This window comes from Chryseobacterium echinoideorum (assembly GCF_007474535.1).
GTDB classification, from domain to species: Bacteria; Bacteroidota; Bacteroidia; order Flavobacteriales; family Weeksellaceae; genus Chryseobacterium; species Chryseobacterium echinoideorum.
Genome location: NZ_VKNW01000005.1, coordinates 57,672 through 115,342, shown reverse-complemented (window position 1 = coordinate 115,342; position 57,671 = coordinate 57,672). Strand labels below are relative to the sequence as shown.

The following is a 57,671-nucleotide window of genomic DNA, read 5'->3' as shown; positions in this document are numbered from 1 at the left end:
CGAAATAGCTCAATTACAAAAAGGTATACCTGTTACAAGGCAAGAGTATATTAAAAAAAGAGAAGAATATAAACAAAATCCTTTTCCAGAAAAAAATCTCACTCCTCAACAGCGAAATCAAATAATTGAAAATCAAAAAAAAGTTAATAATACTTTAGAAAGATAACCATTATAAGTTTAAGTAACCAGAATATTAATATTCTGGTTTTTATATTTTATTAACTTTAAATTTTTTGTAAATTCTTTTCTTAATAAGTAAATTTGACAAATTTTCAATTTGAAACCAACCATTTCCATTATTGTCGCTATATTCAACAGAAAAGATGAGCTTTTTGAGCTTCTGAATTCACTCATTTCACAAACCGATAAAGATTTTGAAGTCATTATTGTAGATGATGGCTCATTGGTTGACCTGAAACCTACAATTAAAAATTTTGAAGAGTTTTTAAACATTAAATATTTCAGAAAAGACAATTCAGGACCTGGTTTATCAAGAAATTATGGTGCTAAAAGAGCTTTCCACGACTGGCTGGTTTTTGTGGATAGTGACGTGATTGTAGAGAAAGATTATATTGAAAATATTAAGAATAATATTCAGAATATTCCATGCGATGCTTTTGGAGGAGCAGATAAGGCGCATAAAGGTTTTAATCTGATGCAGAAAGCGATTTCTTATTCTATGACATCTGTTTTTACAACGGGAGGAATCAGAGGAAGTAAAAAATCTGTGTCCAGATTTCAGCCGAGAAGCTTTAATATGGGCGTGAAAAAAGAAGTTTTTGAAAAAGTGGGCGGCTTTTCTGAAATGAGAATAGGCGAAGATCCTGATCTCTCAATGACGCTTTGGGAGAATGGTTTTACTACTGCATTTTTCGATGATATTGCAGTATATCATAAAAGAAGAGTAGATTTTGGTAGATTTTCAAAACAGGTGTATCAGTTTGGATGTGCAAGACCGATTCTTAATCAGCGCCACCCTGATTATGTGAAGATTTCTTTTGCTTTTCCAAGTCTTTTTCTGTTAGGATATGTTTTAGGATTTATAGAATATTTTATTTTAGGAAAAGGAATTATATTGGCTTTCTATGGGTTTTACACTTTCGTAATCTGTATTCATGCCATGATGGTTACCAGAAATATTGCTATTGGTGCAATGGCAGTAATGTCTACTTACATCCAGATGTTTTCCTACGGTTATGGCTTTTTAAAATCCTGGATTTTGCTGAATGTTTTCAAGATGAAGCCGGAAGATGCTTTTCCTGCACATTTCCATAAAGGTTAGATCGGTTGGTGATTAAGAATTAATCAGATGATCTCTCCGTTGAATAATAAGCTCATTCTAAAAAACAATAAAAGCTGCCAATTAAGACAGCTTTTATCTACAAAATAATTAGAATATGGATGATGTTTTATGATTGAGAACGCCTGTCTTCAGCATGCATTCTTTCATTTTTTCATAAGTACGTTGTATGTCATGATCCAACCCAATAGAGAATCGGATCAGTCCGTCAGAAATTCCCATCGCTTCTCTTTCTTCCTCAGGGATTTCAGAAGAAGTGGAACTTCCGGAGCATGAGAATAATGTTTTATAAAATCCTAAACTTACCGCAAGATAACCCAGGTTTTCTTTCTGCATCAACTCCATCAGTTCATTGGCTTTATCTGTCGTTTCTGCATCCAAAGTTAAAAGTCCGCCAAAACCGTACTCTTCATGCATCATACTTTTCATCAGGTCATGGTTTTTATGGGATTTCAGTCCGGGATAAGAAACCTTCAGACCGTCTTCTTCAAACTTTTGTGCAAGATATAAAGCATTATGGCTGTGCTGCTTCATTCTGATATGAAGTGTTCTTAGGTTTTTAAGAATGCTTGCCGAGCGAAGGCTGTCCATGGTTGGCCCCAACAGCATACACGCTCCGTTATTTACATTTTTGGTGTCGTCTATAAATTGCTGGCTTCCACAGTAAACACCGCCAACAGTATCGCTGCTTCCGTTGATGAATTTAGTTAAAGAATGTATGACAATATCTGCTCCTAAAAGAGTAGGAGAAATGGAAAGTGGTGAGAAAGTATTATCAACAACCAGTTTTAGATTGTGTTTTTTACAGATTTCAGAAAGTTTTCTAAGGTCTGCCACTTCAAGAAGCGGATTACTTACGCTTTCACAATAGATTATTTTGGTGTTGGGCTGAATTGCATTTTCAATAGACTCAAAATTACCGATATCAACAAAGCTGGTTTCTATTTGGAAAGTGGGAAGAAAATTTTTCATGAAAGCATAAGTTCCTCCGTAAATCGTTCTGCTTGAAATAATGTGATCGCCGCTTTTACAGATCTGCATTAGCACAGAAGTTATGGCTCCCATTCCTGAAGCTGTTACATTGGCTGCCTCTGTGTTTTCCATTTTTGCCAATGCCTCTGAAAGATACAGATTCATAGGTGAGGAATGACGGGAATACAGATAACATCCTTCCGCATTACCTTCAAAGGTGTCAAACATTGTTTTTGCTGAAAGAAAAGTGTAAGTAGAACTGTCTGAAATAGACGGATTTACTCCTCCAAATTCACCAAAATACTGAAGATCCTGAATTTCGTTGGCTGCATTAAATTGATCCATATTTTTTTGTTTAAAAATGACTAATTTCAATGTTTATTACAATCAATTGTAAGATATTTAGAAAATAAAACTATCATTTTATATTTTGGTAGATATAAAGTTTATTATATTTGAATAATTATTCACAGCATAAATTTTTTTTCTATGAATTTTGATGAAATCGACAAAAAATTACTGCAATTTTTGCAGAAAGACGGTAAACAAACTACAAAAGAGCTCTCACACAAGCTTAATCTTTCGGTTACAGCTGTTTATGAGCGCATCAAAAAGCTTGAAAACTCCGGAGTTATTTCTAAGTATGTTGCATTGGTAGATAAGACTAAAATTGACCGCAGATTTTTGGTGCTCTGCCACGTAAGGCTTACTCAGCACAAGAAAGAATTTGTAATGCAGTTTGAGCGTGAGATAATGGATCTGCATGAGGTTACCGAATGTTTTCACGTGAGCGGAGATTATGATTATATCCTTAAAATCTGCGTGAAAGATATGGAAGATTACCGCAATTTTATGCTTACAAAACTAACAGCACTACAGCATATTGCCAGTACACACAGTGCATTCACAATTTCTGAGGTGAAAAATACGACTGAGATTGTGGTGTAGATTTAAAATCGACTAGCACTATTAAGTTAAGCTTCAAAAAAAGATTTTAGAATAAAACTCAATCTAGCCACAAAAAAACTCCCAGAAAATTCTGAGAGTTTATATTGATAAAGTTTTTGTAGATTATTTTCCGAACATTCCGCCCATTCCCGGTATATTTGGCATTTTGCTCATCATCTGCATCATTTGTTTTCCTTGTGGTCCCTGCATCATTTTCATCATTTTTCCCATTTGGTCAAACTGCTTCATCAGCTGATTTACATCTTCAATTTTTCTTCCTGCACCCTTGGCAATCCTGTTTTTTCTCTGAGTATTGATGATGGAAGGTCTTCTTCTTTCTTCAGGTGTCATAGAATAAATGATTGCCTCAATATGTTTAAATGCATCATCACTGATTTCAACATCTTTAATGGCTTTTCCAACTCCGGGGATCATTCCCATCAAATCCTTCATATTACCCATTTTTTTGATCTGATTGATCTGCTTTAGGAAATCATCAAAACCAAACTCGTTTTTAGCAATTTTTTTGTGAAGTTTTTTAGCTTCTTCTTCATCAAATTGTTCTTGCGCTCTTTCTACTAAGGAAACAACGTCTCCCATTCCCAGGATTCTGTCTGCCATCCTTTCCGGGTAGAAAAGGTCTAGAGCTTCCATTTTTTCGCCTGTAGAAATAAATTTTATAGGTTTCTCAACTACAGAACGAATCGTTAAAGCAGCTCCACCTCGTGTATCACCATCTAATTTAGTCAAAACAACGCCGTCAAAATTCAAAGCATCATTGAATGCTTTTGCCGTATTTACAGCATCTTGCCCTGTCATAGAGTCAACTACGAAAAGAGTTTCATTAGGCTTGATAAAATAATGAACAGATTTTATTTCGTTCATCATTTGTTCATCAATTGCCAAGCGACCTGCTGTATCGACGATCACCACATCATGCCCGTTCGATTTGGCAAAATTAATTGCATTTTCAGCAATGGTAGAAGGGTTGGTTGCTCCTTCTTCTGTGTAAACAGGAACCCCAATTTGTCCGCCTAAAACTTTCAGCTGGTCAATAGCAGCAGGACGGTAAACGTCACACGCTACCAAAAGAGGTTTTTTGGTTCTTTTTGTTTTAAGATAATTGGCAAGTTTTCCGGAAAAAGTGGTTTTACCTGACCCTTGAAGCCCTGCAATCAGAATTACAGACGGTTTTCCTGAAAGATTGATTCCTTCCTGAGAACCTCCCATCAAATCTACCAACTCGTCATGAACGATTTTCGTCATCAACTGTCCCGGAGTAAGCGAGGTAAGAACATTTTGTCCTAACGCTTTATCCTGAACTCTTTTGGTAAGATCTTTTGCTACTTTATAATTAACATCGGCATCTACCAATGCTCTGCGGATTTCTTTTACGGTTTCCGCCACGTTGATTTCCGTAATCTTTCCTCGTCCGGAAATATTATGAAGCGCCTTGTCTAATTTATCCTGTAAACTATTAAACATATTAATTGTAAATTATAGTTGGCAAAAATAAGGAATTTTTAATTAAATGAATAGGATATGAATGCAGATTTCTTTTGATTATCAATTATAATTTTATTTTTGCAGAATGAATTTTTCGGCGGCTTTCATTATAATATTTCTAATTGTAGTACTGAATATCCTTATATATATAATATTCAAAAAATTTCTATACGGAAAATCTGATGCAGCAATGAGATTTTTGGTCATCAATATTGCAAAAGATATTCTATGGCTAGGATTTTCATTGTTTATCATTGATAAAACGAAAGCAAATTTTCTGTTTCTTGTGATTTGCTTTCTTATAAGTTCTTTCTTTATATACTACCTGGTAATAAGGGCTATTAACAAATCCTGATTTTTTTGATGATAAAAATCAATTTTTAATATTGGTAAAGTTTAATAAAAACGATATATTTGCACACGATTAAAAAAGAGATATGAACAGAAAAATTTCTTCCCTATTTTTCGCATTTTTATTTGTGTTTATTAGTGCTTTTGCTGCTGCTCAACACGAATCTGAAGGTGAAAAGATAGCTGAAACGGTAGAGCATGCAGAAGGAGACAAGCCTTTCAATGCTACAAAAATGATCATGGAACACATCGGTGATTCAAACGAATGGCATATTTGGACTACTAAAGATGAAAAGGGAGAAGAACATCATTTTTCTATTCCGCTTCCTGTGATTATCAAAGACAGTGAAGGTTTACATACTTTTTTATCTAAAGATATTGCTCATGGACACGAACACGATGGCTACACTTTAGAACATGGAAATGTAGTTTCTACAAAAGGATTAAAAAAAGCAACTTTATTTGCAACTATCAGCGGTAAAAATAATCCAAACGAAGTTTTCTACGATTTTTCAATTACTAAAAACGTAGCTTCTATGTTGCTTTCAGTAATTTTTATGGCGGTTATCTTTATCGGAATGGCAAGAAATTATAAGAAATCTCAGCTTCCGAAAGGTGCAGGTAAATTGATGGAGCCTGTAATTGTATTCATCAGAGATGAAGTAGCTATCCCAAATATCGGATCAGTAAAATATAAAAGATATATGCCTTATTTATTAACCGCATTTTTCTTTATCTGGTTCAATAACTTGTTCGGTTTGATTCCTTTCTTCCCGTTTGGAGCAAATCTTACAGGAAATATTGCAATCACGGCTGTTTTGGCAATCATTACTTTATTAATAACATTATTCAGTGCTAATAAAGATTATTGGAAACATATTTTTATGCCGCCGGTTCCTTTATTATTGTATCCGATCATGGTTCCAATTGAGATCATCGGAATTTTCACAAAACCTTTTGCTTTGATGATGCGACTTTTTGCCAATGTAACGGCAGGACACATCATGATTCTGGCGATTATCTCATTGATTTTCATCTTTAAATCGCCATTATTAGGATTTGCATCTGTACCTTTGGCGCTATTCGTTTCAGTTTTGGAATTGTTAGTCGCTGCATTACAGGCATATATTTTTACAGTACTTTCTGCTTTATTTATCGGAATTGCTGTGGCAGAGCACGCTCATGAAGAACATGCTCATTAATTAGAAAAAAAGAAAATAATTTTAACTAAATAATTTATTTATTATGGACATTTCAACTGGAACAGGATTAATTTACGTAGGTATCGGTTTAGCTGTACTTGGAGTAGGTATGGGTATCGGTAAAATCGGTGGTCACGCTATGGATGCTATTGCTAGACAACCTGAGCAAGCTGGTAAAATCCAAGGAGCAATGCTTATTGCTGCAGGTCTTATCGAAGGTGCTGGTCTTATTGCGATTATCTTTGGTGCTTTCATCAAGTAATTTATCCTTACAAAAATATTCTTAGCAGTGAAGCGGTTGGCTGCTGCTAAGAATTTTTAAAAGAAATCCATAAAATAATATTAAAAAAAGAATTTACAGATATGGGAATTATTGAACCTGGAATTGGACTTTTATTTTGGATGACTCTTACTTTTGTTATCCTGTTATTTCTTTTGGCTAAATTTGCCTGGAAGCCAATTGTAAATGCAGTAAATGACAGAGAAACTTCTATTGTTGATGCATTAAACCAAGCGAAATTGGCAAGAAAAGAAATGGAAGATCTGAAGTCTGACAACGAAAGAATTATGCGTGAGGCTAAGATCGAAAGAGATGCTATTCTTAAAGAGGCAAGAGAAATTAAAGACAGAATCGTAGGAGAAGCTAAAGATATTGCAAAAGTAGAAGCTGATAAATTAGTAGAAGCTGCAAAACAAACGATTGAAGCAGAGAAAAATGCTGCAATGGCAGATATCAAAACTCAAATTGGTGCTTTGTCTGTGAATATTGCAGAATCTATTTTGAAGCAAAAGCTTGAAAATAATGAAGCTCAGAATGAATTAGTTCAAAATTATTTAAACAAATCAAACCTTAACTAATAATGCTTACATCTAAAGTAGCTAAAAGATACGCACAAGGTTTACTTGATTTCACCAACGAATCAGGTCAAACGGCTACTGTATTTTCTGACATGAAGGATGTAGTAAAGCTGATGAACGAATCTGCGGATTTGAACAAATTCTTTCTTACACCTTACATAGATTCTAAGAAAAAAGTAGAAGTAGCAAAAGAAATTTTCAAAAGCCTTTCAATTTCTTCACAAAACCTGATTACTCTTGTAATCAGACAAGGACGTGAGAGCCACCTGAAAAATATTGCACAGCAGTTTATCAACAAAGTTGAAGATATCAACGGTGTTCAGAGGATTACTCTGACTACTGCAACAGAATTATCTCAATCAAATATCGAACAGATTTTGAAATCTACCAATCTTGTGAATACAGGTGCTAATTTTGACATAAATGTAATCGTAAAACCTGAAATTTTAGGAGGTTATATTTTGAGAGTGGGAGATCAGCAGGTAGATGCATCTGTAAAATCAAAATTGAATAAGATTAAAAAAGACTTTCAGTTAAATTAAGAAAAAAACCATACAATGGCAGAAATAAATCCGGCAGAAGTATCTGCGATCTTAAAACAGCAATTGGCCAACTTCGATACTCAATCTAATGTTGAGGAAGTAGGTACAGTTCTTACCATCGGTGATGGTATTGCTCGTGTTTACGGGTTAGAACACGTACAATACGGAGAATTGGTAAAATTTTCAAGTGATGTAGAAGGTATCGTACTCAACCTTGAAGAGGATAACGTAGGGGTTGCCCTTCTAGGAGAAAGCAAACTTGTAAGAGAAGGAGATACCGTAAGAAGAACAAACAGAATTTCTTCTATTAAAGTAGGAGAAGGTATGTTGGGTAGAGTAGTAGATACTCTTGGTAACCCTATCGACGGTAAAGGTCCTATCACCGGAGAATTGTATGAAATGCCATTGGAAAGAAAAGCTCCCGGAGTTATCTACAGACAGCCGGTAACAGAGCCTTTACAATCGGGTATCGTAGCAATTGACTCTATGATTCCTGTCGGAAGAGGACAAAGAGAGCTTATCATTGGTGACAGACAGACCGGTAAAACTACGGTTGCGATTGATACAATTATTAATCAAAAAGAGTTTTATGACGCTGGTCAGCCTGTATACTGTATTTATGTGGCAATCGGTCAGAAAGCCTCTACAGTAGCCCAGATTGTAAAAACATTATCAGATAAAGGGGCGCTCGCTTATACGGTTATCGTTGCAGCTAATGCTTCTGATCCAGTTCCTATGCAGGTATATTCTGCAATGGCAGGAGCATCTATCGGAGAATATTTCAGAGATACCGGAAGACCTGCTTTAATCGTTTATGATGATTTATCTAAACAGGCAGTTGCTTACCGTGAGCTTTCTCTTCTTTTGAGAAGACCACCGGGTCGTGAGGCTTATCCTGGAGACGTTTTCTATCTTCACTCAAGATTATTAGAAAGAGCGGCAAAAGTTATCGCTGATGACCAAATTGCAAGCCAGATGAATGATTTACCAGAATCATTAAAACCAATCGTAAAAGGGGGCGGTTCTTTAACAGCACTTCCGATTATTGAAACTCAGGCTGGTGACGTTTCTGCATATATTCCAACCAACGTAATTTCTATTACAGACGGACAGATTTTCTTAGAGTCTGATTTATTCAACTCAGGGGTTCGTCCTGCAATCAACGTGGGGATCTCTGTATCTAGAGTAGGAGGTAATGCTCAGATCAAATCAATGAAAAAAGTTTCTGGTACACTTAAATTAGACCAGGCTCAATATAAAGAATTGGAAGCGTTTGCTAAATTCGGTTCAGACCTTGATGCTTCTACATTAGCAGTTATCTCTAAAGGTGAAAGAAATGTGGAGTTACTAAAACAACCGGTAAACTCTCCACTTCCTGTTGATAGCCAGGTGGCAATAATTTACGCCGGAACGGAAAACTTAATGAGAAATGTTCCGATCAGAAAAGTAAAAGAATTTCAACACGAGTACATAGAATTCTTGAGATCTAAACATCCAGATACAATGGCTGCTATAAAAGCAGGTAAAATAGACAACGATATCACTGGTGTCCTTAAGCAGGCTGCCCAAGATATAGCTGCTAAATATAACTAAAAATTCAATGTTTGAGGTTTAAAGTTCTGTATTTTGGAGCCTTAAACCTTGAACTTTAAACATTGAACCCAAAAAATGGCAAACTTAAAAGAAATACGAGGGAGGATCAGCTCAATTTCGTCTACGATGCAAATTACCCGTGCTATGAAGATGGTTTCTGCTGCGAAACTTAAAAAAGCTCAGGATGCTATCGTGATGTTGAGACCTTATTCTGAGAAACTTCAGGAGATTATACAGAATGTAAATTCTAGTTCAGATCCGGATCAGGTTTCTATTTATGCTCAGAAAAGAGAAGTAAAAAGAGTTCTTTTTATTGCGGTAACTTCCAACAGAGGTTTAGCAGGTGCTTTTAACTCATCTGTGGTAAAGGAGCTAAATAATCAGTTTCAGAATAATTCTCAGTACGAAATTGAAGTTCTTACTATTGGTAAAAAAGCTTATGATGCTGTAAGAAAAAGCCGTTCTGTATATTCAAACGAAAGCTCTGTTTTCGATAGTTTAAGTTTTGACAGAGTTTCAAATATTACGGAAGGAGTAATGTCTAGTTTCAGAGAAGGTAAATTTGATGAAGTTTATGTAATTTACAATAAATTTATCAATGCGGCTACTCAGGAAGTAATTACAGAACAGCTTCTGCCAATCTCTATGGCTGATACAGATGAAAATCATGTTGAAACAGACTATATTTTTGAGCCAAACAGAAACGAAATTCTTGATAATTTGATTCCAAAATCTATTAAAACTCAGGTTTTCAAAGCAGTACTTGATTCAGTAGCATCTGAGCATGGAGCAAGAATGACAGCAATGCATAAAGCAACAGATAATGCACAGGCACTGAAAAATGATCTGGTTATTTTCTACAATAAAGCAAGACAGGCAGCAATTACCAACGAGATTTTAGAAATCGTCTCAGGAGCAGAAGCTCTGAAGAATTCTTAATCGGAGGTAGAGTGCTTAAAACAATATTTTGGAAGGATGGTTTTTACCATCCTTCTTTTATTCTCCTTCAGAAGTTTCGTTACAGAGCTTTTCCCATTACTTTTCTTTGGTTTTTTCGGGAATTTAATTAGGTCATAATTATATATTATTCATTGATTGATAATAGTAATTTTTTAAAATTATTCTTTTATCAAATTTTAATAAAAAAGCGCGAAAATTGCTTTCCGCGCTGCCAATATCAAAGATAAAAGATCACTTTTGCTCGTATTCAGTCTCCCATTCGTTACCATCATCTCCTTTGTGACCATCCATTTTAATAAGGAAGTTTTTAGCCGGAAAATATGGTTTCATATGAATATCCAGATGAATTCTATCTTTTTGTACAGGATCCTGTTCAAATTTTCTGATCTCAAAATTTTCAATCAGTTTACCCGGACCTGTAATTCCGTCAAGAAAACGAACAATCTGGTTCATGATTTCTTTTCTGGTGACCGCTGTGAAGTTTTCAAAAGCTCTTCTGTTCAAGAAATCCATCAAAACTTTAGTTACATAATCAAACACTCTTACAACAGAATACGTCTGAAGTCCTAGGTTATCTCCGTTAAACAAAGTTTTTCCTGAGAATGCCATTACTTTTCCATATTCGTTGACCATTGGGATCAGTCCAAGATTTTCAAGATTGGCAATTTCACTTTTCTTCAAATCGAATTTCACACCATCTACTTCGTTGATTCCTCCAAACTTTTTACCTGCAGTAACCTGAGACATTAATGTATGATAAATTTTCCCGGCCAATGCTGCAGAAGGCGGAATGAAAAGGTCTTCCGTTTCGTTGATCTCTTCAAATCTACCTCTTCCAACCAACCAGTTACAAGTCATCAAAACGTTTGCTCTGTAAACATCTCCACCAGTCAAATACGCCTGATCGAACATTTTCATTACATCATCCGGTTCATCAAGATGTTCAAAATCGGTTACCAACATTACTTTGTTCTCATGAGCCAGTTTTGCCCATTTTTCAACCACTTTATTAGACCCCAAATATCCCGGAATCACAAGAATTCCATAATTGTTTTTAAGATCTAATCTGTCGTAGTTATCTGAAAGCTCCGCGTGAATCGTATCAATAAATCTTGTGTTATCAAGATCTTTTAATTGCTCCAGATTTGCATTAACGATTGTGATATTCTTTACTTTATCAGATTCTGTATTTTTGTAGAATAATGCTGCAGTTCTATAGTTAGCTTCTAATTCTCTTGTAATATCAACCGCTTTTGATAAGTTTTTAGAAAGCAGATCTTCAGAAGATTTTCTTTGATCTTCACAATTCGCAACCATATCGGTAAGGGAATCATTTTTACTGATCACACTCGCCCAAAGTTCAAGAGTTTTCTTCAAAGTTTCTCTTTCTTTTTCTTTAGCCAGCTCAGTAAGGAAGATTTTTCTTCTTGCTTTTCTGTCCGGATTGATGTTTTGTACGCCTTCAATAGAGGTTTCCAACAAATCGAAACCGCCATAACGTGCTAATTTATTAAGGCTGCTTTCTAAAGATGCACCTCCCTTTTTTTGTTCTAATACGGGAGCTGATGACGCCTGTACTGATTCTTCTGGTTTTGCCATAATTTGTGTTTTTAGTTGTTATTAGTCGTAGTATTGTTTTCTAATTCTTTGATCAATGACTGAAGCGTATCCAGCAATCCTTTTTTAGCATCCGAATCCTCAAGAGCAGCTTTAAGGATTTTGTTAGTCTTCAATTGCTTGATAATCTTTTGATACTGATCTTTTTCAGTTTCCAATCCGCTTAAAAACCCACTTTGACCAGTGATTCCTTTCGTGCCAAAATCACCTAGATTTTTAAATTTCAGGTTTTCCATTTTCACAGACCCTTGTGCATCTTCGAAATCGACCTTGATCTCTGGTTTGAAATGTTCAAAAACCTTATCAATGGTATTCAATCCTTCTACCAATTCTGGCTTCACGGGATCTTCCGCAGTTAATTTTTGCGCCAGAAGCGTTCTGTTTTGAGGGATCTCAAAAATCGCCTCGCTTGCGTCTAGTGGAACTTCATTTCCACCAATTCCTTTGTTTGTTAACATAGTGTTTTTTTTAAAGGGTTAATAAATGTGTTTAGTTAATATCATCGACTGTTTTAAGTGATATTCTATTTTTCAAAAATTCTGTAGGGATAGATGTTTGCAGAAGCATTTTGCAGTTTAAGCAGAAAGCTCTCGCATAAATAATCCCATTCCGAATCTTTAATTGAATCTTTTACATCAGGATTTCTGAACAGGGTAATATCAATCGTTCTGCTGAATCCGCCTTTTAAAGACACTTCTTTTTTGGTTCCTTTAGAAACTTCGATGCCTTTTATTGTATTTTTAAAATGATTAAGTCCGAAAACTTTGATGTCGGCAACAGTTACAATTCTTCCTCTGGTAAGCAAAGAATTTCTGTATTCCAGAATTTTATCTTGTGGCGACAGGCTTTTTCGTCCTCCGGTTGAAGCCTTTATCATTACTGCTGTTTTATCCATTGCGACAGCATCAGCGCCTTCTGCCGTTAATATGGTTGCGGGCTTAATCTCGTTCCCTTCCTGTGCAAGAGTTAGCCAATACGAAACATTACACGCAACTTCTGAATCCTGAGAATCTGAAGTAATAATCAAATACGGATTATTGGTCTGTGAGAAGCTTTTTTCTTTTGCTAATTGATGCAGAGCTGCAACATTTTGATTAATTTGTCGCAAAGTTTCCTTTGCAGAATCTCCACCAATTCCTGAGAAAGCTGCCGTTTCATCTTTTATCAATTCCAAAAGGTATTGTAACAATTCTGAGGCACCTCTTTGATCAAATCTTGAAACACCTCCTTTTCTTAAAACTGCGGAAATTCCGGTATTTTCAGCTTCATAATTTTTTACATCGAATCGCCTTCCTCGATCGTCCGAAACATAATCCAAGTCCAAAAAACTGTCATCAGATTGTATCGGAATGATATTCAGTCTTCCTGCAACTCTGTGATAGGATTTTACATTGTGAATATTGACAACGGGAATACAGTTCAGTGTGATGCTCACATTTTCCAGAACTTCACTCACCACAGCTTCCGAAAATTTGAATTTTAACCAAATCAAATTTTCATCATCAGCAAGCTTACTATTTTGAAAATATTTTTCGAACAGCTCTTCTTTCTGAGGTTTATCAGTGTGAGGAAGTTTTTCTTTTAATGTGAAAAAATTGGCGAAATAGTATTGGTTGACATCCGTATAAATATGTTCAAGATCTGAGTAGTTTTTGGTAATAATATTTTCAAGATTAATATTTCCCTGATCCACATTATAACCTTCCTGCAATGAAAATTCTTTCTCTCCAAAATAGATTTTTGCCTGTTTTAGATAATAAAAAAATAATTCTTTCTGATAATTATTATTAATGTCAATATAAAATTGAAGATTCTCCAGATCTGTCCTGTCTTTGCAACCAATCCCAATCCACATTTCTCCGGACGGAATATGATGTTCTCCTTTCGACAAATGATCCGTGAAAAAGAAACTTTCCACACGATTCAAAGTATTTCCAAAGGCGATGTATTCTACTTTTGCGGTTGTTAGTTCAGTTTCAATAGTTGGGCAAAAGTACACATCTTTGTTGCTGCTTTCCGTTGGGTTGAATATGTTATGAATCCGCTTATTGGTTTTAAAATGATTTTTCAAAGATATATTAGACTTGTTTTCCAACGGAAAAATCTGAATCAGCGATCTTGCAGGAATAACACCGGAAACTTCTTCAGGAAACATAATTTCCAGAATTCTTTCGATGATTCTTGAACGTGAACTTTCCAGCTCAAAACCTAATTTCTCAAGTTCTGAAGCTGTTGCAGAAAGAAGCAGGCTCACAATCGGGTCAAACGAAGTTTCTGCTTCCAACTCGTTGTAACCCCAAAGTCTTGCCGCTCTTCTTAATATTCTGTCTTTTATTCTTTCCTGATTCATTTGTAATTTTGTGTTTTTTAATATGAAAGAGGTCCTACAAAAAATGAATTCTGAAAAAGAAAAGGTCTGTTGGTTTCCAAAACCTGTCCTTTTACCGAAATCACAACTCTTTTTTTCATTCTTCTTTTTCCAATAGTTCCAAGATTATGATCTTTTACAGTAACTTCCACATCTTCCAGCAGAAGTCTTTTCTCGTGCATCACAATTGATTTTTTCATTGAATTAACAATAAATTCTTTCAAACTATTGTCGGTTTTAAGAAGGTCAAAATCCATTTCCCAAATCTCCGTTCCGAAAGTTTCATCAAACTTACATTCTCCCAAAGCCGTTGTCGAAATCAAAAAAATCTGCTGACTTATGGAATTGTCAATAGAAATTTTGTCGGCATCTTTTTTATTGATCATCGCCTCAAAATCCATTGGAATTTTATAATATACGCCTCTCATTATTTCTAAAAATAAATCGTTCTTTTAATATTTCCTTTGTCATCATATTCAAAGTTCTTCGCCACTTTGCTTCTTCTGATGATTTGCAATTCTACTTTTGGGGTCAGTTTCAAAAACCTCTCACGATACAGAATATTTCCGATAAAACTTTTCCCGTCATTATTATCAACAATGATGAAATATTGTGTGTTTTTATCGGGCTTCTCAAATTCATTGATATTACCGGAATACAGGATAATATTTTGTCCGCTTCCAGACAACTGATAAGTCAACTGATCCTGTGATAGCTTTCTGTATCGGGAAATATCAAATTTTTCAATATGATCACGAAGTGGTTCGTAAGCAATATTTTCATATAAAAAAGAAGTTTTATCAAATCGTTTGATTCCTAAGAAAGACAAAAAACTCTTCTTTGTAGTTGTTTTCACAAAGCTCAAAGTATCTCTTGTCACCTGATAAGCTTCCGTTTCATTCGTTTTATCATCAGTAACGGTCAATTTATAAGTAGGAATTTCTACTTCTTTATTATTGATTTTCAAGTGAACTTTTCCTACTTCCTGATCCGAAATAATCATAGAAATAGTATGCTTGCGAAGTCCGGAATCGGTTCGTACTATAATTTTTTCTCTATCATCTGCCGATGAGGAGTTTTGGGACATTCCAAGATTGAGATTAAGTTCCGGAATCGGGCTCATTTTTTTTCTTCTTTTTGATTTTTATCTCGTCTGTTTTTTTGATTTTGTAGGCAGATAAGCAATCCAACTGATTATTGATATCAATATTCTGAACTTCACTCACGTACAATTCGTAGTTCTTTTTGTAGGTATATAGCTTAATCAAATCAATATCATTTTGTCTTAATTTTTCAAATTCTTTTTTACTAAGTTGCTTCGCAAAAAATCCATCGCAGTTCAGTGAGAATCCATTTTTGTAAGTCACAACTTCTCCCGTTTTGAAAAAAATATCCAAAACTTTATCTTTTTTTATACATACATTTTTATCTAAAATCTGAATGTACATAAAGACTTTATTTTTCCTTTTTCCGAGTTGCAATGTTGCATACACATAGTCGCTGTTGTTGATTCTGAGATACAAAGGCGTTGTACTTGCAAACTGTTTTTTATCCAATTTCTGTTTGCTCTGCATAATTCCACAGTCAAAACCAGCAACTTCCACACTGTCGTGAATGATCTGTTTCTGTGCTTTTCCAACACAGATTCCTGAAAGAAAAATAATAAAAAAGAATATTGATTTTCTCATTTTCTCCATTTATTGAGCTTGGTACAACTGACGACAAACATCCAGATCTGTTTTGATCTTGTCATATTCTTCTTTCAATGTTTTGTTGATCGTACTCAAACTGTCCATTGTCATTTGATTTCCGGATAATTGCTTGATCTGTTTTTTCGCATCTACAAGATCTTTAAACGTCATAATGGTGTTGTTATACATTATTTTATTCTTCAGAGTATCTTTTGGGAGCTGTTTGTACATATCGGCAAGTATCGATAATGACAGTTTTTCGTTAAAAAAATCATTTTGCCCGGGAACGCCTATCGAATCTACTGCAGACTTCACTTTTTCCAATTGGAAAGAAAACTTATCCTGAGTTTCCATTTCTCTTTTCATTTTGGCATTTTCAGCTTTCAGTAAACTATTTTCTTTGAATGGAAAATAAGCATTGAAAAATACTGCAACCAGCAAAACGATGACGGTTATTACGAAAAACAAGATAAAAAAGGAAAAAGCTCTTGATCGTTCTTTTCTATTTAGGACTTCCATATAAGTAAGTAATATTTGTGTTTAATTAATTTTAATCTGCAAGGAAAGTTCTGCTTCGTTTAGCATGAATTACAGAATCTCTTTCATCCGTATTTTCTGAAACAAAGATGCTTCCGTCACGTTTTTTACCGATGTAATCCAATCTGTTAAGAACTGAATAAAGTTCTTCAAGCGTTTTCATAAAAGTCTTGACTTTAGAAATCGTCACATCGATTTGATTATGATTATAATCTGTATTTATCGTTTCTGTAAAAATAGTTTCAAAACTTCCCTGGCTTACGTTGCACCATTCGGCAAAATAATTCAGCAATTCTTCTTTTCCGGCTCCAGAACGTGCATCGATAAAGTTTTTCAGCACTCTTGCCAAGGCAACCACCGATAACAACATATTTGCAGGAGGCGTGTGCGGAGAAAGCCATCTGAATCTGTTAATCTCGTGACCAAGATAATTCAATGTTTTATCTGCCATCAATCCCATCATGACGGCTAAAGAATTGTTCTGTTTTTTAACGTGGATTTTTTGTTCGATTTGCACCGCATATAATTTAATCTGACCATAAAAACGGTCGATTTCAACATATAAATCCTGTAATTTTTTGGAACTTGTAATACTCACGCAAGGAGGAATGTAATCTTCATCAATTCTTGATTCGCCCGCATTGACCAATATTTTTCCAATCGTAAGGTAACCGGTCCCAAAACCTAAAGTGTTTTTCAATTCTTTTTCCGGAACAAGATTTAATGAATATTCAGGCTGAGTGTAAGGATATCTTGGTGGGTTTTCTTCCGGATCCGGCTCACCAAAAGGTGTTCTTTTAAAATGGTTCACGGAAAGACAGGCCATTAAAACCACACTTTCGTTATCTTTTATTTCATAAGCCGCCTCAGGGTATGGAATGGATAAATTAATCGCTTCAGAACTTCCGTTTCCAATATCAATTCTTGATCCGCTTGGCGTAATGGCGTGGCATTCTTCTACTTTTATTCTGAGCAGTTTATGATTATCAATAATAAGACTCAGCTTTATAGAGTCATTTACAGGTAATAATCCATAATTAATCATAGAGGTATGAATTCCTACAGAATCTCTTACGGAATCGCTTACAAAATTCTGTACATCTGCGAAGTGGTTTTTATTAATTTTCATCCCGTCTATCCAGTTTACCGGGAAATGGTTTAGTTTTTCTATCATTGTATGTTTTGTTATTCAGTTATTACTCTTTCGTCGTCTTTTTCTTTGTTATACTCAAAATCAGGAACTTTATTTCCTTCTTTGTTCTGTGCAATCTTTAATTCATCAGAACGCATACAGAAAATCACACTGTTTTCTTCTATTCCGTTCATATAAAGGGTAAGATCTGGGTCGATGTATTTCGTGGATTCGTACCATTTGGGCTGTAAAAAAAACACCCAGCTGTACAATCCGTTTGGTCCTTCTACTTCAATTTGGTCTTCGGTATGTCTTTCATTATAATCGATGACGAAATTATAGAACAATCTTCCGAAATCCACTCTTGTAGGTCCTTTTGCACGATAAACACTGTACTTTTTAGCGTGATGATCTTTGTCCATCAAGAAAGTGAAAACGACCAAATCCCTCATTTCTTCATCACTCACACCGGCTAATTCTTTGTAATTTTCAGGAAACTGCCAAGTTTTGTAAATCTTTGGAGGAATCGACATCGCTTTGTTAAAGGTGTCATTCAAAAATGTAGGGATAAAGAAAACAATGAAATGTCCCAACATCAAAAATGAAAAATCAATCCCATTCAAAAATGTGAAAATCAGAATGAAAGGAATCGCTGAATACATTATTGTGACGAATGCAAAAAGATATTCGGTTCCGTTACTTTTTTGTCCGAATTTCTGGAAATAGGTTCGATACATCGAGCAGTGCAAAATTCCTATGACCAGCGAACAGATCTGATAAAAAACAAATTCGTACAGATTATTATCCTGAAAAAGCTTATTGAATCCCAAAAATGCAATAATGGAATAAATGAAAGCCACAGAAAAAAGATAAGTATAAAACTTCCCTTTATATTTCTGCTTAAACTCAGGTACTTTCTGAGCAAAAATCATCGTAAGGATAATGCAGAAAGCCAGAAAAATAATAACAGCCGCCAGTATTTTCGGTTCAAATAGATTAATAAAATATTTCTTCAATTGTGTCATATTCTTGTGTTATAGCCTAATATTGAGTTTTGTTGTTCAGTGAATTCAAAGTGTTCTTTTTCGTGAGAAAGCAGAATCGTTGTTTCTATCTCTACTTCGATCGGAAAAAAATATTCATAAAAAAGGTCGACAAACCTTTTCATCGCTCCATCGTGGATATATTCTGAGAAATTAGAATTTTCCAGAGGTCCAATCTGAAGATTAAAATGACTGGAATAATCATCATAACTGCTTCCTGTAATAAGCTCCAATCCTAGTCTCACATCTCCTAAAGTGATGCTTTGTTCGTCGTCCAGATATTGCTGATAGCCTTTATTATTGATGATTACTTTTTCCTCAATCAAAGAAGAAAGTATATGACACGCCAAATCCACATCTCCAACTATCTTATAAGCATAAGGAAGGATCCTTATAAACTTTGAAACTAAAAGTGGTGGCAAAGCTTTTTCTATCCCCCAGAAATCATAAAACATCTCGGGAACCAAAAATCCATTTAAATCTGATAAAAAATCCTGCTCAAATTTCTCTATTTCAACACCGTAACTGAATATCTCGTTCTCAAACGGTTGAAAAAATAATCTCCCGGCTTTTTGTTGTTTTTTCTGAATCTGATATTCGCGAATCATTCCGTCAACATCTTTTTCCGGTGAATCGTTTCTTGCTACGTGAATCATATTTTCCGGCAATAGATCGTAAAAACCGTCTCTTGAAAGCTCAAGCTTCAGCATTTGAGTTGCATCCAAATCATAATCGGCAACATCAGCATCCAAAACATCAAACCGAAACGCTCTCGAAAACTGACCTTGTTTTGAGATGACATACTGCAACACATCAATATCATTATTTTTAAGGAGGTTGTTAATGATGACTTCGGCTCTGATGTCATATTTCAGAGAAGTGATTTGTTTTGCAAGGCTATTGAGTTTTTCCATCGTCATTAGTTTTTAGGTTTCAGTCTTCCTGATGCAACATATCTGAGCTGGAAATATTCATCATTGAAATCATAAATATTAAGTCCGGTCGCTGTGCAAGCCAAAATCCTGTCATTATGAAGGTAAATTCCCACATCTGAAATCGGATGCGTTTTATCATATCTAAAGAACAAAATATCGCCTTCCTTCAAAAAAGTTCTTCCTGTAAAAAGCTGAATCGCTTTTGAACGGAAAATTCCATCCGGTGTTTTCTGAAAAGTTTCGCCGTAAACATCACTATATAAAGACTGCACAAAATAGGAACAGTCAACACCTTCTTTCTCCTCCAAAGACTGCTTTTTGTAGGGCGTTCCAATCCAGCGGTCGATATAAGAATAGAGTTTGTAATTGGTCACTTCTTTCGGCATCACTTCCATTATGATGGAATATTTTTCCTTAATTCTAAGTTCGTCATCGCTCAGTTTTTCAACATTATCATCTACATTAGAAAACTGTTTATCGACATTGGTTTTGGTTCCGTTTGCAGAATCCACATAAGAATCGGAAGAGAAATTGTAAGGAATCTCGTTGATGTATTTTTTGCTGTTGCAGGAAATGAGGGCAAAACCTAGCAACACACAACAAGCAATATGATCGTAATTCAAATTTTTCATCTCAAATATTTTTATGAAATCCTTACTTTCTTACCATTTCGTCCAAACCAATTCATTTTCTTTCAAGGAAACCTCGATGTCATCACCATCTTTAAACTCTCCTGCAACGATCTTTTTGGCTAAAGGTCTTCTCAATCTTCCTCGGATTACACCTTTCAATGGTCTTGCTCCGTATTTGATGTCGTAACCTTCTATTGATAGAAATTCTTTTGCTTCCTGAGTGATATTCAAATTGATATTAAGTCCTTTCGCCAAGTCTAAAAGTTCTTTCTTTAAATGGATTTCGAAGATTTTCAGGGCATTATCTTTACTGATTGGCGCAAAAGGAATTGTCTCCGTCAATCTTCCCAAAAATTCAGGACGGAAAAAACGGCTCATCATTTCCAATAATTTTGACGACTGCGGAATTTCTCCTTTTCCGAAAGATTCAACAATAAATTCGGAACCAATATTTGAGGTAAAAAGAATGATGGCATTAGAAAAATCACCTTCTTTTCCCAATCTGTCGTGTAATTTTCCTTCGTCCATAATCTGAAGAAAAACATCAAAAACGGAAGTGTGTGCTTTCTCAATTTCATCAAAAAGAACAATAGAGTAGGGCTTTTGACGGATTTTGTTCACCAAAAGTCCACCTTCTTCATACCCGACGTATCCCGGAGGCGCACCATAAAGCAATGCGGCGGAATGTTCTTCCTTAAACTCCGACATATCAAAACGGATAATCGCATTTTCATCCTGAAAAAGAAATTCTGCCAAAGATTTTGCAAGCTCCGTCTTTCCGGTTCCGGTTGGTCCTAAGAAAAAGAATGAACCAATCGGTTGTCCGGCTTTACTCAACCCTGAACGGGTTTCTAAAACAGCTTCTGAAACAATTGTAATCGCATGGTCTTGTCCGACGACTCTTTTCGCAAGAACGCCTTCCATCTCGTTGAGTCTCTGCTTTTCTTCTTCTTTGAGTTTGCCAATCGGGATATTCGTCTTTTGTGAAATAATTAAAGCCAAATCAAAATCGGTAATATGCGTTCTTTTTTCCTGCGCAATCTTTTCTGTTTTCTCGATGAGAATTCTGGCAAAACTCAACAATTCTTCTGTATCTTTAAACTCAGGAAGTTCGTTTTCTTCTTCGTTGGAATCGGCTGTACTGATGAGATATTTTGTTTTTTCAACCAAATCTTTCAGAAGCCAGTCGGCGTGCATTCTTCGTTCGTCTTCAATATAATTATTGGTATTGTCCTCAAGGTGAATAATTCTTGTTACGAGATGATTTCTTTCCTTTAAAAAAGATTCGCCGGCGGTTTTTAAAACAGACATTGTGTGGTCAATCAAATCAATCGCAGAAGCTGGAAGACTTTTTTCCTTCATATATCTTTGCGAAAGACGAATCGCCTCTTTCATAGTCTGGTCATCGATACTGATTTTATGATGAATCTTATAATCTTCCAAAGTCTGCTTCAACATCCTGAAATGAATTTCATCTGTACTTTCCTCCAGTTTCAGAAGTTCAAACATACCTGCAAGACCTTGTTCTTTTTCGATTTTTTTAGTGTATTCCTCTATGGTAGAGGTTGCAATCAACGTTAAACCATTGGAAAGTTCACTTTTCAAAAGATTCACAATCCCAGAATCCGAACCGTGACTTCCAAACAAAGAATGGATCTCTTCAATAATCAAAACAGACTTGGGAATCGCTTTCAATTCCTGGGCGATATTTTTAATGCGGTCTTCAATTTCTCCTTTATAAGAAGCTCCGGCAATCAAAGCGCCCATATCAAGCTCAAAAACTTCCAGTCCACTCAGAATATCAGGAATTTGTTTCAATACAACTTTTTGCACGAAACCTTCAATAAGAGCCGTTTTACCAACACCGTGGTCGCCAATTATCAACACATTTTGTTTGCTGTATCTGCAGAGAATCTCGGTGATTTTGTTAATTTCCGTATCTCTTCCGACAAGAAGTTCTTTCTTGTTTTTTTTCTTGATTTTATCCTTCGTATTGATGCAATATTTTTGGATAAAGCCTTTACTTGCTTTTTTTGTCGTTTCTATTGTCCCTATCATATTATCTTCTCCAAAAGAGGATACATCTTTTAATAGCTCATTTCTTGTTACAGGAAAAGTTTTCATCTGGTCAAAAGTAAAAGCCACACCAGGCGAGCTGATTGCCGTCATTACAGCGAAAAGTGATATTTCCTGCTCGTCTAAAATTTCTCTTACCTGGTCTGCTTCTGCAAAAATTTCATCAATAACTTCATCTGGCTCACAAGAATATTTATTGGGAGATTTTGGCAATTCTTCGATACGGACATCTGCCCATTCTTCCAAATAAAAAACATCAACGCCAAGATTTTCCAAATGTTTTAATAAAGACAAATCTCTGTTGAGCATCGCTTTTATAAGATGTGCGCCTGTAAAAGTGGCATTGAGATTTTCCCGACCGATTTTCTGTGCTATATTGAGTGCTTTTGTAACTCCCTGACTGTATGTAATTTCTTCGTTATTCATTTGCGGTTATTTTGTGTTTTTACTTATTACTCTTTCATCCAAATCAGATATTTCTTCACTTTATACTGGATATTAAGATTTTGAATACAGTTTTTTTGGTCTTTGTTAATTCTAAGAGCCGTAATTTTTATTTTTTTCCCAGTAATAGATTGGCAAAACTGGTCAAAAGGAATCAATTTCTTATCATTAACAACAACCGGAATATCATACTTTCCGCAGAGATAATCTTTAAAATCATCTTTTGTTTTGAGTTGTGCTGCCACCTGATTGAATAATAACTGAAGCTGTTCGTTGGAAATTTCAGGTGCTTTCTTTTCAACACTAACAGAATCTTTTTTCAATTTAGATTTAGGAGAAACGGGAATATACTGCAACATATCTACCAAGGGGTCTTTTTGGGCAGCTCCTACAGGAAGCGAAAAAGCAACGTGTGGTTTTTCAAATTCGTAGGATTTTATATCAATTTTCTGTTTTGCTCTGATGGTTTTCGGTGCTACATAAATTGTTTTTACAGCGGTATGTTCCACATCACCATTGACAATGAGCGTTATCTTCTTTTCACCAACCGATTTGAATTTGTAAGACGGGTTTTTATCAAGTGCATCAGTTCCTCCGTTTTCACCAAAGCTCCACTCCCAGGATTCACCATCTTCTTTATCCGCATCAAATGAAATCAATTCTCCAACAGTCACAACATTTGGACTTTTAATAATCGGTAAATAACCGGTTTGCTGGCTGATGCTGGAAATGGTAATTAACTTTTCGTGTACACAATTTCCATTAATTTTTAATTTGACAATATAATCTCCCGGTTTTTTATATTTATGAAGTGTTCTTTGTCTTGAATCTACAGCAGTACTGTCGCCGAAATCCCATTCCCATGATTTGGCACCTTCTGTGTTGTCATAAAACTCCACAACACGATTAATCATAAATTCATCCGAATGAATAATATACTTAGCATTCTCACAATCTACGTGTCTCGTATATTGAAAGGAAAAAACAATTAAACTGATGAATAAAAGTACACCTAAGCTTATGTAAACTTTGGGATCTATATTTTGGAATAAGTTGATATTCGTTTTCTTCATTTTGCATTTGAGTTCACTGCAAATATAATCAGATTTACGTCATAAGCAAATGATTTTCACTGTGTTGATCATGGTTTTAAGTGAGTCATATTTATTTTTTTGATAAATATAAACGGCTACTATTTTTATTAAATCAACATAAATTCATTATTAAGTGAAAAAAAATATCATAAAATGATTATTGATAGGTAAAATTTTTTTTATTTTATCATTTTGCTTGTTTTATTATAAATGAAAACTCTGCTTTATTGAGATAATTTTAAAAATTATTTGTGGATTTTTTTTTATGATTTTCAGCTTTAATCATATTGAAAAATGTTTCAAAACTTCTTTTTTCTGCTTGAGATATTTTTCTTATTCTATTGTCTAACTGAAAAGTATTGTAGTGAAGGTTTTGGGGTATTTCAGAAGGCGGAGATTTTAGCACTAGACCCAAAGAGTTTAGATATTGCAAAAAACTTTAGTAAAACTCCTTCAGATATCGTTTCGGCAATATCGTATGGTGTAATGTGCTATTCATTCGTAAGTCTTATAAATTCTTCAGATTCAAAACCTTTCTGCAAAAAAGTATTTCTGATGTTGATGTATTTCTTAATATCATTTTGCATTCTATGTCCGTCTTTGAAAAAGAGCAATTTTGCGTTGGGATATACTTGCTGGATTTTTTGGTTAATTTCGTCAGAGAAAACCACATCCTCCGTCCCTTTTAAGATCAAAACTTCTCCCAAAAATTCGCTCCTGTTGATGTTAAAGTCTTTTGCCGGAATTTTATTTTTCCTGTGATATTCCAATACGTCGGAAACTGCTTTTGAAGAAATTTCATACAATAAATTGTATTCTTTATCGCTATTATACTGTATCAAATCATAGCCCACCAACTCAAACCAACGTACTCTGGCCATAATTTCCGAAGGTGGATTTATCAAATAATTGAGTAGCGAAAGGTTGTGGATAGGCTTAAATTTAAACCAAAACAGACTTCCTCCGTTTTGTACATCTTCAAGAATTTTTATTTGAGCCTTTTTCGGTTCTTTTTCGGTTCTTCCCGTTTGGTACAGAATATTAGCCAGACTTTGTTTGTCAATAGTTTTTTTGTTTAAAATTTCGTTTACAATCTTTGCTCCTTCAGGATTGAATTTTTTAAAATCGGGAGAATATTTCATTCCGAACTGTTGGGCTAAATCGGGTGCTCCTGTAGATTCCAAAATCACACGATTTACATTTTTTCCATATTTTGAAATGTATTGTTGTGCCAAAATTCCTGCTCCAGAAGCTCCGAAAATATTGATTTTATCATCTATATTTAAGATTCCTTTTTTTATCAAATCCAATCGTACGTGTTCAATATCTTCAACTTGCTGATCTGAATCGAATAGATGCAAAGCTGTTTTATAATCTACTGTTCCGTTTTTATACACTTCGGGAAAAAGCGTAGGCGAATGCCCTCGAACAGCCATCAACACATAAGAGTGTCCGCTCAATACATTTTCAAAAAACTGAAAATCCGTTTTCGGACTTACCAATTCCATTTGCCCGTCTGTCAGCAAAAAGGTAATGTTTTTAGTTTTATAAAAGTTCGGACTGAACTGATAGAAACTTCTAAAATTTCCTTTGGATAATTGATAGTGGTCTATCGGTAAATTGATGTAATGATGGAAACTATCTTGTGGCATTTCAGCGTAGTTTTCGTTCAGACCAATTCTTGTTTTCGGAATTTTATAAAAGTTGTAATGTAAATAATATAAACCTCCTGCAATAATAGTCAGCGAAATGAAAGTTATGATCAGTTTTTTCTTTCTTTTTTTCATTTGTTTGGTGAAACTATTTTTGGTTTCAGTGTATGAGATAACGGTTCGGGGCTTGGCGAAGGCGGGTATTTTTAGTACAAAAGTTCATCGAAGAACGAAAGTTGAACCTTGCACAAATGTACGACCGAAGCCGTTCAGCCCCGCTTTTGGCAATACCTTGTTAGTGGCTGGCTATCTTGTTTACTTGGTTTAATAATTCTGATAAGTTCTCATATTTAAAGTAATTTCTTCTGATTTTTTCTGTTAATTTTTCAATTTCTTTATAATCTGGATTTAGTTGTTTTCTTAAAATATCTGCTTTTAGTCTTATCAATTTAGCCCCATCATATAATTTCAAGGCTTGATTAATTTCAGATAATGCCAAGTCAGGTTTGTTTGTTTTTAAGTAATAAACGGCTTTTAAATAAGGTAATTCAAACCCCTTAAAGTTTAATTTTTCAATCTTATTGAATAAATCTGTTAAACTAAATGGATAATCCTTTTGTATTTGATTTCTTCCTCTCAAATATTCATCCATTATCTTAAAGTACGTCCAACTTATATAAACTCGCGCGTCATTAGGGTATTTATTTAATATGTTTTTCAAATATTCTGTATCCAAACTTATATTAAATAATGGGTCTGCATATAATCTTCTCAATAGAAAATCAAGTTCTAAATTGTTGTTGTTATATTCTTTGGTTTGGTAAATTTTATTCATTAAATCCAACATTGGTGCCCATTTATAAGAATAATTGTAAATGTAAAAATGCTGATTGTTTGGCTGATGTTTTAATAATAAATCAATCAATTCTTTTGCCCTTGAATAATCATTTTTTTCATAATAAAATTTTGATAAATTATAAACATTCTCTATAAACCCTTCGATATAGCTATTTATTTGAAATTCATCATAAGTTGGTATGGCAAGAAAGGTATAATTAATTAAGTTCAAAAGATATTTTTCAAGTCTTTTGTCTTCTTGTAATCTTTCTAAAAGTTCTTTTTTTTCGTAAATAAATGGTTCTATTTCGTTTCCTGTTAATGATTTCGAAAACTCCACGGGAGAAACCAAATCTAAATAGCCTAAAGCTTTTTTGGTATATTGATTATAATTTACTGAATTCGATCTGTTTAAGCTAAGGTAATAATCTGACAAGCTTTTAGCTACTCTAACTTTAAGTGGTTGATATGGGGTTTCAAGAACTTTATGAAAATCAGCTAAAGCATTAATTGTATCATTATTTGATAAGTAAATCTCTCCTCTTAAATAATGAAAATTATATCTATCATACCTTAAATAATCAAATCGACTATCAATTTTTACATTTTTATCAATAAGTAAACTTAATTCATTTATCAAGTCAATCCTGTAATATGCGGTAGATGAACCATCTGGATATTCTATAAGATTTTCTTGTTTGGGCTTTGTGAAAATCATCTTGTCACAAGTGCGAGTTTGAATTGTTTCAATTCTTTCCCATCTTAGATTATAGTTGTCTGGAAATTTATTAATTGAATCTGATAACTTAACAAGTTTTTCAGCAACACTCTTTTCGGGTACACATCCCGGCTGAGAATAGATTTTAGTAGATAAAATCAATAAAATGACTATAAATAATATTTTTCTCATTTCGTTCATTTAGCTTGCCACTAACTTATAAATTCACGCATTGCGTCAATCCAAACTATAGGCGCAATTTCTTATTTATCAATCAAATATAAATAAATTCCCAACTTGTAAGAAAAATATTTTTGTTTTCTTATCCTATGTTAATGATTTCAATCATAATTTTTCCGAGGTTTGCAAAATCAAATAATAAAAATAATATATTCAATAATTAAAACTTAAAGAAATGAAAAAATTTGGTGTAATTGCTTTGGCTGGATTAGGGTTGCTTTTGGCATCTTGTGGTGATAAAAAAGCTGATAACGCAGCAACTTCACAAGAACAAAGCGTTGCTGAAAAAAACGGTGAGGTATTCGCAGTAGATACAGCAGCTTCAAAAGTAAACTGGAAAGCTTTCCATAAAGGAGGTTTTGCTCCTCGTTGGGGAACTCTTAATGTAAGCACGGGTGAGCTTACTGTTGCTGAAAATAATCTGGCTTCAGGAGAATTCGTTATCGACATGAAATCTCTAAAAGTAGATCCTGCTTCTGTAACGGAAAAAGATAAAAAATATACGGATCTTGAAGGTCATCTTAAAAATGCAGATTTCTTTGATGTAGAAAAATTTCCTACCGCAGATTTTAAAATTACCAAAGTTGAAGAATTAGCTGCAGGTGCAACCAATGCTATTGAAGGAGCTAATAAAACGATCAGTGGAAATCTTACTCTTTTAGGTAAAACAATGAATGTAACTTTCCCTGCAAAAGTAGAAGTAATGGAAAACTCTGCCGCTATCAAGGCAATGTTTACCGTAAACCGTGCAGATTGGGGAATCAAATTCGGAACGGATGAAACGGATCCTGCAGAATGGATGATCAGCAAAGATATTGAGATCAATATTGATGTGAAAGCCGATAAAAAATAAATTTTTTCTCCAAATATTAGAAAAGACATCTGCTTCTGCGGATGTCTTTTTTTTAATTATAATTTAATTTTGATAATATTTTACCAGCTTTTTTAGTTTTACACATCTTTTATAAAGTCTTCATACTCATAGTAAAACCTTTCAAAGCCGTCCATTTTTTCAACAAAAAATTCAAAAATTTCCTGCCATGTATTTTTATTAAAAACAGAAACATGATGCTTTTCAACCCAGATTCTGCTGATTAGTTTTCCGTTTTCAAGCGTGTAATATTCGTCTTTTGAGAATTCGCCTACAAAATCTTTCAGAATATCTTCCAGAGACCAAATCTTTTCATAATACGCATTCCGGAAAATTTCATCCTTCATTTCAATATCTATAGAAACTTCAGCTTTCTTTTTATCTGCATAAAATTTGAACGAAAAATCTTTTATTTTCGTATCATATAAAATCCATTTTCTCGGAAATGATTTTCCAAAGGCGATCCAGAATTCTTTTTTTAATTGTTGGGCTTCCTGCTTGCTAAACATGATGCAAAGATAAGTTTTTGGTTTGAAACATTGGGATCCAACCATTATCCATCATCCAACCAATACTTCGTCGTATATCGCAACTTTTTATTATTTTTGCGGTAATGCTGTCAAAAAAATCACAATATGCATTCAAAGCCCTTTCATATCTTGTAGAAAAGAGAAATGAAGGTCCTATTCTTATTTCTGAAATCGCTGATTCCAAAAAAATTCCGCTCAAGTTTTTAGAAAATATTCTTCTTCAGTTGAAAAAAGCAGATATTCTGGAAAGCAAAAAAGGAAAAGGCGGGGGATATTTCTTCAAAGAAAGTCCTGAGAAAGTCAATCTGGCAAGAATCATCAGATTGGTAAACGGTCCTATTGCTTTACTGCCTTGTGTAAGTCTCAATTTTTACGAAAAGTGTGAAAACTGTACCGAAGATCATTGCGGTCTTCATGATGTTTTAATTGAAGTGAGAGATGCTTCGCTTGCAATTTTAGAGAAAAAAACGCTTTTAGATTTGGTTGATTAATTGTGATCTCCCAATCCGTTATTTTTCAGAAGCTCTGCAAGCACTTTTTTGGCGCGCATTACGCGGACTTTCGTATTGGCAACCGAAATGCCGAGTTCTTCAGCAATTTCTTTAATGCTTTTTTCCTCGAAAAATCTCAGCTGGATGATGTCCTGATAATTAGCGTCCAGAGATTCTATTGTTTTGATGATCTTCTTTTGTTCTTCTTCTGAAATCATCAGCTCTTCAGGAGATTTTGCAAACTGATTCTTTACCTCTTCAAGATTTTCTGTAGGATCCTGATTTTCTCTTGATTTTCTTCTCCAGAAATCAATAATGGTATTTTGTGCGATGGTTAAAATCCATGTTTTAAACTGAAAGTTGGGGTCATACATATCCAGTTTGGATAAGACTTTTGAAAAAACATTCACAGTGATTTCATCAGCATCATTTTTATCCTGTACTTTTTTCATCACAAAAGAAAAAACATCCACCCAGAATATATTAATAAGCTGTGTCTGTGCCTTCTGGTCTTTATTTATTGCTTTCTGAATAAGCGGAAATAACTGTTCGTTTTTCATAAATAAACAAATATAGCAATATTTATTCCTGTTAAAAAATCAAAATTACCTTCTTTTTTAAAGAAAAAAAACGGACAAAAGCCCGTTTTATATGATGAATTTCTGTTGTTTTATCTTAGTTCTGCATTGAATTCTTTTTGGAATGTTTTAATGAGAGAATCCATCACCTGAGTGATTTCTTTTTCCTCCAAAGTTTTTTCTTCGTTTAAAAGTTCAAAACTCATTGCATAAGATTTCTTACCTTCCGGAAGGTTTTTCCCTTCATATACATCAAAAAGATTGATGTTTTTGATGAAAGGAGATTTGTTTTTCCTGGCAGACTGATACAATTCCTGATAAGTGGTGTTTTTGTCAATCAATAATGCCAGATCTCTTCTGATTTTGTTGAATTTTGGAATATCATTAAACTTGAGTTGATTGGCAGTGCGCAGCTTTTGAGCCAGCTCCAATTCTATTTCTGCATAGAAACAGTCCTGTTCAATATCTGCATCTTTCATCAACTGCGGTGCTACTTTTCCTATTCTTACCAGAGTTTTGCCTTCAGCTTCATAAGCAATGGCATCAGAAAACCTGTCGTCAGCAAAAGCAACTTCCTGATAATTGACTGCAAGTCTTTCCAAAAGAACTTTTACAAAAGATTTCAGATTGTAAAAATCGGTAGCAGATTTTGGCTGAAGCCAGTTTTCGGCAACATTTCTTCCGGAAACCAAGATAGCAAGCTGCTTTCTTTCTTCGTATTTTTCCTTTTTGTGATAAATTTTTCCGAACTCAAAAAACTTGATGTTCTGATTTTTTCTGTTGATGTTATACACTGCATTCTGCAAAAGACCTTCCAGTAAAGATTTTCTCATGAAAGCTAAATCTCCGCTTAAAGGATTCAGAAGTTTTACGGCATCGGTTTCATCTTTTACGGAAGTAAGAGAATTATTCATCACTTCATTGAAGCCTAAGCTTTGCAATGTTCTAGCCCAGGAATTTTCCAGTTCGTCCTGATCATTTGCACTGAGTTTTACCGGAGTGAAAGATATCTTTTGAGGCGCATCAATCTTGTTGTAGCCGTAGATTCTTAGAATTTCCTCAATCACATCTATTTCTCTTGTTACATCTGCTCTGTAAGCAGGCACTGAAATCTCAAAACCATTTTGAATTTCATTCAATACCTGAATTTCAAGAGCTTTCAGAATTTCCTTTACCTTCTCCCTGTGAATTTTTGTTCCTAAAATCTGTTCAATTTTTGAGAATCTTAAAATAATGTACTGATCTTCAATTTTCTTAGGATATTCTTCAAGCAATTCTCCTGTCAGTTTACCTTCTGCAAGATCTTCGATCATTTTAATGGCATGAGTAATGGCAGTTCTTGTGATGTTTGGGTCTACACCTCTTTCAAATCTGAAAGAAGCATCAGTATTTAAACCATGAAATTTTGCTGCTTTTCTTACCGCAACCGGATTAAAATAGGCGCTTTCCAGAAAAACGGTTTTTGTTTCTGAAGAAACTCCCGAGTGAAGTCCTCCGAAAACTCCGGCAATGCACATTGGGTTATCTTTACCGTCTTTAATGATGATTTCGGAACCATTTAAAGTTCTTTCAATACCATCTAAAGTAGTGAATTTTGTTCCTTCTGCTACAGTTCCTACTTTTACTTTTTGATCTGCAATTTTATCTGCATCAAAGGCGTGAAGCGGTTGTCCGTAACCGTGAAGAATATAATTGGTAATATCTACAATATTGTTGATAGAGGCTAACCCGATCGCTTTCAGTCTGTTTTTCAGCCAGTCCGGAGAATCTGTAACTTTTACATTACTGATAACGGCTCCGATGTATCTTTGGGTAAGCTCACTGTCTTCTACCTCAAGCTTGAAACTGTGCGAACCTTCATTATTCAAAGCAACACTTGAAATTTTTTCAAATTCAGATTTTTGCTGATTGGTAGAAAGATAAGCATGAAGATCTCTTGCTACGCCGTAATGCGACATGGCATCTGTCCTGTTGGGCGTTAAACCAATTTCGAAAACTTCGTCATTCGTCAGTTCAAAATAATCGGCAAAATTTTTCCCGATTTCATATTGATTCTCGTCCAGAACCATAATTCCGCCATGATCATCGCTCAATCCCAATTCATCTTCTGCACAGATCATTCCCTGAGAAACTTCACCTCTGATTTTGGCTTCTTTAATTTCAAAAAAGTTTCCGTCTTTACCGTATATTTTAGTTCCTACTATTGCAACAGGAACCGTTTGTCCGGCAGCAACATTGGGAGCTCCGCAAACAATATTCAGGATTTTTCCGTTTCCAACATCCACCGTAGTTTTATTCAGCTTATCTGCATTTGGATGTTTTTCACAGGTTAAAACTTTTCCTACAACAATGCCTTCAAGACTTCCTTTTACACTTTCAAATGCTTCAATTCCTTCTACTTCAAGACCAATATCTGTAAGAAATTCTCCGATTTTTTCGGTTTTTAAATCTGTCTTGATGTAGTCTTTCAGCCAGTTTCCTGATATTTTCATTGGTAGAATTTTAAAAATTTAATCTTCAGGTAATACATGCATTACTTTTTATAACGCGGCATATCCCTGAATTTTGAGTGTACAAATGTCGTGTTTTTTTAAGAAATACCGAAATTGACAGAGGTTAAAATTATATCTAAATTTATTGTATTTGGAAATATGTTATAATTTCTTTTTTGATAATTTTTATCTTTCTACCGTATCACTTTTCTTAAAGGCATCTACTTTATAATATTCATCACCCATTTCATTCTTCTTTTTATCTGAAATCAAAATTCCGAAGAGATGATCAATTTCATGCTGGAAAATGACTGCCGTGAAACCTTCTATAATTTCGGTAAATTTTTGACCTTTCAGATCTACATATTCCAGCTGAATGGCTTTGCTTCTGTAAAATTGATCTCTGAATTCAGGAATAGACAAATCTCCTTCCGGACCAAGATTCTGAAGTTCGGATTTCCAGGTAATGACCGGGTTGATAAAATATTCGAGTGGCTCGTTTGATTTATCAAAACGCTGTACCCAGATAATTTTTCTGTTGATTCCGACTTGCGGAGCCGCAATTCCTACACCACCATTTGTAGACAGCAGAGATTCTTTCATTCTTTTAACTAAAGTTGCAGTATTTTTATCAAGCGGATCAATATTTTGCGAAACAGCCAGTAAAGTATTGTGCTGCTGTTTATCCGTTGTCTGATATATTGGCAAAGCTGAATTAATATTACCCTGATTGATAAGCGCAATTTCAGAATCTGAAAATTTTTGTGCATTGATAATTCCGATGAACAGAACTAAAAATAGAGAAATTTTTTTCATTTTTTTTAATATGTTTTGGTCATATCACTCGGAATAATCAGATTATAATCTGTAGGATAATAATCTTTTTCCGGGATTTTCAGCTCAGGATTTTCAGTTTCAAAAACCGAAATGACCGCCATTTTTAAGCTGGGATTTTTCTTTTTCAGATACCAGTAAATGCCACCAAATTCTTTAGTGTGAAAATTTCCGTTGAAGTGGATAAATGTTTTTCCTGGCTGTAAATTTCTCAAAATAGATTCTGCCATTGTAGCATCTTTTACTGCCTGTGCAGAAATAAAATTCATTACTTTGGTTCCTTCCGCATGATCGCCCATCATTTTTTTCATTTCAGTATAACCGGGAGTGTCCAGTGTGATTTCTATTGGCAATTCTGCAATATAAGATTTTTCTTTCTCTGAGATTTTGCTGAGAGATTCGATGCCTTCTTTTGTTGTTTGTGAAGCATATTTTCTAGGCACATTGGTAGCAACGAAATTTAGGTTTTTATCTTTCGCAAAATCCAGTAATGGTTGATAATCGGTAGCATAGTTGTTCCACAAACGAACAGAATCTTTCAGGCTTTTGGCATCAATTTTCCCCGCTAAATACTGATTCAGCTGCGGCTGATTGTCTCTTTCAAACATTTCTGCGCCTAAGGTAATTTCCTTGTTTTTTTTATCATACAACGCTGCAGTTAGTTTAAGCTGAAGCCAGTGAATGATAGAATTGTTGTGAAATTCGCCAAAGAAAACAACGTCATAACCTGCCAGATCTTTGATCATTTTTTCTGTCTTTACGGTTTTTCCTTTTTTGTCGTAAAACTGATACGGCTTGAAATTTTGTGATTTAAAAAAAGAAAATCCTAAAACAAAGGCAGCAACAAGAATATTTTTCATTGAATATTTTAATTGTTTAATGTTTGTAAAGTTCGTGAAGTTTTTTTTCAATTTGAAGATATTATTTAAAATTTATTTTACTGTGATATTTATTGCTGTTCATTTAATGCTTTAAATTGTTCTTACTACAGATTCTGAGGTTATGCAACGGTAAATTTATCAAAAGCATACTGTTTTTATGTCTCAGCTCTGAGGAAAAAGAGGTTGCAAAATAATAAAGAAAAAGACCGCTTTGAATCATTAACAAAACGGTCTCTGTACAATATTTAATCTTATTTTTCTAATCCTGCCACGAGATCTTTCCATTCCTGAAGCTCGGGAATTCCGGGTTTTCTTTTTCCAAAAAACTGTACGATAAATTCGCCGTCTTTGTTGAAGACTTCAATGGCAGTAACTTCGCCGTCTTCGGTAGGCTTTTTTACAATCCACGCTTCTGCAATTTTTGTAACGTCGAGGTGAAGGTTGAAGTCGGGATCCATCACATTAAACCATTGCTGATGCCACAATGTTTTCTTCACATTTCCTGTATGGATCTGAATAATCCCTCTGTTCCCGACAAAAATCATGATCGGAGTCTGTTTTTCAGAAGCATCTTCGAGGATATTGACTACTTTAGAAGGATCTATTTTTTTGGTGAAACCTTCCGGAGCCAAACGCAAAGCCTGTGTTCTGCTTACTCCGAACTTTCGGGTCATCATAAAGAAATCATGAGTATCCTTTAGATCAGTCCATGCTTTTTTAAATCCTTGCACATCAATATCTTCATCCGGTTTTTCGTCTGCTTTGGGTGCAATATTTTCAAAATTAAGTGCTGCATTCTGATCTTGAGCAGCAAATTTTTCAACTAAAACATCAAATGCTTCAGGATTGCTGTCTTTTGTAAGATAAATTTTATGTAAAGCCAAACCGTCTTTTCCGAAAAACTGAAGGCTTTTTTTGTCTTCTTCCACAACTGCAAAGGCAAATTTCCAATGATTAAGGAAAATTCTCAGGTCAATATCTTCACCTACGAAAAGCTGTGCATGCGGACTGCTGAAGTCTCCGTTTTGATAAACTCCTTTTCGTTCATGTACACATTCATCATTTCTGGTAAGAGCCATTACTTTTCCCAGTTTTTCAACTTCGGACAGAATGTTGGGAAATTCAGGTTTTAAAACGGTAACTCCGTTATTGATGTTGGTTGACAACAACTCTGCTTCGCTTACTCCAAGCTGGCTGGCTGCATTTCGTATTCTCATGTGTGGATTTTCTGTCTGCAGAGCCTCCCATCTTTCTTTAAGGTCGTTGATTAGTGTATTCATTTTATTTTTTTATGGTTAAAACTGTGTAAATTCTTTTGATTAATCCGTCTCCGGTTTTACTGTTTATTTCTTCTTCTTTTTCAGATATTTTCATTCTTTTAAAAGGACTTTGAGAAATTATATCGGCTAAATCTTCGTTATTATAAAGTGTAAAATGATAAGCTGTAAAAGGCAATTTATCCATGAAATCTTTCTGCCCAAAAGTGAGAACAAAAGTTCCGTTTTTTTTCAGAACTCTGTAGATTTGTTTAAGGTAATCAACAGGATTATCCCAGAAATAAACCGTATTCACAGTAAATATTTTATCAAAAACTGAGTCTCCAAATGGCAGGTTTTTTCCATCGTATAGGATAAATTCGGACTGATCTTTCAAATCAGCATTTATTTTTCGGGCCTCTTTATTCATTGTTTCCGAAATGTCGATTCCGGTATATCTTAAGTTTTTAGCTCTGTTTAGAATGTCTTGAAGATGACCTGCATTTCCATGACCAATTTCTAAAATATTTTCATTGTCTTCTATCAACAGGGTTTTGATGCTTTCCAATGTCATTCCTATATTGGTTGCATTCATCATTTCGCCAATCTCAATCCCTTTTTCTCCTTGCGGATTAGCAAGGTTTTGAGCTAATATTTTTAATTCATTTTGTTCCATTATCCAAAAATTATCATTGGGTTTGCATTAACTGGATGTGCACAAATAGTGCAGGGAAAGTTATAAGCATAGGAAATATTTTCCGAGGTGAAAACCTCTTCAGGAGTTCCGTATTCTGCCACTCTTCCGGATTTCATCAGTAAAATCTTGTCTGCAAACTGAGCGGCAAGATTCAGATCGTGAAGAACAACAATGGCTGAATTGGCTTTTTGTGTGAATTTTTTGATGATCTCCAGAGCTTTGTACTGATATTTTACGTCCAGATTATTAAGCGGTTCATCCAAAAAAACCAGTTTGTGCTTAATCTCATTTTTCAGTTGTGCCATAACTCTCGAAATGTGCACTCTTTGCTTTTCACCTCCTGAAAGAGAGTTGTAATCTCTATCCTGCAGATGAAAAATTTCTGTTTCCTCCATATATATTTTTATGGCTTCAAAATCTTCCTCATTCGGCTGTGCATCAAAATAAGGGTATCTTCCCATCATTACCACATCTTTTACCTGTAAAGGAATTTCTACAGCATTGTGCTGGGAAAATTTAGATTTATGTTTGGAAAGTTCTTTCACATTCCAGTCAGAGATCGGTTTGTTCTTGAACGAAATTTTCTCTTTTTCAGTTTTTACTTCATTGGCCAGAATACTCAGTAGGCTTGATTTTCCTGCACCATTCGGACCTACTATTGCTAAAAATTCGCCATATTCCACCGAAACATTTACCGCATCAAGAATATGAAAATCTTTAAACTTATAATTAATATGATGTGCTTTGATCATTACAGTGTTTTTTTAAATTTAATTAAAATAGCAATGAAAACCGGACCTCCCATTAAAGCTGTTAAAATTCCGATGGGTAATTCTGAAGGAGCCACAATGCTTCTGCTGATGGTATCTGCAGATAAAAGCAATATGCTACCCATCATAGCAGACAGCGGAAGAATAAAGACATAATTGGACTTGAATAAAAGCCTTAAAATATAAGGAACGATTAATCCCACAAATCCAATAGTTCCTGAAAACGCAACACAGGTTCCTATCATAAGAGCAGTAGTAATAACGATTTGTTTTTTTAGCTTTTCTACATTGATTCCCAAATGTTCTGCATCTTTTTCACCCAGCATCATGGCATTCAATGCTTTTCCTTTTGGCAGTAAAATGGAGTAGGAGATGATTAAAACAATCGTTAGAATCAAATTTTTCGTCCATGTTGCCGCCGCAAGACTTCCCATATTCCAGAATGTGAGATCTCTGAGCTGCTCATCTTTAGAAATATAAATTAAAAATCCGGTGATGGAAAATCCGATGGCTGTTATTGCCACACCACTCAACAGCATCATCACGACATTTGTTTTTCCGCTGCTTGTGGAAATTCTGTAGACAAAAATCATGGCCAATAAAGCTCCGATAAAAGCAGAAATTCCAACCAATGAAAACTGAACAGCTTCCGGAAGGTATTCTTTAAAATGTCCTCCCAGAACAATTGCAATTGCAGCCAATAAAGTTGCACCGGAAGTTAACCCGATAAGATCACCTGTTGCCAAAGGGTTTTTGAACATTCCCTGAAGGCTCGTTCCCGAAACTGCAAGCAGACTTCCCACCAAAATTGCCATTATAATTCTTGCGCTTCTCACTTCCCAAATCACATAATGGTCGGTGAGAGAAACTTCGGAATTCCCAAGAATTATATCTTTCAGAATGATGAATGGTGAATTTCCGCCAAAGTCATAAACTCCGACATGAAGTGACCCCATTGCCAGTAAAACCAGCAAAAGGGTACTTATAAAAAGGTGAAAGTATAATTTATTTTGTGTTTTCAACTAAAAGTTTATTTAATGCAACTGCTGCTTCTCCTAATCTTGGTCCGAATGAGGAAACTAGACCTCCATCCATGGCAATAATTTTTTTGTTTTTACCTGCATTGGTCTGCGAAACTCCCGGCATTTTCAGCACACCTTGGTTTCCGCCTGCACCTTCAAGACCGGAAGAAAAGAAGAACAAAACATCAGGATTTGCTTTTACTACAGCTTCGGGAGTCAGAGGTTTAAAGTCTTCAAAATCGTTCACTGCATTTTCTCCGCCTGCAATTTCAATCAAAGAAGCCATTGGGGTATTTTTCCCGGAAACCATCATCATATTTCCTCTTGCATAGATGAATAATACTTTAGGTTTTTTGACGATCGGCTGAATCTGCTGTAAGTCTGCATCAATTTTATCATTAAGTTTTTGATAATCAGGATTTCCTAAAGCTTTGGCGACCTGCTCAATCAGTTTTTTGGTTCCGTTTACGGAATATTCCTGTTTAAAAAGCTCTGTTTTGATTCCAGAAGATTTTATTTTTCCTAAAAGCTCAGGATTGATGTCTTTATCTGAAGCTAAAATCAAAGTAGGATTTACTGACATAATCGGCTCAATCGTCATTGATCTTACATGACCCAGATCTTTTGCAGTCGATTTAAGCGTTTCCGGGTATGTACTAGTGACATCTGTACCTACAATTTCGTCCTCGTGACCAAGTGCAGTCACAATTTCTGTGATCCCGCCACTTAGAGAAACTATTTTTTGATTGGATGCCGGTGTTTCGGATGAAACGGCAGTTTCGTTTTCTGTAGGTTTCTGGACTTCTTTTTTGCATGAATATATCATTGCAAGAAAAGACACTGCAAGAATGAGTTTTTTCATTTTATATTATTCTTATAAAGGTTTGTATTCAAATTGAGGAAAACCGCGTTCTCCGGAAGTATTGGTAAGACGGGTAAATTTTAGTTTAAAATAGTATCCGTCTGCATCTTTAATGATGTAAAAACGATCACCGTAGACTTCCAATCCATTGGCTCCGACAGGATTTCTCCAGTTTCCGCCAATAATACGGTGGTCATTATATATCAGTTTTGAAGGATCAATATTTTCAGATTTAAAATTATTATAGGCTTCAGTACCCGAGTTCTGCGCAGGAACTTTTACTTCATAAGCTCCGACTCCGCTAATATTGTTGTTGAGGACAAAATCTGCGAAAACATAACTTCCTGCTCCGGTAATAGTATTGGTAAAGACGGTAAAACAAAGATCCCATTCTTTTTTTTCAGGCTGAATAAAAACTTCTTTTGCCAGGGTAAGATTTACAAAATTATAGTTGTAGGCAGGATTTTTTTCTACTATCAATTCTTTGTGAGAAGTCTCATTCAGTTGTGCATATTTTATTTTATACCCTGATGAATTTCTGATCACCTGAATTTTCATCCAGCCTCTTGGATCTCCGCCTGTTGCAACAGAGCCTAAAGCAACGCTTCCGCTGTAAATTTCCCTCCCCATATTGACAAGATAAACAGCATTCTGAGCATCGTTTTCTTTCACTGATTCTATTGCAGTATATCCTGCAGGAAAATTACCTTTTACATCATCAATATATGCTTCATTATCAGGATTGAAAGTTCCTACCTGAACGAGATTCATCAATCCGGCAACATCAGATTGAGTAACAAGATCAATATTGGTTGAACTAGGAATTTTTGCTGCAGCCATCATGATAGAAGAATTTAAAATGACCTTAAATTCATTTCCTGTATACAATGCAAGATCCCAATCGGTGCGTTTTGTGATGATTTCCTTTCCTTTGCTTAAGTCAAACCAAACCTGATTAGGCTGTGTAGCTCCACCGACACTTGGGTTTACAATAGATCCCTGAATAGGTGCTACTGCTACCGGATTTTCATTGTCATTAATGCATGACTGTGTGATAAATGCGCTGCTGAAAATGAAAGCAATAAGTATTTTTTTCATGTGCTGATATTTTTATTCAAATATTAAAACTGATAATTGAGTCTGGCGAAATAGCTTCTTCCGTAGAATAAATTCTGAGAACCTGTTGCTGAGTTATGAGCTCCACCTGAAAGCACAGTATTTCTTACATCTGAAACATCAAAAATGTTTTTTACCCCAAAACTAACTTCAAGATGATTGTTGAAAAATGGCTGACTTACAGTAAAATTCATCGTATTGAATGCGCCGATCTCTCCCAAGATATATTGCGGGCTTTCGCCAGGATTCTGCGATGCCTTTTGAGTAAATCTCTTTTGCATCCCGGTGTATTTATAATATAATGCAAAAAGAGTTTTCAGTTTTGGAAGAGTGTAGTTGGCTGCAAAATTGGCTTCTGCATTGAAATTATAATCTTCCGGGGAAGTCATATTTCCCGTGTTTAGATTTTGTGAAACTCCCAGTACCGAAACACCGCCATTGAATGAAATATTTTCTTTTTTCAGGCTAAAGCCACCTCCAAAAAGCAAAGATTTGTAGTTGTCTACATTCAAGAAGGTATATTTAAGCGGACTGTTGCTTACAATGAAGCTTTCTATTCTGTCTTTCACATCAAGGTACATTGCAGAAAAACTAATATTCATTTTCCATAATTTGCTCTGTGAGGTGGTAAAATCATAAAATAATCCTAAAGAATATCCTGTTTCTGGATTAAGATTTTCGTTTCCTCTGATGTCATGATTGTTGTCGACAACAAAAGTGTAAAGCTCCTCATAGGTAGGAAACCTGTTGGATGACCCGAAAACGGCTCTGAAATCTGATTTTTCCGTAGGATTGAATCTTGCCGTGAAAGAATAATTATACTGAGAATCAAACCTGTCGCTCAACGCAAGTCTTACACCGGGTCGAAATGATAGTTGGTTGTTAATTTTCCATTCAGCAGACAGAAAGTTGGCATAATTGAAGATAGATCTGCTGATGTTGGTTCCGTTATTATTAAATTCAAATGTTTCAGACCCGGCAAAACCAGTGGTATGATCTAATTCGTACCCTAGCTGGAAATTGATTTTCTCACTATCCAGGAAATTGCTGAACATCCCTCTTGAATATAAAACTTTAGATTCGTAAAAAGATTTTTTCTCATTTTCCGAAAGAATTTTTCTGTTAGGAATATCATAAACAACGTCCTGGGATTTTCTAGTCTGTGTCTGGTAAGAAAAATCTCCGAGATAGTTGATTCTTGATCCTATTTTTGTCTGGATATTAAACTGATGAATCCAGCGGGTGGTAAAATAGTTTCTGTCGTTTCCTATGTAAGTCCGGTTACCATTTCCTAAAGGAAAATCTTCTATAACCGGATTATAAAAATTAACAGTTTCGGTCAGAAAATTTGACTTTAAAAATAAGGAAGTATTATTTTTTGCATATCGTAAAGCAGCATTTGCAGTCATCTGATCTTTCGGAAGCCAGTTGTAACCTCTTTTTTTATCATTATTTTCATTGAAATATCTGTAACCTTCAAGATTGCCTTTATATCCCTGAAAATCATTCCGGTTAAAATCAGCAGTTATCATCCAGTTTTCTGAAATTTTATATCCAAGATTCAAATTCTGCGCATGACGCCCGTTTCCTTTTTTGTACCAGTCGTAATCTTTCCCTACTGTTTCTTCCTGTAATGATAACAAGGCAGTCAGTTTTTTAGCATATTTTTTTTTGGTAATGATGTTAATAACACCTGCAACCGCATTATTTCCGTACTCAACCCCCATTGCACCTTTTACAATTTCTATTCTTTCAATATTATTGACATTGATCTTGCTTAAATCTACCTGATTTCCCATTCCCTGATCGCTTACAACAGGAATATTGTCGATCAAAACTTTGGTATAAGCACCTCCCAATCCCATAATTCTTGCATTAGAATCACCGTTTCCGCTATTAGGCTCAATTAATATGTTGAGGTTCTGATTCAAAACTTCTGAAGCAGTAGTTGCTCCCATGTTTTTAATCTGCTGTGCATCAATTACCTCAACTTTATAGATTGATTTGTTGATCGACTGTTGTTTGTACTGTCCGGTAATGACCACTTCGTCAATTTTTGATAATTGTAAAGAATCTTGATTCTGTGCATTTGCCCAAATTACAGCAGACAACAGACCGACAGATAAAACCTTCTTGCTCATTACTCAAATAATTTTCAGCAAATATATAATTTTATTTAGAATGAATAAAAATTAATTATTACTTTTGTGGAATAATTCTAAATAATAAATTTTAAACCATAAAAATTATGAAAGCAAAGTTACTTTTAGCCTCGGTGATCAGTTTAGGAATTCAGCAGATGAATTTCGCTCAAGTAGATTCAAATGGATATACTACCGTTAATATGTCGATGGGAAGTTCTTATCAAAACAGAGTTTTTTTTGATTTTTCTTCCAATACAAGCGTTTCACAGGCAGCAGATATCTGGGATATTGCTTTTTACAGAAACAATGCAATGGATAAAGGTATTAAGGTAAATGATGCTAAAAATATTACTGTTTACCAGACTTCAGCTGCTCCTTCAGATTTTGATACGGTGCTTCCGTCACAAAAATCTACTTGGGGAAATCCAATTTACAACCCGGATCAGACCACAAGAATTCAGGATGGAGTGTTTGATTCTGCAACTTTACTTCCGGCAGGTCCTTTCAATTTCGGATGGGGTAATTATAATATGGCAACTCATAAAGTAGAAGGGCAGGTGGTTTTTGTTCTTGATTATGGAGATGAAAATTATTATAAATTCTTTATTAATGAATTTTCTGCAGGTTACAGCTTCAAATATGCTCAGTGGAACGGAACTTCATGGAATCCTACTCAGACCAAGATGATTACGAATGGATCAGATGATTCTTTTTTTAACTATTTCTCTTTCACCACAGGTGATAAAGTGAATAATATGGAGCCGCCTAAAGCTAATTGGGATCTGATGTTTACCAGGTATTACACCAATTATGTTTATCCGGGTGGTTCTATGATGTATAAAATGGCAGGTGTAATTCAGAATCCGAATGTTACCGTTGCAAGAGTGCAGCCAGAAATACAGTCAACTTCTGCGGTCAACTTACCGGCCTCATCTTCCTTTTCCAGTACCATTACTGCAATTGGTCATTCATGGAAACCAGCAACCGGAGCTCCTTTATCGGATGTTGTATATTATGTAAAACAGGGATCAGATTATTACAGAATGTATTTTATTACCAATGAAGGAACTTCTACAGGGAATATGTATTTTAAATATAAAAATATTACCTCAACTTTAGAAGTAAAAGAAGTTGGTAAAAAAGCAGAGTTTGGAATTTATCCAAATCCTACCACAGCAGATAAAAAAGTAACTGTTTTGTTTGATGTAAAAGAAAAATCTGAAAATAGAGGTAATGTTGAGGTTTTCGACCTTTCTGGCAAAAGAGTATATCACACTGAACTTACGAATCAGGCAGGTTTTTATAAACAGGATATGAATTTATCTCATCTGTCAGCAGGAAATTATATCGTAAAAATTACTTACGGCGGGCAGATTGAGACCAAAAAACTGATGGTAAAATAATCTGTCCATCTAAACAAATTTTAATATTTTTCTATTTTTTCTAAGAAAGACAGGATCATTAATTTGATTCTGTCTTTTTGCTTTTAATATCCTAAGCCATATAAACGACCAAAAAGTTTTGTGTAATCTACTTTAAAAATGAATGTAAATATTTGAAATAATCAACTTGTGAAAAATTCGTTCTAACGCAATAAATAAATGTTAATGACTTATTTGTTGTGAAAAATAATTGTAAATAATTTAATTTAATGATTTTTTTTTAAAAGTGTCATAAAAATTAATTATCTTTATACATATTTAGTTATGGCGATTGATTCGTATGATATTTAGCTAATTCACCTAATCACAATTTTTAATCCTAAAATAATTTTTATGAAAAAAAAATTACTTTTTTTAAACGCAGCATTCCTTTTAAGTTCGACGGTATATAATGCTCAAATAAATAAAATTTCCTTTGAAACCTCAGAAGGATATACTCTGGGAAATATTGGAAGTCAACAGGGCTGGACGTACTGGGGAGGAATACCGCCTGCAAATGCACAAGTAGTTAATAATAATGCTACTAATGGAGTAAACTCTTTGAATGTAACAAGTAACGAAGATATCTTAGATTTCTGCGGAATTGAAAAAAATATCGCTTCTTTGGTAACCAGCAACGATATTGAAATTTCTTTTGATTACCGATTTGAAGATATTGATGGATCTGATTATGAAATGGCAGTATATAATGATGGGACAGATTATTATTACACTGCAGCCTTCAAAATCAGTTATTTAACAGGAGCATTAAGTTACAGAACTGCAACTGGATTTATTGCGGGACCGGTTTTGGCACCCAATCAATGGCACAACCTGAAAATGGTCATTAAAAAATCTGATGATACTTTACAATATTTTGCCAATGGAACTCAGATTTATTCCGGGGCATTGGGAACGTATAAAAATTCGCAGATTATTGATTTTATTTATGATGATTACGGTACAGGTTTCAGAGTGGATAATATCAGTATTAATAATCTATCTGCTCTTTCTACTCAGGAAAACTCAAGAAAGGACATCATTAAGGTTTATCCTAATCCTGCTACAGAAAAAATAAGTATTGAGACCGATGATAAAATTGAAACTATTGCGTTTTTTGACAGCCAGGGTAAATTGATAAGAAATTATACAGAAAATGGGATATCAAATGGCAAAACAATCGACATTTCAGATTTCGTATCAGGAATGTATATGGTGAAAGTAAAAACCAAAACTTCTGAATTTACCAAAAAAATCATTAAGAAATAAATCACTCAGAAAAATATAATCATCTGTTTTTTAAAAGCTCAAGGTTTTTAATTTTGATAAAATAATATTTAAACAATTTGTTTAAAGGCTTTTTATTAAATTAGCGCCAATAAAATTTTATTATATGATTTCCGGAAAATATCTAGAAAACCTACAGAACGAGTTGAAAAATATTGAGAATGACGGTCTTTATAAAAGAGAAAGGATCATCACTTCTCAGCAAAGTGCCGAAATAGAAGCGAATGGAAAAAAACTGCTGAACTTTTGTGCCAACAACTATTTAGGACTATCCAATCATCCTGAAGTGATGAAGGCTTCGCAGGATATGATTGCTTCTCATGGTTACGGGATGTCTTCTGTACGTTTTATTTGTGGAACTCAGGATATTCATAAACAGCTTGAGGAGAAAATTTCTAATTTTCTAGGTCTGGAAGATACTATTTTATATGCTGCATGTTTTGATGCCAATGGCGGTGTATTTGAGCCTCTGTTTACCGATGAAGATGCAATTATTTCAGATGAATTAAATCATGCTTCAATTATTGACGGAGTTCGTCTTTGCAAAGCAGCGAGATACCGTTACAAAAATAATAATATGGAAGATTTGGAAGCGCAGCTAAAGGCAGCTTCTGAAAAAAATCACCGTTTTAAGATTATCGTGACAGATGGTGTCTTTTCTATGGACGGAATTGTTGCTGACCTGAAAGGAGTTTGTGACCTTGCAGATCAATATGATGCTTTGGTAATGGTAGATGATTCTCACGCTACAGGTTTTATCGGAAAAACAGGACGCGGAACTCATGAAGCTAACGAAGTAATGGGTAGAGTAGATATTATTACCTCTACTTTAGGAAAAGCTTTGGGGGGTGCTTTGGGTGGTTTTACTTCCGGAAAGAAAGAAATTATAGATATGCTGAGACAGCGTTCAAGACCTTATCTTTTTTCAAATTCTCTGGCTCCGGGAATTGTTGGAGCGGCAATGAAGGTTTTGGATATGATTTCTGATGATACAAGTCTTAGAGATAAAGTGATGGAAAATGCAGAATATTTCAGAACAGAAATGAAATCAAAAGGTTTTGATATTCCGGATGGTGATGCAGCCATTGTACCGGTAATGCTCTATGATGCTCCTTTATCACAAAAAATGGCAGAAAAACTGATGGATGAAGGTATCTATGTTATAGGATTCTTTTATCCTGTTGTTCCAAAAGGAAAAGCGAGAATCAGAGTACAGCTTTCGGCGGCTCATAAAAGGGAGCATCTGGATAAAGCAATAGCAGCTTTTGAGAAAGTGGGTAAAGAATTGGGTGTTATTTGAGAGTAATACTTATAAAATATTAACAGCTCAAAGCTTATTCAAAAATAAGATTTGAGCTGTTTTTTATATTAATGATCTATAATAATGATTTAATTAAGGTTTCCAAAAAGACCATTTGCTGCCATTAAAAACAGCCAGTCGCTTTGCCCCACTCTTATTTACATAAACGATCATACCCGGTGAAGGACTGACAATATTCTGCACATCTTCAACAATAGGAAGAAGGAGGGATTTATTGGTGGATTCTAAGACTAATATTCCGTCAGCAGAACTAGAATTGGAGCCAATGATTGCCTTTGAACTTAAAAGTTCTGCCGTTGTTGGTTGGGAAGATAATTCAGCTGTAATATCAGCACCTTGTCCACTGAGATCTATCCAATTGCCATTATAAAATTTAACCCTCGCATTTGCTCCATTTGTGGCATCTAGTATAATTGTACCTTCTGCAGGATTAAGGGGTAATGTTCTTAGATAAGGCATAATTATTCCTTTATTTTGGTTTGCAGCAAATTCTAATAAGACTGAGGTTTTTATAGAAGCTGTCCCTATTGTATTTCCTATAATTACTTGTGCATTAAATATAATTGTCAAGTTTAAAAAAAGGAATGAAGCTATTTTTTTTATTTTCATCTTATAACTGTTTTATGAAGAGATTAAATTTGATTTTACGGACAGGTCGGGGTATTAAAACAAGACCATTCGGTTCCATTATAAACTTTTAAACATTTTAAGTTAGTATCATATGTCATCATACCTTCTTGTGGGGAAATTATTGCATTAATCTGTGCTGAGGTCATTCTTGTGATGACAAATCCTTTAGTGTTTGATTCTAAAACAGTATGAGCAGATTTTCTTATCATAGGCCAATTGCCGTTTTCTGCTCCAGCTCTTTCTAGAAGTGTAATACCATGTTTGCTTTCTGTGCCTGTGGCAGATGTATTTGCATCATTGTAGCAAACACATTGCAGGATGAAATAATCGTTTGTTGTTGGATAATATGTATCACCAAATATAGGTGATGATGTGGAAACAAAATTATTTGTAGAGCCATTAGTTCCCTGTTCTTTGATTTCAAACTTAAAGGTTTCATTAGGCTCTTGTATTCCATCATTGACAGAGGTAATATTTAATCCTATTCCGTCTTCATCATTATTAGGGTTGGCGTATCCTAGCGTAGAACCTCCATCATAATTTCCTGTAGGAATAGTGATCAAATATATGTTGCTTCCTGCAACATGGCTTACAGTAGGGGTACCGTTGGAATTAGGAATACCAGTTACTGCAATATCACTATCTGTTATAAATTGAGTTCCATTTCCTGGATTTATTAGCTCTACTGCTACTCTTGTTGGAGACTTAACAGCTCCATTAATTCTTAAAAATAAATTTCCGTTGCTACTGCCTTCACAAGATGATAATGCAGATGTAAATTTTAAATCAATAAGAGGATTAAGAGTTACTCGAATATCGTCAAGAAGATTTCCTAATCCGGGATTACCACCACTTACCAATGCTCTAAAACCAACCCTGTATACACCTGATACCCCTGTAAAAGTATAGGTTCCTTGATTGACAGACCATGAAGTGGTGCTTGATGTAGCCGCTGTATTTCTAATAGTTGCTATGTTTGTCTGGTTTTGATTTTCGATAACCATGGCTGCTCTTTCGGTAGTAAGTGCTCTTGCTCTGTGTCTAAAGTAATAAGTTATTACATCATCTGTAGCCAAGTATATATTTTGATAGATCATTGAACTTTCATAGGCATTAAGCTCTACAAAGTTGGTCCCCTGTGCAGCTGGAACATTAAGAAAACCAGTTCCCCAAACCTCAATCGGATGACAGTTTCCGGAAAAACCGGGATTACAAACACCTGCTACTGTTGAATGCGACGTATACCAGGGAGACATTACACTGGCACCGGCATCAAAACTAGGTCCGAAACCAAAATTTCCGTCATTCATAGCCACTGCTCCATTGCCAACACCAAATTCTAAACCTGGATTAACAACGACTCTGCTCTGAGAAAATAACATGTTGCAACAGAATACAAATAAAACAAATAGTAAAAATGTTTTTTTTAAATAAATGAGATCCGGATAAAAGTTTTTCATAGTAATTTGATTAAAAGTATCAACTAATTATAGAAAAGGATCTATAATTAGTTGATGCAGGAACAATAAGTGTTATGTTTTTAGAACCATTTCTGGTGCAAAATTAGAGTCTGATTATAGTAAGGACAAGCTTATTAGTTATCGTTTTCCGGAATTTGATAGCTTATTAGATATAAATCTCATATAATCAGTTATTATTTTTCTAATATTAAACATATTTAATTCTAATTGATACTATTCGCTTTGAATTGAGGCTTCTGTTACCTATATTTGTGAATACGAATTGTTTTATGAGAGTGATCTTTTTGCTAATGATATGTCCGTGTTATTTCTTTTTTGGACAGGATACAAATCTTTTTAATACAATTTATAATAAAACATATTTAGAAACTTCTCAGAAAGATTTTTTAAAAGCAGTTTCTATAGCAGATTCCTTATATACTCATTCCGATGAACCACTACTTAAGGTTAAGAGCTTAATGCTTTCCGCAACATTATATGCGCAAAAAGGTGAATTTGAAAAGTCATTAAGTTTTGGAGTACGATCTCAAAATATTATTGAATCTACCAATAATATCATCTGGAAAGCCCGGGTTTATGGATTTCTTGCAACTCATTACCGCTTTGTAGGGCTATTTGAACAAAATAAGGTGTATACAGAAATGGGTTTAGAAGTTAGCAAAATGATTTCTGATGAGGAACAAAGAAATTATATGATGGTTATGTTTCTTCAGGAAAAGGCTTATATGGAAATAGAAAATAAGAATTATAAGAAGTCTATTAAACAACTATCACAAACACTAGCATTCTTAGGAAAAATAAGACAGAATAAAGACGTTTTGGAAGCCACGAACGAACAGCTTTTTGGTTATAATTACTATCATATTAACAATATTGAAAAAGCTTATTCGCATTATGAAAAAGCTTTACAGATTTCTCATAGATTACCTGAAAATTTTATCACAGCACTTATTAATAATGGCTTGGCGCTTATATATATCAGCAAAAAAGATTTAGTAAAAGCGGGCGAATATTTAAAAACAGCTAAAAGAATTGCAGATAATTCTCATTTTTTATCTTTAAAAGATGAGGTTTATAATACATCCGAAAAGTATTATACTGCTGAAAAAGATTTGGATAAATATCTGGAAGTAAAGTATAAACATGATACCGTAAAAACTACTCTTCAAAATAATGCACGACTTTCTGTAGAAAAATCTTACGAAAGAGTAAATGAAAATATCAATACGAGCAAGTTTGAAAGTTATTTGAAAAATTTTATAATCAGCACGATACTACTCATTATGTGTGTAGGGATTTATTTCTTTATTAAATACAGAAACCGGCAAAAGAAAAATATTGAACGGTATAAATTAATATTAAAATATGTTAATCAGAAATTGTATTTTTCAAATTCAGAGTTAATTAAGAATAAAAGTGAGGGTGAGATTCATGAAATAAAAAAAGAAAATTCAGATCAAGAACCTCTTTATATACCTTCACAAACGATTGAAAAAATACTTTCCAAACTAGATGATTTCGAACAAGGCGAAATGTTTACAGATAGGAATATTTCTTTGTCTTACTTGTCAAATTATTGTGAAACCAATTCAAAATATCTCTCGTACATTTTGAAAAATTATAAAGAAACAGATTTTAGTAATTATATCAACTCACTAAAAATCAATTTCATTATCAGAAAACTCAGAAACGATCCTAAATACAGAAAGTATAAAATATCTGTACTTGCTGAAGAAGTTGGCTTTTCATCTCCAAACAAATTCTCTCTGATTTTCAAGAAATATACAGAGTTGTCTCCATCACAATTTATTAATTTGCTTAATGAAGATTTTGAATGATTATGAGAAATTTATTTTTGTGTTGGTAAACTTAAATTTTTTATAGTATCATTTTAAATATCGAAAAAAAAAATAAAGCCAAAACTGAAAAATCAGCTTTGGCTTTATTTTATATTCTGTAAATTTTAAACTAGAATTTTAAATCTCCGTTTACTTCTCTTACTGCTTTTGCAGCTTCAGCAAACTTTGCTTTTTCTTCTTCCGTTAAAGTGATATCTACAATTTTTTCTACACCGTTTGCACCAATGATTGCCGGAACCCCAAGACAAATGTCGCTTTCTCCGTACTCTCCGTCAAGCATTAATGAGCAAGGAATCATTTTTTTCTGATCGCAAGCAATTGCCTGCACCATCACAGAAACTGCTGCACCTGGAGCATACCATGCTGAAGTACCTAAAAGTTTTGTTAAAGTAGCTCCGCCTACTTTAGTTTCTTCAATGACGTATTTTTGCTTTTCATCATTAAGAAACTCTGTTACAGGAACACCATTTCTTGTAGCTTTGCTTAGTAAAGGAAGCATTCCTGTATCACTGTGAGCAGCGATTACCATTCCGTCAACATCAGAAATCGGAGCTTCAAGAGCTTCCGCCAATCTGTATTTGAATCTTGCAGAGTCTAATGCACCACCCATACCGATGATCTTATTTTTAGGAAGACCAGAAGTTTTGTGTACCAGATAAGCCATGGTATCCATTGGGTTAGACACTACGATGATGATTACCTCCGGAGAATTTTTTACAAGATTTTCAGTAACTTCTTTTACAATTCCAGCGTTGATTCCGATAAGCTCTTCTCTGGTCATTCCCGGTTTTCTTGGGATACCTGAAGTGATTACGGCAACGTGAGAACCTGCTGTTTTGCTGTAATCTCCTGTTGTTCCGGTAATTTTAGTGTCAAATCCGTTTAAGGATGCTGTCTGCATCAAATCCATTGCTTTCCCTTCGGCAAATCCTTCTTTGATGTCTACCAAAACTACTTCCGAACAGAAGTTTTTCATAGCGATGTACTCTGCACAACTTGCTCCTACTGCTCCTGCACCTACTACAGTTACTTTCATAATGTGTACTTTTTAATTATTTATTTTTGTTTAGTCTTTTCTTTATTTGAGTTTCCCAAATGTACAAATTCCCGAAAAATTGAGCAATTTTTCAGGAATTTTAATTTTTATTTAAAATCTAACCTATGTTAATCAAAAATTCATACATTTTCTTTGCTCCGGACAAAACCTTGTTATAGCTTTCTTCTTTTATTTGACTATCAAGAAATTCTTTGAAGTTTTTCCACATCAGTCCTGTATTTTCCTGATAGCATCCGAAAAAATAAAAGCTGGTTTCTTCAAATCCTTCAGTTTTAGAAAGCTGTTTAGCAATGACATTTCCACCCAATGTAGAGCCTTCAATGACATACATTGCTCCCAACGCTTCAAATTCGTCAGAAATATGAAAGGAAAGTTCGGTATTGTTTTTCATCTGCAGAGCCAGAAAATCTTTTTCAATAAGATGAAATTTTTTTCTGTTTTCCAGCTGAAGCTTTTTACCGTATTTTTCATTTAAAAGATCAAAAATTTGCTCTTCACTGTGAAGAAGCATCAGGTAATTATTATAAATGATTTTTTTGTAATCTTCTAAAGTAAATGTTTTACTGAATATTTTATGTGATTGAAAAATTTTTTCGGCTGTATCGTGATAATTTGCTGTATTTTGTTTAAGATATTCAGAAAGCATTATTATTGATTTCATTTTTGACGATGGATGGCTTTTGAAAGGTAAGTATAAAGCAGGTTCCGTTTTTATTGCTTTCGTAATCTACACTTCCTCCCAATCTCATCATGATTCTGTGTACGATTGATAATCCTACACCATTTCCTTTAAATTGTTTGGCATTATCCATCCTGTTGAAAATCTTAAACATTTTGTGTTTGTTTTCTTCAGGTATTCCGATTCCGTTATCTTTAATGCGGTAGATAATTTTGTCGCCTTCATCTGTGCCTTCAATCTGTACGATTGGTTTTTCCTGATTTGACGAGTATTTTATTGCATTATTGATGATATTTAAAAATACCTGATGCAGCATGGTTTTATCCGCCAAAACTTCAGGACATTCTTTGATAACGATTAAACTTTTCGGACTTCCGAAAGTGATTTTGGCATTTTCAGTTATTTTCTGAATGGTAGCGTTAGTTTCGATAGTTTCCAGCTTAATCTCAATATGTTTTGCACGGCTGAGCTGAAGTACATTCTGCATCATTTCTGCCATACTGTCAATCTCTTCAATGATGGAATTAATTTTATTTTTCTCGGCAGTTTCGCCAAGAGACTTCAAAAGCATTTGTGCATTGAGTTTCATTACCGTAAGCGGAGTTCCCAGATCGTGTGAAATGGTGTACGAAAAACTGTCGAGTTCTTCATTGACTCTTTTGAGCTGATCATTCAGTTTTTTTATGGTAATATACTGCTTGTGAGAAGTTTCCAGGATTACATCTCTGATAAGATTAACCGAGATGATGTTGTTGGAACTCCATTTTTTAGAGCTTCCTTTGATATTCTGAGTGAATATTTCAAAAGACGTTCTTGGTGAAACTGTATGTTTTTCCACTCCGTCCTGTACAAAGACATCAATTTGTAGTTTCGGATCTCCCGCCCAGTTAATATGTTCGTCAAACTCTTTTCTGAACCAGATCATCATTTCGCGCTTTGTTCTTTCAACAAAATAGATGATGATTCCTGCTGTTTTAGATTCAAGTCCGAGTTCTTCTCCATGATTTTTCAGAAAGCTGCTACTGGTGAAAATATTTTCTGTTGTATTTTCGTATGCCCACTCTATAATGGAAGCTATTTTATCTCTGTCCGGAGTGATTCCTTCCAAAACCATATCATGATCTGAAATAATGGCAATTCCATCTGCTTTAGGAATCTTTCTGAGTTCTGTTTTATTAGCATCCAAAGCTTCAAATAAGGTTCCGTGTTTTAGAAATTCAGATTTCAGAAAATTTAATTTTTCATTCAGATTAATTCTGTCTTCCAGCTCTTTTTTTGATTTAAAAGAAGAATAAGCATTAGAAGCCAGAACTGTAAATATTCCTGCCTGTACACGATCTTCCAGATCAATGTGTTTTGCGTCTTTATTTTGGCAGGTTACCAGTCCCCAAAGTTGGTCTTCTATAATGATAGAAATGCTGAAACTTGAAGAAGCTCCTGAGTTTTTTACATATTGCCCATGAATAGGAGCCATAGCTCTGGTAACAGCAAAAGTAAGATCAATATCTTTTTTGGTATTGCTTAATATCTTTACTGGTTCGGAATAGACATTAGAAAAAATTCTTTTTCTTTTCTTTTTGTAAAGTTCTCTGGCTTGTCTCGGAATATCATGCTCTGGGTAATTCAGACCTATATAGCTTTCAAGATTTCCATTATTTTTTTCGGCGACCACTTTTCCGGAACCATCTTCCATGAAGTGATACACCATCATTCTGTCATAATTAATAATAGTGGAAATCGTGTTCAGCAGCTGATCCCATATTTCCTGCTCGTTGTCTATGATATAAAAATTATCATATTTGTTGGTAATTCTTTTATTCCTGTTCTCAATAACAGCTTCAAATTCTAAAAAAACATATTGATTGGATCTGAATACTGAGAAATGATAAGTTTTATCATCAATGATAATTTTATCAAAATAGGTTTCGTTTTCTCTTCTGGAAAGAAAATCTGAATTTTCAAATATATCTGAACTTAAAATTGCCTGAAAAACTTCAGGGTAATCGGATAATCTTTTACCTAAAAGAGAGGTTATGTCTTCAATTTTGAAAACATCTTTAATATTTTCGCTTAAAAAAGAAATGGTTCGAGAAGCTGTGTTAATGCCAATCAGGTAACCAAAACTTTGAATGTAACCCGGTATGTGAATGGGTTCATCGTGGCATTCCACAAAATTCATACTTGATCTAAATAATTATCAAAGATATAAAAAAATAGTTGTAATAAGATTTCTATGGTATCAATTATTTAATCTTTAATAATAATTAACAAACATTAAAATTAATAATTAATTACCTTATTCCTGATTTCAAATCAATTATCATATTTTATTATAAATCAATTACTAATAAGAGAGAGAGAATCTTATTTTAGTAAAGGTAATATTTGCCAGCAATATTATAAAAGATTAATTTAGTCTTAAATTTTGAAATATATTATTTCTTTGGAGTTATCAATCTATTAAATATGAAAATTTACACAAAAACGGGAGATAAGGGCGAAACAGCGTTATACGGCGGAACAAGAATTTCTAAAGCCAGTGTGAGAGTGGAAAGCTACGGAACAATTGATGAGCTTAATTCCTTTATCGGAATTGCAAAAAGTCATGTTGAAGATGAAGAAGTTTTGAAACAGCTCAAAAAAATTCAGTTTGATCTTTTTACAGTTGGTTCTGAAGCAGCAACGCCTATAGATAAACTTTTGCTGGCAAACGGAAAATCGCGGTTATCGCTTGTTATTTCGGATAAAGAAATAGAAGAACTCGAAAATTGGATGGATGCTTTTGATGAAAAGCTTGAGCCGCTGCAGTTTTTTATTCTTCCTGGAGGCGGAAAATCTGCAACTTTTTTACACGCCGCAAGAACGATTTGCCGCAGAGCAGAACGGTCACTTGTTTTCTTGAATGAATCGGAAGAGGTGCGTCCTGAATTAATTAAATATCTGAACCGTCTCTCAGACTATCTTTTTGTTTTGGCGAGATATATTTCGAAAATTAATGAAGAGCCGGAAGAATACTGGAATCCGAATGAAAGATAAAGCTTTACTTTTCATCAACGGAGATGCTCCGAAATCTTTTCCAAATTTAGAAAGCTACAGTCTTATTGCCTGTACAGACGGTGCTTTTCATTATTTGAAACAGTTGGGTTTTCCTTTAGATAAATTAAATTTTATCTCCGGCGACTTCGATTCTCATTCTGGAGCAGATGAAGATGTATATGAAGGTAAATTTATCTACACCCCCGATCAAAACAAAACAGATTTTCAAAAGGCTTTAGAAATTATTTCAGAAAAAGGCTTTAAAAACATTGATGTTTTAGGGGGTAGTGGTGGTGAGCAGGATCATTTTTTGGGAAATCTCACGGTTGCTTTTTCCTTTAAAGAAAATTTAAACATAAAGTTTTATGATGAGTTTTCTGAATATTTTTTTGTTCCTAATAATTTTGTGCTGAAAAATGTAAAAAATAAAATGATATCTCTTTATCCTTTTCCTTGTGTTGAAAAGATTTGTACGTACGGACTCAACTGGTCTCTAGACAATGAAGATTTGAATATGACTTCGAAAATCGGAAACCGTAATTTTGCTGTCGAAAACGATGTAAGTATTAATTATGAAAAAGGAGACCTGCTTGTTTTTGTAGGAAAAAAGTATATATAGATTCTGCAATTGAAGTAATTTATTTTTTGAAAATTTTAATAGAATTTAAAACCCAAAAACCAAACTTTTTTAGCAATTTTGCATTCTTAATTTACTCGTTCAAAAATGAAGATAAAATACTCGGAACTTATTGATCAGACTTTATATTTTCCTACGGAAGAATTTAATGTTTCTGAGAACAATTTGTTGTTTCATGATATTCCGCTGATGGATGTCGTTGAAAAGTTTGGAACGCCTCTTAAGGTAAGTTACCTTCCGAAAATTTCTCAGAATATCCAGAAAGCAAAAGGCTGGTTTAAAGAAGCTTTCGAGAAAATTGATTATAAGAAAGAATACAGATATTGTTATTGTACCAAATCAAGTCACTTCAAATTTGTAATTGAAGAAGCACTAAAAAATGATATATCTATAGAAACGTCTTCGGCTTATGATATGGATATTGTGAAGTCGCTTTACAACGAAGGAAAAGTTTCTAAGGATATTGAAGTAATCTGCAATGGTTTCAAAACGGATGATTATTTGGCGAAAATTTCAGATATGATCAATGGCGGTTTTGGAAACATTACACCGATTCTTGATAATTACCGTGAGCTTGATAAACTTACGGAAAGTATTGATACTACTTTTGATATCGGAATCAGAATTGCCTCTGAAGAGGAACCTAAATTTGAGTTTTATACTTCCAGATTAGGAATAGGGTATAAGGATATTATTCCTTATTATAGTCAAAAAATTGCGGAGCATCCCAATGCGAGGCTTAAAATGCTCCATTTTTTTATCAATACCGGAATTAAAGATACTGCTTATTACTGGAACGAATTATATAAATGTCTTCGGGTATATGCCCGTCTGAAGAAAATAGCACCTGAAGTTAATTCTCTTAATATCGGAGGTGGTTTTCCTATCAAAACTTCTCTCAACTTTGATTACGATTACCAATATATGGTGGAAGAAATTGCTTCACAGATCAAAAAATTCTGTGAGGAAGAAGGGGTGGAAGAGCCTAATATTTATACAGAGTTCGGAAGTTTTACAGTAGGAGAGAGTGGTGCTAATTTATACAAGATTATTTCTCAGAAACGCCAGAATGACCGTGAAAAGTGGAATATGATAGACTCTTCGTTTATGACCACACTTCCTGATACATGGGCTATTTCGAGACATTTTATTATGCTACCGTTAAATCGTTGGGAAGATTCTTATGAAAGAGTTTTTCTTGGTGGATTAACCTGTGACTCAGATGATTATTATAACTCGGAACAGCATACTAATGCTATTTATCTTCCCGTTTTTAGTGATACAAAGCCTTTATATATTGGTTTTTTTCATACCGGAGCCTATCAGGAAACTATCGGAGGTTACGGAGGAGTTCATCACTGTCTGATGCCGCAACCTAGACATATTCTGATTCAGAAAGATGAAAACGGTGAATTTCAATATGAAGTTTTCAGAGAAAAGCAGGAGCCGGAAGATGTTTTAAAATTATTGGGATATTAAATATCATTTCCTCATCTTTAACTTTCACAAAAAAGTTTTTGTATAATTTAAAATGCAATCAGTTATAAAGCCTTGTCAGAATTATTTGAATTTCTGACAAGGCTTTAAACAAAAAAAACAATAAATATTTTCTTCAAAATATACTTTTTCTTTCTAAAAAAATACTCATTTATTACTGTTCATAGCAATTCTCTCGTTTTGGAGGATTAGATTTGAACAAATGCAGCAAAATACGACAGCTTTTAATCTTTGTAGTTAACTACTTTCCTTTTCTATATTAATTACAGGTAGACATCATTCATTTAATTTTCAGTGCAATAGACTTGGTTAAAGCTCCTTTTCACTTGGTGAAATTCTTTTTTGGGAGTATATATATGTATATCTTTGTTTTATGAAATGTCATCGAATTATTCTTTTAACTGTGCTGATTTTTTCTGCGGATCATCTTTATTCACAGCAAGATGTGGCAGAGGAAGTTGTAGCTGAAACCTCAAAACTCAAAAAAGCAGTAAGAACTAAAGACGAATCTGCGGAAGCTGGGTCTTATTACAATATCGGGGAATCATATTTCAAAAACGGGAATTACTCTAAAAGCGAAGAATATTTTTTAAAATCAAAAAATATTTACGAAAAAATCAACGACAAAAAAAATCTTGAGAAAGTGACCCGGAAACTGGCACAGTCTCAGGAAAATCAAAATAAACTGAAATCTGCACTCAGCAACTACGAATCAGCATCAAAAATAGGATATTCAAAAGCGGGCAGAAATATCAATTCTAATGATGTATCCAGAATTTCGGCACCTACTTCTCTACAGAAAGCTGAAGCCATCCGCAGTAATCTTGTCATTAGCGAAAAAGAAAATAATAAAGAAGATCTTGCCACCGGTTACAGCCAGATGGCAGAAATTAATATCGAAAACAAAAACATTCCGAAAGCAGAAGAAAATTTTAATACTGCTTATAAAATTTCAAAGGAAGAAGCACCGCAAC

The 57,671-nt window shown here is 34.4% G+C and carries 53 protein-coding genes (2 of these 53 cut by a window edge); 19 read left to right on the top strand and 34 right to left on the bottom strand.

Annotation, left to right across the window (positions count from 1 at the left end; all coding sequences use genetic code 11):
* Both FOL89_RS08000 and FOL89_RS07995 read left to right on the top strand, forming a co-directional pair.
* Window positions 1-166: the end of a GLPGLI family protein gene (locus tag FOL89_RS08000; RefSeq protein WP_144282303.1), read on the top strand. 605 nt of this gene lie to the left of the window's left edge; only the last 166 of its 771 coding nucleotides appear in the window; the start codon falls outside the window, past its left edge; its stop codon occupies window positions 164-166.
* Window positions 167-277: 111 nt separating this feature from the next.
* On the top strand, window positions 278-1,282 hold the full coding sequence (locus FOL89_RS07995) for a glycosyltransferase (RefSeq protein WP_144282302.1): 1,005 nt from the start codon (window positions 278-280) through the stop codon (window positions 1,280-1,282).
* Between the two features lie 108 nt (window positions 1,283-1,390).
* Here the strand turns inward: FOL89_RS07995 and FOL89_RS07990 are convergent, their stop codons facing one another.
* Window positions 1,391-2,617 (bottom strand): aminotransferase class I/II-fold pyridoxal phosphate-dependent enzyme, encoded by a 1,227-nt coding sequence (locus FOL89_RS07990; protein ID WP_144282301.1) that lies wholly within the window; start codon window positions 2,615-2,617, stop codon window positions 1,391-1,393.
* A gap of 144 nt (window positions 2,618-2,761) precedes the next feature.
* Between FOL89_RS07990 and FOL89_RS07985 the strand changes: the two genes are divergently transcribed.
* Window positions 2,762-3,220, top strand: a complete 459-nt coding sequence (locus FOL89_RS07985; RefSeq protein WP_144282300.1) for an Lrp/AsnC family transcriptional regulator — start codon at window positions 2,762-2,764, stop codon at window positions 3,218-3,220.
* Window positions 3,221-3,343: 123 nt separating this feature from the next.
* Here the strand turns inward: FOL89_RS07985 and ffh are convergent, their stop codons facing one another.
* The gene (gene ffh / locus FOL89_RS07980) at window positions 3,344-4,705 is read right to left on the bottom strand and encodes a signal recognition particle protein (protein WP_144282299.1); all 1,362 of its coding nucleotides are present in this window, start codon (window positions 4,703-4,705) and stop codon (window positions 3,344-3,346) included.
* Window positions 4,706-5,163: 458 nt separating this feature from the next.
* Between ffh and atpB the strand changes: the two genes are divergently transcribed.
* The 6 genes from atpB (at window position 5,164) to atpG (ending at window position 10,211) form a co-directional block, all read left to right on the top strand.
* On the top strand, window positions 5,164-6,279 hold the full coding sequence (atpB, locus tag FOL89_RS07975) for a F0F1 ATP synthase subunit A (protein WP_144282298.1): 1,116 nt from the start codon (window positions 5,164-5,166) through the stop codon (window positions 6,277-6,279).
* 43 nt (window positions 6,280-6,322) lie between these two features.
* On the top strand, window positions 6,323-6,541 hold the full coding sequence (locus FOL89_RS07970; RefSeq protein WP_089744342.1) for an ATP synthase F0 subunit C: 219 nt from the start codon (window positions 6,323-6,325) through the stop codon (window positions 6,539-6,541).
* A gap of 101 nt (window positions 6,542-6,642) precedes the next feature.
* Window positions 6,643-7,137 carry a F0F1 ATP synthase subunit B gene (locus tag FOL89_RS07965; protein WP_144282297.1) on the top strand — a complete coding sequence of 165 codons (495 nt, stop codon included), beginning with the start codon at window positions 6,643-6,645 and terminating at the stop codon, window positions 7,135-7,137.
* 2 nt (window positions 7,138-7,139) lie between these two features.
* On the top strand, window positions 7,140-7,679 hold the full coding sequence (gene atpH / locus FOL89_RS07960; protein ID WP_144282296.1) for an ATP synthase F1 subunit delta: 540 nt from the start codon (window positions 7,140-7,142) through the stop codon (window positions 7,677-7,679).
* 15 nt (window positions 7,680-7,694) lie between these two features.
* Window positions 7,695-9,272 (top strand): F0F1 ATP synthase subunit alpha, encoded by a 1,578-nt coding sequence (gene atpA / locus FOL89_RS07955; protein WP_144282295.1) that lies wholly within the window; start codon window positions 7,695-7,697, stop codon window positions 9,270-9,272.
* Window positions 9,273-9,347: 75 nt separating this feature from the next.
* On the top strand, window positions 9,348-10,211 hold the full coding sequence (gene atpG / locus FOL89_RS07950) for an ATP synthase F1 subunit gamma (protein WP_144282294.1): 864 nt from the start codon (window positions 9,348-9,350) through the stop codon (window positions 10,209-10,211).
* A 252-nt stretch (window positions 10,212-10,463) separates the two neighbouring features.
* On the opposite strand, the gene FOL89_RS07945 is transcribed toward atpG, so the two are convergent.
* The 15 genes from FOL89_RS07945 to FOL89_RS07875 form a co-directional block, all read right to left on the bottom strand.
* Window positions 10,464-11,831, bottom strand: a complete 1,368-nt coding sequence (locus FOL89_RS07945) for a DUF5458 family protein (RefSeq protein WP_144282293.1) — start codon at window positions 11,829-11,831, stop codon at window positions 10,464-10,466.
* Window positions 11,832-11,842: 11 nt separating this feature from the next.
* Window positions 11,843-12,307, bottom strand: a complete 465-nt coding sequence (locus tag FOL89_RS07940; protein WP_144282292.1) for a hypothetical protein — start codon at window positions 12,305-12,307, stop codon at window positions 11,843-11,845.
* A gap of 65 nt (window positions 12,308-12,372) precedes the next feature.
* The gene (locus tag FOL89_RS07935) at window positions 12,373-14,199 is read right to left on the bottom strand and encodes a type VI secretion system baseplate subunit TssF (RefSeq protein ID WP_144282291.1); all 1,827 of its coding nucleotides are present in this window, start codon (window positions 14,197-14,199) and stop codon (window positions 12,373-12,375) included.
* Window positions 14,200-14,216: 17 nt separating this feature from the next.
* Window positions 14,217-14,645, bottom strand: coding sequence for a GPW/gp25 family protein (locus FOL89_RS07930; protein ID WP_144282290.1), 429 nt, complete (start codon window positions 14,643-14,645; stop codon window positions 14,217-14,219).
* Window positions 14,646-14,650: 5 nt separating this feature from the next.
* Entirely contained in the window at window positions 14,651-15,340 is a 690-nt protein-coding gene (locus FOL89_RS07925; protein WP_144282289.1) for a hypothetical protein, read from the bottom strand.
* Window positions 15,318-15,905 (bottom strand): hypothetical protein, encoded by a 588-nt coding sequence (locus FOL89_RS07920; RefSeq protein ID WP_144282288.1) that lies wholly within the window; start codon window positions 15,903-15,905, stop codon window positions 15,318-15,320. Before FOL89_RS07920 ends, FOL89_RS07925 begins: the two co-directional genes overlap by 23 nt.
* 9 nt (window positions 15,906-15,914) lie before the next feature.
* Window positions 15,915-16,427, bottom strand: coding sequence for a type VI secretion system TssO (tssO, locus tag FOL89_RS07915; RefSeq protein ID WP_144282287.1), 513 nt, complete (start codon window positions 16,425-16,427; stop codon window positions 15,915-15,917).
* A gap of 31 nt (window positions 16,428-16,458) precedes the next feature.
* Entirely contained in the window at window positions 16,459-17,619 is a 1,161-nt protein-coding gene (locus FOL89_RS07910) for a type VI secretion system baseplate subunit TssK (RefSeq protein WP_144282286.1), read from the bottom strand.
* A gap of 11 nt (window positions 17,620-17,630) precedes the next feature.
* The gene (locus FOL89_RS07905; RefSeq protein WP_144282285.1) at window positions 17,631-18,602 is read right to left on the bottom strand and encodes a TssN family type VI secretion system protein; all 972 of its coding nucleotides are present in this window, start codon (window positions 18,600-18,602) and stop codon (window positions 17,631-17,633) included.
* Window positions 18,599-19,534: a type VI secretion system baseplate subunit TssG gene (locus FOL89_RS07900; protein ID WP_185146943.1), complete on the bottom strand. Its 936-nt coding sequence runs from the start codon at window positions 19,532-19,534 to the stop codon at window positions 18,599-18,601. Before FOL89_RS07900 ends, FOL89_RS07905 begins: the two co-directional genes overlap by 4 nt.
* Window positions 19,535-19,539: 5 nt before the next feature.
* A complete protein-coding gene (locus FOL89_RS07895) occupies window positions 19,540-20,187 on the bottom strand; it encodes a C40 family peptidase (protein WP_144282283.1) in 648 nt (215 codons plus the stop codon).
* 30 nt (window positions 20,188-20,217) lie between these two features.
* Window positions 20,218-22,689: an AAA family ATPase gene (locus tag FOL89_RS07890; protein WP_144282282.1), complete on the bottom strand. Its 2,472-nt coding sequence runs from the start codon at window positions 22,687-22,689 to the stop codon at window positions 20,218-20,220.
* 26 nt (window positions 22,690-22,715) lie between these two features.
* On the bottom strand, window positions 22,716-23,780 hold the full coding sequence (locus FOL89_RS07885) for a PKD domain-containing protein (RefSeq protein ID WP_144282281.1): 1,065 nt from the start codon (window positions 23,778-23,780) through the stop codon (window positions 22,716-22,718).
* Window positions 23,781-24,292: 512 nt separating this feature from the next.
* Complete coding sequence (locus FOL89_RS07880) at window positions 24,293-25,588, bottom strand: hypothetical protein (RefSeq protein ID WP_144282280.1); 1,296 nt, start codon at window positions 25,586-25,588, stop codon at window positions 24,293-24,295.
* 160 nt (window positions 25,589-25,748) lie between these two features.
* Window positions 25,749-27,200, bottom strand: a complete 1,452-nt coding sequence (locus FOL89_RS07875; RefSeq protein WP_144282279.1) for a tetratricopeptide repeat protein — start codon at window positions 27,198-27,200, stop codon at window positions 25,749-25,751.
* A gap of 223 nt (window positions 27,201-27,423) precedes the next feature.
* On the opposite strand from FOL89_RS07875, the gene FOL89_RS07870 reads away from it, so the two are divergent.
* The gene (locus tag FOL89_RS07870) at window positions 27,424-28,101 is read left to right on the top strand and encodes a YceI family protein (RefSeq protein WP_144282278.1); all 678 of its coding nucleotides are present in this window, start codon (window positions 27,424-27,426) and stop codon (window positions 28,099-28,101) included.
* A gap of 98 nt (window positions 28,102-28,199) precedes the next feature.
* Here FOL89_RS07870 and FOL89_RS07865 read toward each other — a convergent pair whose 3' ends face one another.
* A complete protein-coding gene (locus FOL89_RS07865) occupies window positions 28,200-28,628 on the bottom strand; it encodes a DUF4268 domain-containing protein (protein WP_144282277.1) in 429 nt (142 codons plus the stop codon).
* Between the two features lie 104 nt (window positions 28,629-28,732).
* Between FOL89_RS07865 and FOL89_RS07860 the strand changes: the two genes are divergently transcribed.
* Window positions 28,733-29,140 carry an RrF2 family transcriptional regulator gene (locus tag FOL89_RS07860; protein WP_144282276.1) on the top strand — a complete coding sequence of 136 codons (408 nt, stop codon included), beginning with the start codon at window positions 28,733-28,735 and terminating at the stop codon, window positions 29,138-29,140.
* On the opposite strand, the gene FOL89_RS07855 is transcribed toward FOL89_RS07860, so the two are convergent.
* The 11 genes from FOL89_RS07855 to FOL89_RS07805 form a co-directional block, all read right to left on the bottom strand.
* Complete coding sequence (locus tag FOL89_RS07855) at window positions 29,137-29,700, bottom strand: RNA polymerase sigma factor (RefSeq protein ID WP_144282275.1); 564 nt, start codon at window positions 29,698-29,700, stop codon at window positions 29,137-29,139. The genes FOL89_RS07860 and FOL89_RS07855 overlap by 4 nt on opposite strands.
* A 110-nt stretch (window positions 29,701-29,810) precedes the next feature.
* The gene (pheT, locus tag FOL89_RS07850) at window positions 29,811-32,210 is read right to left on the bottom strand and encodes a phenylalanine--tRNA ligase subunit beta (RefSeq protein WP_144282274.1); all 2,400 of its coding nucleotides are present in this window, start codon (window positions 32,208-32,210) and stop codon (window positions 29,811-29,813) included.
* Between the two features lie 186 nt (window positions 32,211-32,396).
* Window positions 32,397-33,026 (bottom strand): peptide deformylase, encoded by a 630-nt coding sequence (def, locus tag FOL89_RS07845; RefSeq protein WP_144282273.1) that lies wholly within the window; start codon window positions 33,024-33,026, stop codon window positions 32,397-32,399.
* A 5-nt stretch (window positions 33,027-33,031) separates the two neighbouring features.
* On the bottom strand, window positions 33,032-33,904 hold the full coding sequence (locus FOL89_RS07840) for a ChaN family lipoprotein (protein WP_144282272.1): 873 nt from the start codon (window positions 33,902-33,904) through the stop codon (window positions 33,032-33,034).
* A gap of 272 nt (window positions 33,905-34,176) precedes the next feature.
* Window positions 34,177-35,205: a hemin-degrading factor gene (locus FOL89_RS07835; RefSeq protein WP_144282271.1), complete on the bottom strand. Its 1,029-nt coding sequence runs from the start codon at window positions 35,203-35,205 to the stop codon at window positions 34,177-34,179.
* Window position 35,206: 1 nt separating this feature from the next.
* A complete protein-coding gene (locus FOL89_RS07830; protein WP_144282270.1) occupies window positions 35,207-35,857 on the bottom strand; it encodes a class I SAM-dependent methyltransferase in 651 nt (216 codons plus the stop codon).
* Window positions 35,857-36,630, bottom strand: coding sequence for a heme ABC transporter ATP-binding protein (locus tag FOL89_RS07825; protein WP_144282269.1), 774 nt, complete (start codon window positions 36,628-36,630; stop codon window positions 35,857-35,859). Before FOL89_RS07825 ends, FOL89_RS07830 begins: the two co-directional genes overlap by 1 nt.
* Window positions 36,630-37,670: a FecCD family ABC transporter permease gene (locus tag FOL89_RS07820; protein ID WP_144282268.1), complete on the bottom strand. Its 1,041-nt coding sequence runs from the start codon at window positions 37,668-37,670 to the stop codon at window positions 36,630-36,632. Before FOL89_RS07820 ends, FOL89_RS07825 begins: the two co-directional genes overlap by 1 nt.
* Window positions 37,654-38,532, bottom strand: coding sequence for a heme/hemin ABC transporter substrate-binding protein (locus tag FOL89_RS07815; protein WP_144282267.1), 879 nt, complete (start codon window positions 38,530-38,532; stop codon window positions 37,654-37,656). The genes FOL89_RS07820 and FOL89_RS07815 overlap by 17 nt, the downstream gene beginning before the upstream one ends.
* Before the next feature lie 12 nt (window positions 38,533-38,544).
* A complete protein-coding gene (locus FOL89_RS07810; protein ID WP_144282266.1) occupies window positions 38,545-39,630 on the bottom strand; it encodes an HmuY family protein in 1,086 nt (361 codons plus the stop codon).
* 23 nt (window positions 39,631-39,653) lie between these two features.
* On the bottom strand, window positions 39,654-41,789 hold the full coding sequence (locus FOL89_RS07805) for a TonB-dependent receptor plug domain-containing protein (RefSeq protein WP_144282265.1): 2,136 nt from the start codon (window positions 41,787-41,789) through the stop codon (window positions 39,654-39,656).
* A gap of 107 nt (window positions 41,790-41,896) precedes the next feature.
* Here FOL89_RS07805 and FOL89_RS07800 point away from each other — a divergent pair, with 107 nt between their 5' ends.
* The 3 genes from FOL89_RS07800 (at window position 41,897) to kbl (ending at window position 45,800) form a co-directional block, all read left to right on the top strand.
* Window positions 41,897-43,195: a T9SS type A sorting domain-containing protein gene (locus FOL89_RS07800; protein ID WP_144282264.1), complete on the top strand. Its 1,299-nt coding sequence runs from the start codon at window positions 41,897-41,899 to the stop codon at window positions 43,193-43,195.
* 372 nt (window positions 43,196-43,567) lie between these two features.
* On the top strand, window positions 43,568-44,482 hold the full coding sequence (locus FOL89_RS07795; RefSeq protein WP_144282263.1) for a T9SS type A sorting domain-containing protein: 915 nt from the start codon (window positions 43,568-43,570) through the stop codon (window positions 44,480-44,482).
* 124 nt (window positions 44,483-44,606) lie between these two features.
* Window positions 44,607-45,800 carry a glycine C-acetyltransferase gene (gene kbl / locus FOL89_RS07790; RefSeq protein WP_144282262.1) on the top strand — a complete coding sequence of 398 codons (1,194 nt, stop codon included), beginning with the start codon at window positions 44,607-44,609 and terminating at the stop codon, window positions 45,798-45,800.
* Between the two features lie 93 nt (window positions 45,801-45,893).
* On the opposite strand, the gene FOL89_RS07785 is transcribed toward kbl, so the two are convergent.
* A complete protein-coding gene (locus FOL89_RS07785; RefSeq protein ID WP_144282261.1) occupies window positions 45,894-46,430 on the bottom strand; it encodes a hypothetical protein in 537 nt (178 codons plus the stop codon).
* Window positions 46,431-46,465: 35 nt separating this feature from the next.
* Window positions 46,466-47,833 carry a hypothetical protein gene (locus tag FOL89_RS07780; protein WP_144282260.1) on the bottom strand — a complete coding sequence of 456 codons (1,368 nt, stop codon included), beginning with the start codon at window positions 47,831-47,833 and terminating at the stop codon, window positions 46,466-46,468.
* A 368-nt stretch (window positions 47,834-48,201) separates the two neighbouring features.
* Between FOL89_RS07780 and FOL89_RS07775 the strand changes: the two genes are divergently transcribed.
* Window positions 48,202-49,770 carry a helix-turn-helix domain-containing protein gene (locus FOL89_RS07775; protein ID WP_144282259.1) on the top strand — a complete coding sequence of 523 codons (1,569 nt, stop codon included), beginning with the start codon at window positions 48,202-48,204 and terminating at the stop codon, window positions 49,768-49,770.
* A gap of 130 nt (window positions 49,771-49,900) precedes the next feature.
* Here the strand turns inward: FOL89_RS07775 and FOL89_RS07770 are convergent, their stop codons facing one another.
* The 3 genes from FOL89_RS07770 to FOL89_RS07760 form a co-directional block, all read right to left on the bottom strand.
* Window positions 49,901-50,827 carry a malate dehydrogenase gene (locus tag FOL89_RS07770; protein WP_144282258.1) on the bottom strand — a complete coding sequence of 309 codons (927 nt, stop codon included), beginning with the start codon at window positions 50,825-50,827 and terminating at the stop codon, window positions 49,901-49,903.
* Window positions 50,828-50,945: 118 nt separating this feature from the next.
* A complete protein-coding gene (locus tag FOL89_RS07765) occupies window positions 50,946-51,509 on the bottom strand; it encodes a biliverdin-producing heme oxygenase (protein WP_228444880.1) in 564 nt (187 codons plus the stop codon).
* Window positions 51,484-53,706 carry an ATP-binding protein gene (locus FOL89_RS07760; protein WP_144282257.1) on the bottom strand — a complete coding sequence of 741 codons (2,223 nt, stop codon included), beginning with the start codon at window positions 53,704-53,706 and terminating at the stop codon, window positions 51,484-51,486. Before FOL89_RS07760 ends, FOL89_RS07765 begins: the two co-directional genes overlap by 26 nt.
* A gap of 287 nt (window positions 53,707-53,993) precedes the next feature.
* On the opposite strand from FOL89_RS07760, the gene FOL89_RS07755 reads away from it, so the two are divergent.
* From FOL89_RS07755 to FOL89_RS07740, 4 genes are all read left to right on the top strand, one after another.
* Entirely contained in the window at window positions 53,994-54,563 is a 570-nt protein-coding gene (locus tag FOL89_RS07755; protein WP_144282256.1) for a cob(I)yrinic acid a,c-diamide adenosyltransferase, read from the top strand.
* Window positions 54,553-55,182 carry a thiamine diphosphokinase gene (locus tag FOL89_RS07750; protein ID WP_144282255.1) on the top strand — a complete coding sequence of 210 codons (630 nt, stop codon included), beginning with the start codon at window positions 54,553-54,555 and terminating at the stop codon, window positions 55,180-55,182. The genes FOL89_RS07755 and FOL89_RS07750 overlap by 11 nt, the downstream gene beginning before the upstream one ends.
* A 105-nt stretch (window positions 55,183-55,287) precedes the next feature.
* Window positions 55,288-56,679, top strand: coding sequence for a type III PLP-dependent enzyme domain-containing protein (locus FOL89_RS07745; RefSeq protein ID WP_144282254.1), 1,392 nt, complete (start codon window positions 55,288-55,290; stop codon window positions 56,677-56,679).
* 391 nt (window positions 56,680-57,070) lie between these two features.
* Window positions 57,071-57,671, top strand: the beginning of a protein-coding gene (locus FOL89_RS07740) for a histidine kinase (protein WP_144282253.1). 1,190 nt of this gene lie beyond the right edge of the window; the window shows 601 of its 1,791 coding nt (coding positions 1-601); its start codon is at window positions 57,071-57,073; its stop codon lies off the right edge, out of view.

Bases quoted from the DNA above. Each gene is read 5' to 3' on its own strand.
- ffh (WP_144282299.1), bottom strand. From the start codon at position 4,705: ATGTTTAATAGTTTACAGGATAAATTAGACAAGGCGCTTCATAATATT.
- atpB (WP_144282298.1), top strand. From the start codon at position 5,164: ATGAACAGAAAAATTTCTTCCCTATTTTTCGCATTTTTATTTGTGTTT.
- atpA (WP_144282295.1), top strand. From the start codon at position 7,695: ATGGCAGAAATAAATCCGGCAGAAGTATCTGCGATCTTAAAACAGCAA.
- FOL89_RS07925 (WP_144282289.1), bottom strand. From the start codon at position 15,340: ATGAGCCCGATTCCGGAACTTAATCTCAATCTTGGAATGTCCCAAAAC.
- FOL89_RS07910 (WP_144282286.1), bottom strand. From the start codon at position 17,619: ATGATAGAAAAACTAAACCATTTCCCGGTAAACTGGATAGACGGGATG.
- FOL89_RS07965 (WP_144282297.1), top strand. From the start codon at position 6,643: ATGGGAATTATTGAACCTGGAATTGGACTTTTATTTTGGATGACTCTT.
- FOL89_RS07935 (WP_144282291.1), bottom strand. From the start codon at position 14,199: ATGAATCAGGAAAGAATAAAAGACAGAATATTAAGAAGAGCGGCAAGA.
- FOL89_RS07745 (WP_144282254.1), top strand. From the start codon at position 55,288: ATGAAGATAAAATACTCGGAACTTATTGATCAGACTTTATATTTTCCT.
- FOL89_RS07900 (WP_185146943.1), bottom strand. From the start codon at position 19,534: ATGGAAAAACTCAATAGCCTTGCAAAACAAATCACTTCTCTGAAATAT.
- FOL89_RS07780 (WP_144282260.1), bottom strand. From the start codon at position 47,833: ATGTTATTTTCTCAGAGCAGAGTCGTTGTTAATCCAGGTTTAGAATTT.
- FOL89_RS07940 (WP_144282292.1), bottom strand. From the start codon at position 12,307: ATGTTAACAAACAAAGGAATTGGTGGAAATGAAGTTCCACTAGACGCA.
- FOL89_RS07805 (WP_144282265.1), bottom strand. From the start codon at position 41,789: ATGAGCAAGAAGGTTTTATCTGTCGGTCTGTTGTCTGCTGTAATTTGG.
- FOL89_RS07760 (WP_144282257.1), bottom strand. From the start codon at position 53,706: ATGAATTTTGTGGAATGCCACGATGAACCCATTCACATACCGGGTTAC.
- FOL89_RS07890 (WP_144282282.1), bottom strand. From the start codon at position 22,689: ATGAATAACGAAGAAATTACATACAGTCAGGGAGTTACAAAAGCACTC.
- FOL89_RS07765 (WP_228444880.1), bottom strand. From the start codon at position 51,509: ATGAAATCAATAATAATGCTTTCTGAATATCTTAAACAAAATACAGCA.
- tssO (WP_144282287.1), bottom strand. From the start codon at position 16,427: ATGGAAGTCCTAAATAGAAAAGAACGATCAAGAGCTTTTTCCTTTTTT.
- FOL89_RS07795 (WP_144282263.1), top strand. From the start codon at position 43,568: ATGAAAAAAAAATTACTTTTTTTAAACGCAGCATTCCTTTTAAGTTCG.
- FOL89_RS07825 (WP_144282269.1), bottom strand. From the start codon at position 36,630: ATGATCAAAGCACATCATATTAATTATAAGTTTAAAGATTTTCATATT.
- FOL89_RS07880 (WP_144282280.1), bottom strand. From the start codon at position 25,588: ATGAAAAAAAGAAAGAAAAAACTGATCATAACTTTCATTTCGCTGACT.
- FOL89_RS07865 (WP_144282277.1), bottom strand. From the start codon at position 28,628: ATGTTTAGCAAGCAGGAAGCCCAACAATTAAAAAAAGAATTCTGGATC.
- FOL89_RS07945 (WP_144282293.1), bottom strand. From the start codon at position 11,831: ATGGCAAAACCAGAAGAATCAGTACAGGCGTCATCAGCTCCCGTATTA.
- FOL89_RS07870 (WP_144282278.1), top strand. From the start codon at position 27,424: ATGAAAAAATTTGGTGTAATTGCTTTGGCTGGATTAGGGTTGCTTTTG.
- pheT (WP_144282274.1), bottom strand. From the start codon at position 32,210: ATGAAAATATCAGGAAACTGGCTGAAAGACTACATCAAGACAGATTTA.
- FOL89_RS07970 (WP_089744342.1), top strand. From the start codon at position 6,323: ATGGACATTTCAACTGGAACAGGATTAATTTACGTAGGTATCGGTTTA.
- FOL89_RS07750 (WP_144282255.1), top strand. From the start codon at position 54,553: ATGAAAGATAAAGCTTTACTTTTCATCAACGGAGATGCTCCGAAATCT.
- FOL89_RS07785 (WP_144282261.1), bottom strand. From the start codon at position 46,430: ATGAAAATAAAAAAAATAGCTTCATTCCTTTTTTTAAACTTGACAATT.
- FOL89_RS07885 (WP_144282281.1), bottom strand. From the start codon at position 23,780: ATGAAGAAAACGAATATCAACTTATTCCAAAATATAGATCCCAAAGTT.
- kbl (WP_144282262.1), top strand. From the start codon at position 44,607: ATGATTTCCGGAAAATATCTAGAAAACCTACAGAACGAGTTGAAAAAT.
- FOL89_RS07985 (WP_144282300.1), top strand. From the start codon at position 2,762: ATGAATTTTGATGAAATCGACAAAAAATTACTGCAATTTTTGCAGAAA.
- FOL89_RS07920 (WP_144282288.1), bottom strand. From the start codon at position 15,905: ATGAGAAAATCAATATTCTTTTTTATTATTTTTCTTTCAGGAATCTGT.
- FOL89_RS07875 (WP_144282279.1), bottom strand. From the start codon at position 27,200: ATGAGAAAAATATTATTTATAGTCATTTTATTGATTTTATCTACTAAA.
- FOL89_RS07860 (WP_144282276.1), top strand. From the start codon at position 28,733: ATGCTGTCAAAAAAATCACAATATGCATTCAAAGCCCTTTCATATCTT.
- FOL89_RS07775 (WP_144282259.1), top strand. From the start codon at position 48,202: ATGAGAGTGATCTTTTTGCTAATGATATGTCCGTGTTATTTCTTTTTT.
- FOL89_RS07990 (WP_144282301.1), bottom strand. From the start codon at position 2,617: ATGGATCAATTTAATGCAGCCAACGAAATTCAGGATCTTCAGTATTTT.
- FOL89_RS07855 (WP_144282275.1), bottom strand. From the start codon at position 29,700: ATGAAAAACGAACAGTTATTTCCGCTTATTCAGAAAGCAATAAATAAA.
- def (WP_144282273.1), bottom strand. From the start codon at position 33,026: ATGAAAAAAATTTCTCTATTTTTAGTTCTGTTCATCGGAATTATCAAT.
- FOL89_RS07815 (WP_144282267.1), bottom strand. From the start codon at position 38,532: ATGAAAAAACTCATTCTTGCAGTGTCTTTTCTTGCAATGATATATTCA.
- atpH (WP_144282296.1), top strand. From the start codon at position 7,140: ATGCTTACATCTAAAGTAGCTAAAAGATACGCACAAGGTTTACTTGAT.
- atpG (WP_144282294.1), top strand. From the start codon at position 9,348: ATGGCAAACTTAAAAGAAATACGAGGGAGGATCAGCTCAATTTCGTCT.
- FOL89_RS07755 (WP_144282256.1), top strand. From the start codon at position 53,994: ATGAAAATTTACACAAAAACGGGAGATAAGGGCGAAACAGCGTTATAC.
- FOL89_RS07905 (WP_144282285.1), bottom strand. From the start codon at position 18,602: ATGACACAATTGAAGAAATATTTTATTAATCTATTTGAACCGAAAATA.
- FOL89_RS07895 (WP_144282283.1), bottom strand. From the start codon at position 20,187: ATGAAAAATTTGAATTACGATCATATTGCTTGTTGTGTGTTGCTAGGT.
- FOL89_RS07835 (WP_144282271.1), bottom strand. From the start codon at position 35,205: ATGAATACACTAATCAACGACCTTAAAGAAAGATGGGAGGCTCTGCAG.
- FOL89_RS07830 (WP_144282270.1), bottom strand. From the start codon at position 35,857: ATGGAACAAAATGAATTAAAAATATTAGCTCAAAACCTTGCTAATCCG.
- FOL89_RS07840 (WP_144282272.1), bottom strand. From the start codon at position 33,904: ATGAAAAATATTCTTGTTGCTGCCTTTGTTTTAGGATTTTCTTTTTTT.
- FOL89_RS07810 (WP_144282266.1), bottom strand. From the start codon at position 39,630: ATGAAAAAAATACTTATTGCTTTCATTTTCAGCAGCGCATTTATCACA.
- FOL89_RS07770 (WP_144282258.1), bottom strand. From the start codon at position 50,827: ATGAAAGTAACTGTAGTAGGTGCAGGAGCAGTAGGAGCAAGTTGTGCA.
- FOL89_RS07930 (WP_144282290.1), bottom strand. From the start codon at position 14,645: ATGAGAGGCGTATATTATAAAATTCCAATGGATTTTGAGGCGATGATC.
- FOL89_RS07800 (WP_144282264.1), top strand. From the start codon at position 41,897: ATGAAAGCAAAGTTACTTTTAGCCTCGGTGATCAGTTTAGGAATTCAG.